The organism is Paenibacillus beijingensis (assembly GCF_000961095.1).
In the GTDB taxonomy this organism is placed as follows: Bacteria; Bacillota; Bacilli; order Paenibacillales; family Paenibacillaceae; genus Paenibacillus_O; species Paenibacillus_O beijingensis.
Window position 1 is genome coordinate 2240760 of the sequence record NZ_CP011058.1, and the last position, 41741, is coordinate 2282500.

Annotated in this window: 42 protein-coding genes and 1 tRNA gene (2 of these 43 cut by a window edge); 12 read left to right on the forward strand and 31 right to left on the reverse strand. The window is 53.2% G+C overall.

Annotated features, from left to right (window positions below):
* Both VN24_RS10015 and VN24_RS10020 read right to left on the reverse strand, forming a co-directional pair.
* Window positions 1-1018, reverse strand: partial view of a M23 family metallopeptidase gene (locus tag VN24_RS10015; RefSeq protein ID WP_052702887.1) — the 5' portion only. 503 nt of this gene lie to the left of the window's left edge; only the first 1018 of its 1521 coding nucleotides appear in the window; the start codon lies at window positions 1016-1018; its stop codon lies off the left edge, out of view.
* Window positions 1019-1273: 255 nt separating this feature from the next.
* Window positions 1274-2074, reverse strand: a complete 801-nt coding sequence (locus tag VN24_RS10020) for a hypothetical protein (RefSeq protein ID WP_045670297.1) — start codon at window positions 2072-2074, stop codon at window positions 1274-1276.
* A gap of 346 nt (window positions 2075-2420) precedes the next feature.
* Between VN24_RS10020 and bglS the strand changes: the two genes are divergently transcribed.
* Window positions 2421-3629 carry a beta-glucanase gene (gene bglS / locus VN24_RS27680; protein WP_158453665.1) on the forward strand — a complete coding sequence of 403 codons (1209 nt, stop codon included), beginning with the start codon at window positions 2421-2423 and terminating at the stop codon, window positions 3627-3629.
* A gap of 219 nt (window positions 3630-3848) precedes the next feature.
* Here the strand turns inward: bglS and VN24_RS10030 are convergent, their stop codons facing one another.
* The 9 genes from VN24_RS10030 to gmd form a co-directional block, all read right to left on the reverse strand.
* Window positions 3849-5135, reverse strand: a complete 1287-nt coding sequence (locus VN24_RS10030) for an adenylosuccinate synthase (RefSeq protein WP_045670298.1) — start codon at window positions 5133-5135, stop codon at window positions 3849-3851.
* Window positions 5136-5420: 285 nt separating this feature from the next.
* Window positions 5421-6785: a replicative DNA helicase gene (dnaB, locus tag VN24_RS10035; RefSeq protein ID WP_045670299.1), complete on the reverse strand. Its 1365-nt coding sequence runs from the start codon at window positions 6783-6785 to the stop codon at window positions 5421-5423.
* 19 nt (window positions 6786-6804) lie between these two features.
* Window positions 6805-7248, reverse strand: coding sequence for a 50S ribosomal protein L9 (rplI, locus tag VN24_RS10040; protein ID WP_045670300.1), 444 nt, complete (start codon window positions 7246-7248; stop codon window positions 6805-6807).
* A complete protein-coding gene (locus VN24_RS10045; protein ID WP_045670301.1) occupies window positions 7245-9206 on the reverse strand; it encodes a DHH family phosphoesterase in 1962 nt (653 codons plus the stop codon). The genes rplI and VN24_RS10045 overlap by 4 nt, the downstream gene beginning before the upstream one ends.
* A gap of 16 nt (window positions 9207-9222) precedes the next feature.
* On the reverse strand, window positions 9223-10125 hold the full coding sequence (locus VN24_RS10050; RefSeq protein WP_148505219.1) for a DUF2232 domain-containing protein: 903 nt from the start codon (window positions 10123-10125) through the stop codon (window positions 9223-9225).
* A 241-nt stretch (window positions 10126-10366) separates the two neighbouring features.
* Window positions 10367-11479: a hypothetical protein gene (locus VN24_RS26270; RefSeq protein WP_052702888.1), complete on the reverse strand. Its 1113-nt coding sequence runs from the start codon at window positions 11477-11479 to the stop codon at window positions 10367-10369.
* A 57-nt stretch (window positions 11480-11536) separates the two neighbouring features.
* Complete coding sequence (locus tag VN24_RS10060) at window positions 11537-12613, reverse strand: mannose-1-phosphate guanylyltransferase (protein WP_045670303.1); 1077 nt, start codon at window positions 12611-12613, stop codon at window positions 11537-11539.
* Window positions 12614-12698: 85 nt separating this feature from the next.
* Window positions 12699-13628, reverse strand: a complete 930-nt coding sequence (locus VN24_RS10065) for a GDP-L-fucose synthase family protein (RefSeq protein WP_045670304.1) — start codon at window positions 13626-13628, stop codon at window positions 12699-12701.
* Window positions 13629-13664: 36 nt separating this feature from the next.
* Window positions 13665-14687 carry a GDP-mannose 4,6-dehydratase gene (gene gmd, locus VN24_RS10070; protein WP_045670305.1) on the reverse strand — a complete coding sequence of 341 codons (1023 nt, stop codon included), beginning with the start codon at window positions 14685-14687 and terminating at the stop codon, window positions 13665-13667.
* 286 nt (window positions 14688-14973) lie between these two features.
* On the opposite strand from gmd, the gene VN24_RS10080 reads away from it, so the two are divergent.
* On the forward strand, window positions 14974-15330 hold the full coding sequence (locus tag VN24_RS10080) for a DUF4870 domain-containing protein (RefSeq protein WP_045673165.1): 357 nt from the start codon (window positions 14974-14976) through the stop codon (window positions 15328-15330).
* Window positions 15331-15409: 79 nt separating this feature from the next.
* On the opposite strand, the gene rpsR is transcribed toward VN24_RS10080, so the two are convergent.
* Genes rpsR through rpsF form a run of 3 tightly spaced genes read right to left on the reverse strand, consistent with a single transcriptional unit; the run spans window position 15410 to window position 16556 of the window.
* Entirely contained in the window at window positions 15410-15691 is a 282-nt protein-coding gene (gene rpsR, locus VN24_RS10085) for a 30S ribosomal protein S18 (RefSeq protein WP_045670307.1), read from the reverse strand.
* Window positions 15692-15710: 19 nt separating this feature from the next.
* Window positions 15711-16238: a single-stranded DNA-binding protein gene (gene ssb, locus VN24_RS10090; protein WP_045670308.1), complete on the reverse strand. Its 528-nt coding sequence runs from the start codon at window positions 16236-16238 to the stop codon at window positions 15711-15713.
* A 33-nt stretch (window positions 16239-16271) separates the two neighbouring features.
* Complete coding sequence (rpsF, locus tag VN24_RS10095; protein WP_045670309.1) at window positions 16272-16556, reverse strand: 30S ribosomal protein S6; 285 nt, start codon at window positions 16554-16556, stop codon at window positions 16272-16274.
* 271 nt (window positions 16557-16827) lie between these two features.
* Here rpsF and VN24_RS10100 point away from each other — a divergent pair, with 271 nt between their 5' ends.
* Together VN24_RS10100 and VN24_RS10105 are read left to right on the forward strand one after the other, a co-directional pair.
* Window positions 16828-17010 (forward strand): YjzC family protein, encoded by a 183-nt coding sequence (locus tag VN24_RS10100; RefSeq protein ID WP_045670310.1) that lies wholly within the window; start codon window positions 16828-16830, stop codon window positions 17008-17010.
* Window positions 17011-17449: 439 nt separating this feature from the next.
* The gene (locus VN24_RS10105; RefSeq protein ID WP_045670311.1) at window positions 17450-17956 is read left to right on the forward strand and encodes a hypothetical protein; all 507 of its coding nucleotides are present in this window, start codon (window positions 17450-17452) and stop codon (window positions 17954-17956) included.
* Between the two features lie 152 nt (window positions 17957-18108).
* Here the strand turns inward: VN24_RS10105 and VN24_RS10110 are convergent.
* The 4 genes from VN24_RS10110 to VN24_RS10125 form a co-directional block, all read right to left on the reverse strand.
* Window positions 18109-18199: transfer RNA gene (locus VN24_RS10110), tRNA-Ser, on the reverse strand.
* 72 nt (window positions 18200-18271) lie between these two features.
* On the reverse strand, window positions 18272-18514 hold the full coding sequence (locus VN24_RS10115; protein ID WP_045670312.1) for a DUF951 domain-containing protein: 243 nt from the start codon (window positions 18512-18514) through the stop codon (window positions 18272-18274).
* Window positions 18504-19382 carry a mechanosensitive ion channel family protein gene (locus VN24_RS10120; protein ID WP_052702889.1) on the reverse strand — a complete coding sequence of 293 codons (879 nt, stop codon included), beginning with the start codon at window positions 19380-19382 and terminating at the stop codon, window positions 18504-18506. The genes VN24_RS10115 and VN24_RS10120 overlap by 11 nt, the downstream gene beginning before the upstream one ends.
* Before the next feature lie 25 nt (window positions 19383-19407).
* Entirely contained in the window at window positions 19408-19647 is a 240-nt protein-coding gene (locus tag VN24_RS10125; RefSeq protein ID WP_045670313.1) for a putative Se/S carrier protein, read from the reverse strand.
* 116 nt (window positions 19648-19763) lie between these two features.
* Between VN24_RS10125 and yyaC the strand changes: the two genes are divergently transcribed.
* A complete protein-coding gene (gene yyaC / locus VN24_RS10130) occupies window positions 19764-20354 on the forward strand; it encodes a spore protease YyaC (RefSeq protein ID WP_045670314.1) in 591 nt (196 codons plus the stop codon).
* Here the strand turns inward: yyaC and VN24_RS10135 are convergent.
* From VN24_RS10135 to rpmH, 12 genes are all read right to left on the reverse strand, one after another.
* Window positions 20329-20817: a DUF4446 family protein gene (locus VN24_RS10135; RefSeq protein WP_045670315.1), complete on the reverse strand. Its 489-nt coding sequence runs from the start codon at window positions 20815-20817 to the stop codon at window positions 20329-20331. The two genes, yyaC and VN24_RS10135, sit on opposite strands and share 26 nt — an antisense overlap.
* A gap of 134 nt (window positions 20818-20951) precedes the next feature.
* Entirely contained in the window at window positions 20952-22115 is a 1164-nt protein-coding gene (locus tag VN24_RS10140; RefSeq protein WP_045670316.1) for an aminotransferase class V-fold PLP-dependent enzyme, read from the reverse strand.
* A 641-nt stretch (window positions 22116-22756) separates the two neighbouring features.
* Window positions 22757-23611, reverse strand: coding sequence for a ParB/RepB/Spo0J family partition protein (locus VN24_RS10145; RefSeq protein WP_045670317.1), 855 nt, complete (start codon window positions 23609-23611; stop codon window positions 22757-22759).
* Entirely contained in the window at window positions 23592-24365 is a 774-nt protein-coding gene (locus VN24_RS10150; RefSeq protein WP_045670318.1) for a ParA family protein, read from the reverse strand. The genes VN24_RS10145 and VN24_RS10150 overlap by 20 nt, the downstream gene beginning before the upstream one ends.
* Before the next feature lie 329 nt (window positions 24366-24694).
* Window positions 24695-25519, reverse strand: a complete 825-nt coding sequence (gene noc / locus VN24_RS10155) for a nucleoid occlusion protein (RefSeq protein WP_045670319.1) — start codon at window positions 25517-25519, stop codon at window positions 24695-24697.
* A 341-nt stretch (window positions 25520-25860) separates the two neighbouring features.
* Window positions 25861-26610 carry a 16S rRNA (guanine(527)-N(7))-methyltransferase RsmG gene (gene rsmG / locus VN24_RS10160; protein ID WP_045670320.1) on the reverse strand — a complete coding sequence of 250 codons (750 nt, stop codon included), beginning with the start codon at window positions 26608-26610 and terminating at the stop codon, window positions 25861-25863.
* A 2-nt stretch (window positions 26611-26612) separates the two neighbouring features.
* Window positions 26613-28502, reverse strand: coding sequence for a tRNA uridine-5-carboxymethylaminomethyl(34) synthesis enzyme MnmG (gene mnmG / locus VN24_RS10165; protein WP_045670321.1), 1890 nt, complete (start codon window positions 28500-28502; stop codon window positions 26613-26615).
* A 123-nt stretch (window positions 28503-28625) separates the two neighbouring features.
* The gene (gene mnmE / locus VN24_RS10170; protein ID WP_045670322.1) at window positions 28626-30005 is read right to left on the reverse strand and encodes a tRNA uridine-5-carboxymethylaminomethyl(34) synthesis GTPase MnmE; all 1380 of its coding nucleotides are present in this window, start codon (window positions 30003-30005) and stop codon (window positions 28626-28628) included.
* Window positions 30006-30094: 89 nt separating this feature from the next.
* Complete coding sequence (gene jag / locus VN24_RS27340; RefSeq protein WP_045670323.1) at window positions 30095-30718, reverse strand: RNA-binding cell elongation regulator Jag/EloR; 624 nt, start codon at window positions 30716-30718, stop codon at window positions 30095-30097.
* Window positions 30715-31506, reverse strand: coding sequence for a YidC/Oxa1 family membrane protein insertase (locus tag VN24_RS10180; protein WP_148505220.1), 792 nt, complete (start codon window positions 31504-31506; stop codon window positions 30715-30717). The genes jag and VN24_RS10180 overlap by 4 nt, the downstream gene beginning before the upstream one ends.
* 119 nt (window positions 31507-31625) lie before the next feature.
* On the reverse strand, window positions 31626-31973 hold the full coding sequence (gene rnpA, locus VN24_RS10185) for a ribonuclease P protein component (protein ID WP_045673167.1): 348 nt from the start codon (window positions 31971-31973) through the stop codon (window positions 31626-31628).
* Between the two features lie 124 nt (window positions 31974-32097).
* Window positions 32098-32232 carry a 50S ribosomal protein L34 gene (gene rpmH / locus VN24_RS10190; RefSeq protein ID WP_045670324.1) on the reverse strand — a complete coding sequence of 45 codons (135 nt, stop codon included), beginning with the start codon at window positions 32230-32232 and terminating at the stop codon, window positions 32098-32100.
* Between the two features lie 929 nt (window positions 32233-33161).
* Here rpmH and dnaA point away from each other — a divergent pair.
* The 6 genes from dnaA (at window position 33162) to gyrB (ending at window position 39668) form a co-directional block, all read left to right on the forward strand.
* A complete protein-coding gene (gene dnaA, locus VN24_RS10195; RefSeq protein ID WP_045670325.1) occupies window positions 33162-34514 on the forward strand; it encodes a chromosomal replication initiator protein DnaA in 1353 nt (450 codons plus the stop codon).
* A 206-nt stretch (window positions 34515-34720) separates the two neighbouring features.
* Window positions 34721-35863 carry a DNA polymerase III subunit beta gene (gene dnaN, locus VN24_RS10200; protein ID WP_045670326.1) on the forward strand — a complete coding sequence of 381 codons (1143 nt, stop codon included), beginning with the start codon at window positions 34721-34723 and terminating at the stop codon, window positions 35861-35863.
* Window positions 35864-35957: 94 nt separating this feature from the next.
* Complete coding sequence (gene yaaA / locus VN24_RS10205; protein WP_193790106.1) at window positions 35958-36176, forward strand: S4 domain-containing protein YaaA; 219 nt, start codon at window positions 35958-35960, stop codon at window positions 36174-36176.
* A gap of 125 nt (window positions 36177-36301) precedes the next feature.
* Complete coding sequence (recF, locus tag VN24_RS10210) at window positions 36302-37411, forward strand: DNA replication/repair protein RecF (RefSeq protein WP_045670328.1); 1110 nt, start codon at window positions 36302-36304, stop codon at window positions 37409-37411.
* 43 nt (window positions 37412-37454) lie between these two features.
* Window positions 37455-37703 carry an extracellular matrix regulator RemB gene (remB, locus tag VN24_RS10215; protein ID WP_045673168.1) on the forward strand — a complete coding sequence of 83 codons (249 nt, stop codon included), beginning with the start codon at window positions 37455-37457 and terminating at the stop codon, window positions 37701-37703.
* 54 nt (window positions 37704-37757) lie between these two features.
* The gene (gene gyrB, locus VN24_RS10220) at window positions 37758-39668 is read left to right on the forward strand and encodes a DNA topoisomerase (ATP-hydrolyzing) subunit B (protein ID WP_045670329.1); all 1911 of its coding nucleotides are present in this window, start codon (window positions 37758-37760) and stop codon (window positions 39666-39668) included.
* An 86-nt stretch (window positions 39669-39754) separates the two neighbouring features.
* On the opposite strand, the gene VN24_RS10225 is transcribed toward gyrB, so the two are convergent.
* Window positions 39755-40570, reverse strand: coding sequence for a YheC/YheD family protein (locus tag VN24_RS10225; RefSeq protein ID WP_045670330.1), 816 nt, complete (start codon window positions 40568-40570; stop codon window positions 39755-39757).
* A 347-nt stretch (window positions 40571-40917) separates the two neighbouring features.
* Here VN24_RS10225 and gyrA point away from each other — a divergent pair, with 347 nt between their 5' ends.
* Window positions 40918-41741, forward strand: partial view of a DNA gyrase subunit A gene (gyrA, locus tag VN24_RS10230; protein WP_045670331.1) — the 5' portion only. It continues 1690 nt past the right edge of the window; only the first 824 of its 2514 coding nucleotides appear in the window; it begins with the start codon at window positions 40918-40920; its stop codon lies off the right edge, out of view.

Sequence of the window (41741 nt, forward strand, 5' to 3'; positions counted from 1 at the left end):
GCTGCCCCTGCTGGATCACTTTCGTTTCGCCGGCCTTCATCGTGTCCCGCTTCTGGATGATGACCTGGGGCTCCGTCTGGATCGTTTCGACCTGGCTCTCCAGCGTCTGTACCGTCACCGCCGGCGCCTGCGCCGTCAAATCGAGCACTTCGCCCGCCTTGATCAGATCGTCCTGAACCGACGGGTTATTTTTGTAGATGACCTCGGGTGAAATGTCGAATTTGGCCGCGATGCAGCCGACACAATCGCCCTTTTGGACGGTATAACTCGTTTTTTGCGTGCTGCCCGTAATGATTTTCGTATACAGCTGGTTTTGTCCCATCATGTTGGACGGATCGGTTTTAACCGCTTCGGTCTGTACGTCCTCCACAAATTTCACCTGTGAAATCCGGCTGCCCGAAGACGGCGCCTCCGTAGCTGCGGAATAGGAAAGAGCCTTGACTTGAACCGGCTTCTTCAGCCTCGACGGGGGCGCGTATTTGTTCTTCACTTGCTGCAAAACCGCTTTTGCCGTCGCTTCGTTTTTCACAATGCCGATCACGTTGCCGTTAACTTTGACTTCCACGCCTTTGGCGTAAGGCACGAGCAGTGCGTCCAGCTTGTCCAGCGTCGCTTCGGTTTGCGGCTGCGCCTTATAACCGCTCTCCTTCACGTAAGACAGCCCGCTACTGTCGATTTCCATTTCCAGGTTCGGATACTTCGCCTGCGCTTCCTTCGTCTTGGCCTGCACCAGCTGCTCTACATCGGACTGCGCTGCGACCGTCCCTACGGACTGGCCGTTTATGTAGACCGCAGTGTAGTCAACCGTGTTCGTAATTCGATAATAGAAGCCGCCCGCAGCAAGAACGAATATCAACAGCAGCATGCTTCCTGCAAGCAAAAGCGGTTTCCGGTGCCGGTTAGCATCCCTCCAGCCGGCGCGGGGAGCGCCTTTCACCGGTTGCGGATGGTTTATCATGGCCGAGCCCGGCAGCGCTCTTGTGCCGCCCTTCCGGTCCTGATCGGGTACAACTTTCATAATCGTCTCCTTTATGGTACAACTGCCTGTGCAAATTGTGCTAGTTAGTTGTTTGGACTGAAATTGCGCCATGATTTATCTATATATATCCGACATTTATCTTTACTATGGCCCGCCCATTGATTTATTTGTGCAATAATAACGAATATTTTACTGATATTCACACAAAAATACGAATCCTCACAACGGAAGATTCGCTTTTAACTTTACCATAGGATCATTTTACGATTCAACAAAACGGCCCCGGACGGCTCATTAATATTTTTTCAGAATATCTTTCATCTTCTCATATTCTTCCCGGCTCAAATATTGCGCCAAAATCTGCTCGGTGCTGCTCAGCTCCTCCTGCGTCAGCCCGTTCTCCATATATCCGGAAATGGTCTGCCAGGCGTCCTGCGGCAGCTTCGTCATCAGCAGCGTGAACAGCGTCTCTTTGTCCGCCGCACTCATCTGCTGCTTCGCTTCATTCAGCTGCTCCGTCGATATGGAAGCCGTCGGAGGCAAATTGCCGCCCTCCGCTGCGCCGGCGCCGCTTCCGGCCGCGCGATCATCGCCGCCCGGAGCCGGGCTGTCGCTGCCTGACTCGCCTGCAGCGCCGCCGTAAGCTTTCGGCCCGCTGCCGGAGCCGGTCACCGGCTCCTCACCGTCCTGGCCGAACGCGTCGACCGCCAGCGGCTCATCTCCCGTCCCGCCTTCTGGGCCGCCGGACTCGCCTGCGGCGCTTCCGCTCCCGTCTCCGCCGCTCCCCGTTCCGCCGCTCCCCTTGCCTGCGCTATTACTCCCGGCACGATCGGTTCCCGAATCCGCGCTGCCTTCCGCAGCGCCGCTGCCTGTTTTTTCGCCTGCGATCTGCCCGCCGTCCGCCGAATCGGCGCCCCACAGCTTGCCCCACACCCCGGATAACGCGAACGGCTGCGTCTGCAGCGGAATGTTGAACTGCTTCAGCACCGTTTCGACGTAACTGTTTACGATATACCCCGTCGTCCATATGGACAGGAAGCTGACGATGAGCGCCGCGGCCACCGTTTTTGCCAGCCAAACCGCCATTTTCCGCATCTTCTGATTTCCTCCGTTTCCATCAATCTCTCTACCAGTATGGTCAAAGCGGCAGAGAGACATTCCGTCTGGAAACAAAAAAAAGAAGAGCGCTCCGCTTCAAGCCGAATCAGTGAGGCGGTTTACAAACCCGGCCGTAATCGAAAGAATAGCCCGGAAACAATCCGACCTCGCACGAGCTGTGCCATTTTCCAATTGTTTTGATGAAGATATCGCTTCATGTTGCCGATAGACTAAAAGTAGCCGGCGGGATTTGACCTTGACGCAACACCCGCTCGTCCCGTTCGCGAATGTAATGTGGATCGGATGCTTGATGAATTCCATTTCAGGGAAGAGGTGTTTATCCATGATGTCGGCAAAAGCCAAATTGAAAGGGATGAAGGCATTACTTGCGGCTGCAATTGTTGTACTTGGGTTGGCATTCCCGAAACAAACGACTGCAGCGGACACCGCATTCTACGAACCTTTAAATGCGGTAAACAACAAAATGTTCTACGTTTCCGACGGTTGGGGCAACAGCCCGAATTTTGGCGTCGGATGGAAAGCGTCGAATCTGGAATTTAACGGCGGAATCATGTCGCCTCGGTTGGATAATGCAGGTTGTCCAGACGCATGCTCCGGCAAAAATTATGCTTCCGGGGAATATGCGACAAACTTGAAGTACGGTTATGGCCGGGTTGAAGCGCGAATCAAGGCGGCGAAAGGAACCGGATTGGTCACTTCGCTGTTCACGTATTCCGGTCCGGCTGCCGGCACGTCGAACGACGAAATCGACATCGAAATTTTGGGGAAAGACACGACCAAACTGGAGGCGAACTACTTCACCAACGGAGTTGGAGGGCATGGCACGGTAATCGATCTCGGTTTCGATTCCTCTCTCACCTTTCACAATTATGCTTTCGAATGGTCAGAGGACGCGATCAGGTGGTATGTGGACGGCAACCTGGTGCACACGGAAAACGGTTCTCGCGGCCCGCTTCCTACAAGCCCCGGGTATATAATGGTCAATTTATGGTCCGGAGCGGGACCGGCCGAAATATGGACAGGACCGTTCACGTATAACGGCACCCCGATTCGCGCCTATTACGATTGGATCAAATATACGCCTGCCAGCCAGCTTCCGTCAGAGCTCGGTACGGGACTTACGGCCAATTATTTCGACAACATCGATTTTACCGCTTTGAAAGCGACACGTACGGATGCGGCGGTCAATTTCGATTGGGGTACCGGCTCCCCGATGGCCTCGATGGCTTCGGACACGTACGCCGTCCGCTGGACGGGGAAAGTGAGTCCTCAATATGACGGAACGTATACGTTCTATACGAGTACGGATGACGGGGTAAGGCTGTGGGTGAATAACCAGTTAATTATTAATAAGTGGTTTGATCAGGGGACGACCGAATGGACGGGCACGATCCAATTGACGGCCGGCCAGAAGTACGATATCCGGATGGAATACTTTGAAAATACGGGAAGTGCGTCCGCGAAACTGTCCTGGTCCAGCGCATCCCAACCGAAACAAATCATTCCGCAGCACCGGTTGTATCCGAGCTAATCCCAAATATACGTAAAAGGACCTCCCGTTTCGCTGGCAAAGCGGAATCGGAGGTCTTTCTCGATCGGCGGTACGAAGGCGAATGATTAAATGTCGGAACTAAACCATGAAATTCGGGTAAGAATGGGGATATACGTTGCAGAAAGCAGACAATTTGACCCTAAAAAACGAACGAACCGGCCAAGGATCGCCTTGGTCGGTTCATTTTACAGCCGCCGATTATTCGTAGATCGGCAGCACCGGATTCGTCTGCTCGCGGTTGCGGCCGACGGAGAAGATGGCGATCGGAATGCCGGTCAGCTCGGACACGCGCTCCACGTAGCGGCGCGTATTGGCCGGCAAATCTTCCAGTGTTTTCGCGCCGGAAATGTCCTCGGACCAGCCCGGCAGCTCCTCGTAAATCGCTTCGCATTCCGACAGCATTTTCAGGCTTGCCGGGTAATGCTCGATCACTTCGCCGCGGTATTTGTAGCCGGTGCAAATTTTGACCGTTTCAAGTCCGGTCATGACGTCCAGCGAGTTCAGCGACAATCCCGTAATGCCGCTGACGCGGCGGGCGTGGCGGACAACGACGCTGTCGAACCAGCCGACGCGGCGCGGACGGCCCGTAACGGTGCCGTATTCATGGCCGGTCTCGCGAATGGTGTCGCCGATTTCGTCATGCAGCTCGGTCGGGAACGGACCGTCGCCGACACGGGTCGTGTACGCCTTGGCTACCCCGATAACCTGCTTGATTTTGGACGGGCCGACGCCCGATCCGATACATACGCCGCCCGCCGTCGGGTTCGAAGACGTAACGAACGGATACGTCCCTTGGTCGATGTCGAGCATGACGCCCTGGGCGCCTTCGAACAGCACCCGCTTGCCGCCATCAATCGCGTCGTTCAGCACGACGGACGTGTCGGTCACGTACGGGCGCAGCGTCTCGGCGTATCCGAGGTACTCCTGCAAAATGCTCTCCACATCGAGCGCTTCCCCGCCGTACACTTGCTCGATCACTTGATTTTTCTCCGCTACGAGACGGCGAAGCTTGCCTTCGAATTCCTCAGCGTCCATCAGATCCGCGATCCGGATGCCGTTGCGCGCCGCTTTGTCCATGTAGCATGGACCGATCCCTTTGCGTGTCGTGCCGATTTTGTTCTCGCCCTTGCGCTCTTCCTCAAGGCCGTCCAGCACGAGATGATAAGGCATGATGACGTGCGCGCGGTCACTGATTTTAAGATTTTCGCTGGAAAAACCGTGTTCGTGAATATAGTTGATTTCGTCGATCAGCGCGGCTGGATTAATAACCATTCCGTTCCCAATGACGCAAGTTTTGTTTTGATTGAAGATGCCCGATGGTATCATCGTCAGCTTGTATTTTTTGTTGCCGATGAGAATGGTGTGGCCGGCGTTATTACCGCCTTGGTAACGGGCGACAACCTCTGCTCCATCCGCCAAATAATCGGTAATTTTGCCTTTCCCTTCGTCTCCCCACTGCGTTCCGACAACAACAACCGTAGACATGATATATACCTCCGCCGGGTGTTTAAGCACACCGAAATTTACTGCTTTATCTTAACCCGGCCCGGTGATCTTATCCATAGGCCGTCGGAAGCCGCCGGCTTATCCAGCCGTTCAGCTTTCTCCATTAATCCGAAAAGCAGCAGTTCTAGTGTATCAGCCCATTTTCCGGAAGTCAACAAAAACGAACAATCATAGGGGGACCCATATGATTGTTCGGAATTTGCCGACTGGCCGCAAACGGGAAGACAGCTATTATGACATCGTCTGTGCCGCTTCGCGTCAGCATCAGGACACTTGGCTCGGATCCTGATGGGCGCGGTCGATGCTCACGAATTTATTGAAGTTTTTCAGAAACGCCAGCTCGACCGTCCCGACCGGGCCGTTCCGCTGCTTGGCGATGATGATTTCGATAATGTTCTTCTTCTCGGTATCCTGGTTGTAGTAATCGTCGCGGTACAGAAACGATACGATGTCGGCATCCTGCTCGATCGAACCGGATTCCCGCAAGTCGGACATCATCGGCCGCTTGTCCTGGCGCTGCTCGACGCCCCGGCTCAGCTGCGACAGCGCAATGACCGGCACTTCCAGCTCACGCGCAATCATCTTCAGCGTCCGCGAAATTTCGGATACTTCCTGCTGCCGGTTCTCGCCGGCTTTGCCCCGGCCCGCAATAAGCTGCAGGTAATCGATGAGGATCATGCCGAGTCCGCGCTCTTTCTTCAGACGGCGGCACTTGGCGCGAATGTCGGCCACAGTAATGCCCGGCGTGTCATCGATAAAAATTTGCGCCTCCGACAGCGAGCCGATCGCCATCGTCAGCTTTTCCCAGTCGTCGCCTTCCAGAAATCCGGTCCGCATCCGTCCGGCATCCACGTTCGATTCGGCGCAAATCATCCGCTGCACGAGCTGGGCGGCGCTCATCTCCAGACTGAAGATGGCGACCGTCTCGCGGGCCCGCACGCCGACGTTCTGGGCGATATTGAGCGCGAACGCCGTCTTCCCGACGGAAGGACGCGCCGCCACAATAATCAAATCGCTGCGCTGAAAGCCGCTCGTCATTTTGTCCAGATCCGGGAAGCCCGACGGAATTCCGGTCGTGCCGCCTTTATGCGAATACAAAAACTCCACCCGCTCGAACACTTCCATCAGCACATCGCGGATGGAGATGAAGCCGCTGCTGGAGCGGCGGTTCGATATTTCCAGAATGCGGGCTTCCGCGTCGCTGAGCAGCGCCCCGATATCTTCGGCGGATGCGTAACCGTCCGAAACGATCGTCGTCGCCGTACGGATCAGCCGCCTGAGCATCGACTTTTCCTCAACGATTTGGGCGTAGTAGTCGACGTTGGCCGCCGTCGGCACGACACCGGCCAGCTTGGCCAAATAGCTGACGCCGCCGATCTCATCGAGCTGCTGCCGGTCCTGCAAATAAGCGGTCAACGTGACGAGGTCGATGGGCTCATTGTTCTCGCCAAGCTCCACCATCGCCTCAAACACCCGCTGGTGCGCTACAGAGTAGAAGTCTTCGCTGCGGACCCGCTCCATCGCGGTAATGAGCGCTTCCGCCTGCAGCAGCACGGCTCCGAGAACCGCCTGCTCGGCCTCTATATTTTGCGGCGGAACCCGGTCAAACAACAGCCCCTCGTTGTTCATTCGTCCTTCTCCCCCGCTCTTATTCCTCGGCCGTCTGCACCTTCAAGGTGCCCTTCACTTCCGGATGAAGCTTGACGGCCACCTGCGTCACGCCAAGTGCGCGAATCGGCTCCTCGAGCTCGATTTTGCGCTTGTCGATCTTGATGCCCTTCTTCTCCAGCGCCTCGGCGATCTGCTTGCTCGTAACGGCGCCGAACAGCCGGCCGCCTTCGCCCGCTTTCGTATGCACGACGATCGTCATTTGTTCCAGCTTGGCGCCGAGCGCCTGCGCCTCTTCTTTTTCCTTCGCTTTGCGCTTTTGCTCCGAAGCGTTTTGCGCCTCCAGCGTTTTGACGTTGCCCTCGGAAGCGGGCTTCACCAGCCCTTTCGGAAGCAGAAAATTGCGTACATATCCTTCCGACAAATCTTTAATGTCTCCCCGTTTGCCTTGTCCTTTCACATCTTTCAGAAAAATGACCTTCATTCGAATAACCCCTCTTCCGCTTCAATTTGTTCCAGCACCCGGCGCAGCTTCGCATATACGTCTGTGACCGATCCTTGCAGCTGCGCCGCTGCGTTCGTCAGATGTCCGCCTCCGCCCATCCGCTCCATGACGACCTGCACGTTCATCTGCCCGAGCGAGCGGGCGCTGACGGCTACAAGGCCGTCGGGCCGCTCCCCGACGACAAACGATGCGTAAATGTCCGTCATGTTCAGGAGCGTATCGGCCGACTGCGCGATAAGCAGCTGCGAATATTTGCGTCCCGGCTCTGTAGCCGCAATCGCGATATGACCGTGTATGACTTCGGCATGCTTAATAATATCCGCTTTCTTCAAGTACTCCTCCAAGTCCTCTTTCAGCATCCGCTGGACGAGCGCCGTGTCCGCCCCGTTGCGGCGCAGGAAAGAAGCCGCTTCGAACGTGCGGGCTCCCGTGCGCAGCGAGAAGCTCTTCGTGTCGACGGTAATGCCCGCCAGCAGCGCCGTCGCTTCGCGGATATCCAGCACAACCCGGTCGTGAATGTACTGCAGCAGCTCCGTCACAAGCTCGCAAGCCGAGGAAGCGTACGGCTCCATGTAAACGAGCACCGAGTTGTTAATAAATTCTTCGCTGCGCCGGTGATGATCGACGACGACGATCCGGTCCGTCTGCGTCAAGATGCGCGGTTCCTTCAGCATCGATGCTTTGTGGGTGTCGACGACGACGACAAGCGTCCGCGAATCGACAAGCGCGACGCTCTGCTCCGGCGAGACGAACCGCTTCGCGTACCGTTCGTCCTCGCGCAGCATTTCCATCATCCGCTGAATGGCCGGATTGACGCCTTCGAGCACGATGAACGCTTCCTTGCCAAACAGCTGGGCCGCCTTGGCGACGCCGATGGACGCTCCCATGGAGTCCATGTCCGGCATTTTGTGCCCGACGATGACAACCTTCTCGCTGCCGCGGATCATATCGCGCAGCGCATGCGCGACGACGCGGGCGCGTACGCGCGTACGCTTCTCGACCGCATTGGACTTGCCGCCGTAGAACGATTGGCGTTCGCCGACCTTCACGGCCGCCTGGTCGCCGCCCCGCCCGAGCGCCATATCCAGACTCATCTGCGCCCACTGGCCCAGCTCGGGGATCGTCTCGGCGCCCGCGGCGAAGCCGATGCTGAGCGTCATCGGAATTTTAAGCTGGCACGTCATCTCGCGCACTTCATCGAGGATGACGAACTTGGACTGCTCCAGCTGCCGCAGCGTCTTCTGGTCGGTAATAAGCAGGAACCGGTCGGAATTGAGCCGCTTCAAATAAAGCTGCTCCCGCTGCGCCCATTCGGTAATCTCTACCGTCACTTTGGAAAGCAGGGCGCTGCGCTGCTGATCGTCCATCGATTGGGTAACCTCGTCGAGGTTGTCGATAAAGACGATGCCGATCGCCATCTTCTCCTCTTCATACCTGCGCGCCAATTGCCACATTTCCGTTATGTTATGGATGTAGATCAGCTTCTCCTGCGGCTTGACGATCAGTTCGTACACGTTCGAACCGACGGCCATCTCCATCGTTCCGGCGCGGTCCTTGACCTGCGCAAGCGTTGGAAACAGCTCCAGCAGCAGTTCCCCGACGATCGATTCCCGGTTCATCATCTCCGCGACGAACGGATTGTGCCATTCGATCACCTTCTCGTCGCTGTAAAGTACTATCCCGATCGGCAGCTCGCTTACGACTTCGTTGCCTACTTTGCGCACCCGGTACGAAATCCGGCCCAAATATTTCATTAAATCGCGTCTGAACGTCCGTTCAGCCAAATACGAGTAGACGCCGGCCGACACCGTCAGCAGCAGTCCGATAAGGCCGAGCTGCCATTTGTACCAAGCCAGCGCAACGGTCAGCATAATCATGATGGCAATGGACCATACTTGGTGCATGCCATGCCAACGCTGTATTAGAAACTTCGGCATTTCACACGCCCCTGTATCAAGTTTTCCTGAACGATTTACGGATCGGAAAAGCGACATCGAGCACGCCGATCAAGCTGAGCGGCGACAGCAGCAGGACGGGGATGGCCATCAGCAGCGGTACCGCTCTCGGCCATTTGCGCTGATCCGCCAGAAAAAAGAAAAATCCGATTGCCTGCATCTTGAATGCGAACTGCAGCAGCGGCAGAAGATTGATTACCGCAACCGCCAGAAACGAGCCGCTATCCTTGGAAACCATCAGTTGTATAATCGTGACGACAAGGTAATACAGCACCATAATTCGCGGCAGCATCCAATCCTTGGCAGGCGGAAAGCCTTTTACGGACACCCCCATGCGGCCCAGCACCCGGCGCGCAATATATTGCGTAACCGCCGTATACAGAAACCCCATCATGAGCAGCACCTGCGGAATGGACTGCACCGTCGTCCGCACCGTCAGATCGGTCAGTTCCGACGTCCATGCTTCCGACAGCATGCCTTGCGCCCGTAGCTGTTCGGTCATCGTACGGATCGTGTTGCCGAGCTCATCGATGAGCGACACATTCATAATGAGATTAAAGAGCAGCAGCTCCAGCAAGATCTGTCCAACGATCGTGACGATGACAGCTGTGAACACGACCCGAACCGGCCGATCGCGACGATACAGATGACCCATAACAATGCCCGGTATAAGAAAAAACAATCCGACAATGAGCGCCGGCAGTCCCATAATGAGATACCCGATTCCCCACACCGGCAGCAAATGAAGCACAAAAGCTTTTTTGGAAAGCGTCGTATAAAGTACGACATAAGGAACCATCATCAAGGTGACGGTTAATACGTTCAGCAGCGGCACGCCCATCGACAGCAGCAAAACAAGCGCAGCCGCGCTCCAAAGCACGGATTTTACACCGAATACCAAACCGTTCACCTCTTACGTCTATGTTGGTCAAGCAAGCGGCAGTCCTGCAACCATGCGTCCCCGGCAAGCTTTAACAATCATTATACCACAAATCAAACCGTAAGAGTCCGGCGCTTTGCAGCCTGTATCCGAAGGCAGGCAATACGGCGTGGAGACAAGGCGGTTTAACCGGAAAAAGCTAACATCCGCAGAGCGAGACGTTAGCTTTTTCTTTATTTTCCCATGTAATCGGCCTAGGAGCCTAAATGATTTCTTTTGCGGAATCGATGCTTTTCTTCTCTTTGCCCACCTTGTTGCCTAACAACCGATTCCATACCGATGCTTTTGTCTGATCTTTTTGAGTCGTTAACTCCCCAAGCGTTGTCGTGACCTGCTGCGCCAATTCCTGGAACAATCTTTCCATTTCCTTGATCCGGCCGTCCAGGAGATTAAACTTCTCGGTTACCAGAACGTTCAGATCGTTAATCCGCCCCTCATGCTGGATGGAACGCTCCGTCATCCGAACGTCCAGACCGTTTAACCGCTCCTCAAGCAGCTGTTTCGCCTTATCCGCCTGCTGGACCCCATGCCCCGACGCCTGCAGCCCTGATATCGAAGGCGAAATTTGCTCAATCGAAGAGCTCTGATATTCAAGACCGGTGCTCGAAATGACAATTTCCCACATTCTGGTATTTAATTCGTAGTGCGATAAGCCAGGGTATAATCTTTTCAGATACTTTTCCATCACAACTGTTTCAATGAGATGCTGATTAAGCGCTTGATCCCATTTTTGCGGGTGTTTTTGATGGTAGGCAATTTTGCTGAAAACCCTTTTTGTCCGTTTATGATACGCGGCCGGAACACATACCATCCACCAGTCCCATGCCGGCTGGCCCATGCACATTCCATCATCTTCATAGACGCTCAACAGCTGCTGGTCAAAAAAGAAAAAGTCGACTCCGTTACTGACGATTCCGTCCGTACTGCTAATATGGTCCACATCAACGCGATGCCCGTATACGAGACTGTCTACCGTCTCTTTGTGTATAAAATTAATAAAGTCTTTTTTCAGCCCTTTAAAATGAATATCCGAATTAATGATGCCGCATACTTTGGAATTGGAACTTTTCAAATACGTCATAAAATCATAAATATACACGTACGGTTTGCCGTACTTTTCTTTAGCCGTTCTCCACACAGTATGGAACGTAATATCAGGGAAATAAGGTTTGATCACGTCGATTTCCTCGCTGCTGTTTAATGAAACGACGGTAAAACCCGCTTTGATCCATGTATCGATTGCCGAACGTTGGATATCGATATAATTGGGCGCAATCGAAGTCGTAACCAAAATACTCTTTTTGTCCAAAGCCATTATCAATTACCTCCTCAAATATGACACTTGTTGCAGCAACATTGAATCAGCGTGTCGCTACGTGTATTTTTCATGCCCGCTTTTTTTGAGCATTTCGACAAGCGTTTTGATGTCCTGGGCTCTTTCCTTCGGACAGACAATCATCGCATCTTCCGTCTTGACGATAATGACGTTCGTTAATCCAATCGTCGTAACCAGCATGTCTTGGCTGTATATAATCGAGTCGCTCGTATCGATTCCGATATGATGCCCGACAACCGCATTGTTGTTCGCATCAAGCTCGACCGTTTGGGCAAGCGAATCCAGACTGCCGATATCGTTCCAATCGAAATAACCTTTAACGGTCCGAAGTCCATTGCAATGCTCCAGGACGCCGTTATCGAACGACAGACGGGGCAAACCGGCGTAGGCGTTTGCGATTTCATTCTGGAAATCCGGGGAATCATGGTGCTCCAGCGCTTTGGACAGTAACGCAAAATGATGCGGCATATGGAGCTTGATTTCATCCCGGAACGCTTGAAAGCTGCCGGCAACCATGCCGCTGTTCCATAAATACGTACCGGTCTTCACATATTTCTTCGCCGTATCCAGATTCGGCTTTTCCTTGAACTGGTGGACATTGCACACATTTCTCGAGCCGAACCGGTCGGTTGGATTCACTTGAATGTAGCCGTACCCGGTAGCCGGGTAGGTCGGATTGACCCCGATCACCACAAGCCCGCCGCAGCATTCCGTTTCCCGGTAAGCCTGATGCACGGCCTTCAGATATTCATACTTGTTATGGATATAACTGTCGGCAGGAATAAAACAAACGGAACCTGTTTTGAACTTCTTCTCAAGCAGCAAAGAAGCGTAGGATATGCATGCAGCGGTATTTCTCTGCAACGGTTCCAAAATAATGTTGGATTCCGGAATCACATCCTTAAGCACTTCTCTTGTAAGCTCCAAATAGTTCTTGTTTGTAATCACATAGCATCTTTCGGGCGGGATCAAATCTTGGATCCGTGTTACGGTCTGCTCCAGCATACTTTTCTTTCCGTCGACGCTTATGAACTGCTTGGGCTTGCGTTCTCTTGAAAAGGGCCATAGCCTCTGTCCGGCGCCTCCTGCCATAATGACGGCATATTTGTCCATTTGCTTCCTCCCCGGAATCATAAATCAGGACGATGATACTTCCGCAGGGATTCGTTTGGCTGAAAGAGAGCGCATAAGATTAGTGTTATTTGACGTTGTCCAAATAATATTGGTACGCTAACCGAAGTCCTTCTTCCAGGTCCACTTTCGCCTTCCAGCCGAGCGCTTCGATTTTCGAAACATCAAGCAGCTTTCTCGGCGTTCCGTCAGGCTTGCTGGCATCGAAGATTAGCTCCCCTTCGTAACCGACAATACGCTTGATCGTCTCCGCGAGCCGGCGAATGGAAATATCCTGTCCTGTCCCGATGTTCAGATGCTCCGTGCCTTCATACGTTTCCATCAAAAATACGCAAGCTTCCGCCATATCATCCGCATATAAAAATTCCCGCAGCGGGCTGCCGGTTCCCCACAACTGGACATTCGGCCTGTTCAACGTTTTTGCCGTGTCAATTTTTGCAATCATTGCCGGGATAACGTGGGAATTGTTGACGTCGAATCGATCATTCGGCCCGTACAGGTTTGTCGGCATGACGCTTATATAATTGGTGCCGTACTGCTCGTTATAATACTGGCACATTTTGAGCCCCGATATTTTGGCCAAAGCATACGCCTCATTCGTCCGCTCCAGCGGTCCCGTCAGCAAATAATGTTCTTTGATCGGCTGAGGGCACATCTTCGGATAGATACACGAGCTTCCGAGAAAAATGAGCTTTTTCACGTTGTGCTTGAACGCGCTGCGGATGACATTGCACTCGATGAGCAGGTTTTCCATAATATAGTCCGCCGGGTAGGCGCTGTTGGCCCCGATGCCTCCGACTTTCGCCGCCGCCAAAAATACATATTCGATTCCCGCTTCGGCAAAAAAAGCTTCCACCGCGGCCTGGTCCGTCAAGTCCAGCTGCTGGCGCGTTTTGCCGATTATGTTCCGGTAGCCTTTGCTCTGCAGGTTTCGGACGATGGCGGAGCCGACCAGCCCTTTATGCCCGGCTACGTAAATGCGGCTGTTGTTGTCCAATCGATAACACTCCTCTCTCGATCGTCACATCCGTCTTCAAGCGAACCGGTCGCTTTTCACCATCATGTCAACCAGTTCCTTGAAGGAAACTTTCGGCTTCCAGCCCAGCTTGTTCATTGCTTTGGCGGGGTCGCCCAGCAGCAAATCGACTTCGCTTGGACGGAAATATTTGCTGTCGACCGAGATAAGCACCCGGCCTGTCTCGGCGTCAATGCCCTGCTCATCCAATCCTTTACCTCTCCAGAGGAGCTTGATGCCGGCCGTTTGAAACGCAAGCTCGCAAAACTCCCTGACCGTATGGGTCTCCCCGGTCGCAATGACATAATCCTCGGGCTCTTTCTGCTGCAGCATAAGCCACATCGCTTCCACATAGTCGCCGGCAAATCCCCAGTCCCTCTTCGCATCCAAATTGCCCAGTACCAGCTGATCCTGCTTGCCCTGCAATATGTTGGCCAGTCCGGTCGTAATTTTGCGGGTGACGAACGTCTTGCCCCTTCTTGGCGATTCGTGGTTGAACAAAATGCCGTTGCATGCGAACAAGTCGTATGCTTCCCGGTAATTGATCGTAATCCAGTATGCGTAAAGCTTTGCGGCGGCATATGGACTTCTCGGATAAAAGGGCGTTCTTTCGCTTTGCGGAACTTCCTGCACCAGGCCGTACAGTTCGCTGGACGATGCCTGATAAAATTTAATGCGGGGGTTCACATCCCGTATGCTTTCGAGCATACGCAATGCTCCGAGAGCATTGACATCGGACGTAAATTCGGGAATGTCGAACGACACTCTGACATGGCTTTGCGCGCCCAGGTTGTACACTTCGTCCGGTTCAATTTTGTAGAGAAGCTTGCTTAAACCGCCGGGATCGCTCAGATCGCCATAGTGCAAATTAAACGATTGACCCTCATCCGTTTGATAGTTTTCAAGATGATCGATCCGTTCGGTATGAATTGAACTGTTTCGGCGCATCAAACCGTGAACCTCATACCCCTTATTAAGCAAAAGCTCTGCCAAATAAGAACCGTCTTGACCTGTCACCCCGGTTATTAATGCCCTCTTCAAGCGGCTTCAGCTCCTTTGAAAAATCAATCTATTCTCAAAGTATGAATTCTCCGCTTTTCTGTTTGTGTTCCAGCCTACTATGGATAAAACCATAATGATTTCCTTTAATTTCTAGCACTGCCTCCGCATACCTGATTATTATTTCCCGGGAAAGTACGGCGTCTTCGTTTATCGGACATACCGGGACTGTCCGCGGCATAACAATAAAGAAAATGAATCGGAAGTGGAAGATCAAGCCGCCTTGATTGGAGCTCCTTTCGATAACGACCGAGAAAGGATGACCGCGATGCAGCCACCATCCTGGATACCCGATCCGTCCTCGACCGGCCTGAATCCCCGCATTGCAGGGCTGATTTGCTATGTGCTCGGATTTGTGAGCGGATTTGCGCTGCTGATGATGGAAAAAAAGAGCCGCTTCGTAAAGTTTCACGCGATGCAGTCAATTCTCGTTTCGGCGGTATTCATTACCGCCAACCTGCTTCTCGGCGTCCTGCCCTTTATCGGCTGGCTGATCGGCCTGCTGCTCGCCCCGGCCGCATTCCTGCTCTGGATCGGGCTGATGCTCGCCGCTCTGCAGGGCAGGTGGGCCCGGCTTCCGGTTATCGGAGACATCGCAGAGCGGATGGCGGACCAGTACCGGTAGAGCAGGAATGAACAAAAGAGGCACCCAGGCCGCTCACAATCGTGAGCATGCCGGGGTGCCTCTTGCATCGCCTTGAAGCTTATTCCGTTGTGTACGGAAGCAGAGCGACTTGACGCGAACGTTTAATTGCGATTGTCAGCGCACGCTGATATTTCGCGCTCGTTCCCGTTACGCGGCGTGGCAAAATTTTGCCGCGCTCGCTGATGAATTTCTTCAGCAGATCCGTATCTTTATAATCAATGTGAGTGATTTTGTTCACAGTGAAGAAGCATACTTTACGGCGTTTGTTGCGTCCGCCTTTACGGTTGAACTTGCGTTCCGGACGCTCTCCGTCTCCGCCTTCTCTTGGTTTAAAAGCCATCGTTTATCCGTCCTTTCCTTTAAAATGGCAAATCATCTTCCGAAATGTCGATCGGTCGACCGTCGTCCGAGAACGGGTCACGATTGTCGTTACGTGAACCGCCGCTTGGCCGGTTGCCGCCGCCATATGAGGAGCCGCCGCCGAATCCGCTTCCCGATCCGCCGGTACCGCCGCCGCCGCCGTAGTTACCGCTGCCGCCTTCTTCGCGCATACCGTTGTTATCCCGATTCGGAGACTCCAGAAAACGAACGTTGTCGGCAATCACTTCCGTTACATAGACGCGTTTGCCTTCGTTGTTGTCGTAGTTCCTCACCTGAATCCGGCCTTCAACCGCCGTTAAGCGGCCTTTGCGCAAGTAGTTGGCGCACGTCTCGGCAAGCTGCCTCCACGTGACGACCGGAATAAAGTCGGCTTCCCTTTCGCCTTGCTGGCTGTTAAAGGGACGGTCGACCGCAAGCGTAAACTGCGTCACCGCCACACCAGAAGGCGTGTAGCGCAGCTCGGGATCTTTCGTTAGCCTGCCAATCAAAATGACCCGGTTCAACATACGTATCAACCTCCCAAGCGTTCCTGGCTTGTCTTACGCTACGTCTTTGACGATCAGGGAACGGATAACTTCATCCGTAATCTTCATGATGCGATCCAGCTCGGAGACAACTTCCGCCGGAGCGGTAAAGTGTACCAGAACGTAAATTCCATCACGAATCTTATTGATCTCATACGCAAGACGGCGCTTACCGATCACGTCGGTTTTCGTAACTTCCCCGCCATTGGAGATGATGCCATTAAATTTGTCGACGATAGCTTGAACGTTCTCCTGCTCAACGTCGGGACGAATAATATACATCACTTCATATTTGCGCATTATGTTTCACCTCCTCTTGGACTAACGGCCTCCTATTGAAAGGAGGCAAGGAGCGAGATTTTACTCGCATACCGTCCTATTATACCAGTTTCGCCTACGCGTGGCAAGGAGATCATTAAGGTCCTGCCATTTGCCGCGAATCGAAAGTAAACATCATCCAGCGGGTTGAATTCATCATGAAAAGCCGCGCTCCGGCAAACAATAAGCACTCGGGCAGACGCTGTTTAGCCGGCCGCTGCCCGTCCCAACTTGTATACGGAGGTGCATCCCTGTGGGGGAATGGACACGTTTTGAACCGGGCGACAGAGCTCCTAACGACGGCGTTTATATTGAGGACGGCGAGGATTCGTTCCATATGGGCATTGAAAATCCGCAGAAAGTGAAGCTGCAAAAGGGAGAGCGTTTCCCTGCGACGACGAACAAGAACCGCAAGTGGAAGCGGATGCCCAAATAACCGGCATGTCAGAAGAAACGCGACTACAGCTGCAACCCTAAATGCTGTGCAAAAGTTTTTCCGGCTGCTGCATAACAGCATTTCTGACGGGACATTCTAATGGCTGACGGCGAGAAGAAGAGGTGTGGTTCCATTGGACAATGATGTGCAAGGACTGCTGGAGAATTCGATTCGCTAACGCGAAAGCGAGGGGTTGTGCTAAAGACAATTGTCTGTAACACAAGTACCTGACGTTCTCAAGTGATGTGAAGATCGTAACTCTTAAACTCCAATAACCGCCGTCGAGAGAGGGTTCCTTAAAAGGGGCCCTCTTTTACGATTGCCTAAAGTAAATTGGCGTTCTTAGGAACGAGCCCAGTTCATCCCCGAGAAGGACGACAGAAGTCCTGCACAAGTGATATCCTTGAGGAAACAAAACGTTAACGAGGAGGATATTTCTATGAATGTGCGGACCATTCTCGCGCCGCTGCTTATCCTGCTGGGTGCTTACCTGTTATTCGAACGCGGCGATACATCGTTCGGGCCCGGATCGGTATTCGCCTACTTCTGGCCAACCTTATTTGTCATCCCGCTCGGTCTTTTTTTCCACTGGCTATACTTCTTTATGACCGGCCGCAGAGGCGTCGGGCTGTTGATTCCGGGAGGCGTGCTCTTCACGGCGGGGATCGTCTGTCAAGTCTCCATGCTGTTCGACAGCTGGTCTTATTCGTGGCCCGGATTCCTATTTGCCGTTGCCGTCGGCCTGTTCGAGTTTTATTGGTTCGGAAGCCGCAATAAGTGGCTGCTTATTCCGATCAACATTTTGACCGTGCTTTCGCTGCTGTTCTTCGCCGTTTTCTCCGTTGGCTCATTATTGGGCAGCCTGGCGCACGGTCGTACGTTTCTGGGCGCAGCGGTTATTCTAGTCGGAGCGTTCATGCTGATGAGACGGAAGAAACAATTTTGAGTGTTGAAATCCGCTCTTATGCCCGCTTGGAGACAAATAGGTAAAAAAACCTTCTGCGTCTTCAAAGACGCAGAAGGTTTTTGATGAAATTAAGCCCTTTGCAGGGCACTGTCTTATGTAGCCGCAATCTGTAGCATCAAATGCATAACAGATGGCGGAGAGAGTGGGATTCGAACCCACGCACGCCGTGAGACGCCTAACTGATTTCGAGTCAGCCCCCTTGGACCACTTGGGTACCTCTCCGCAGCAAGATTTATATTAGCATAAGACTTGTCCGCTTGCAAGCGTTTGGCTAAAAGTCCGAAAATTCTGCTTTCAGGCCTGCTCCCCATCCAGCAATCCGCCCGGAGCCGAATCCGGTCTGCTGGCCGCGGAACGAAGCACTTTTTTCATGTTTTTCTCGAACTTTGCCCGCGGAATGAGCACGCTGTGCTTGCAGCCGGTGCATTTGATCCGGATATCCATCCCCATCCGGATAATTTCCATCTCATTGGTCCCGCAAGGGTGCTGCTTTTTCATCTGCACGATGTCGCCGAGCTCAAACTGCTTACGCTCCACTTTTTACCCCTCCGCTTTCTCCCTTATGGTACGTCACTACCGTCGGAGCAGGCATTGCAATACCGGCTTCGTCCAGCGCATGCTTCAGCTCGACATTCAATCTGCGGGTAACCATGACTTGTGTGTTTGGCATACATTCGGCAATGATGCGCAGCGTTAGATCGTTGGAAGTCAACGTCTGCAAACCGAGCAGCTCCGGCTGTTTGGCCAGATTAGGGTCCTTAAACGTTTCCAGCTTGCTCTTGATAACATCGCTCGCCTGCTCCACATTTTGCTCATACGCAATCGTAATATCAACGACGGCAAGCGAATTGTGCAGGGAGAAATTCGTCACCTCGACGATCGCACCGTTCGGAATGATATGAACCTCGCCGGTCCAGCTTTGGATACGGGTCGCCCGCAGTCCGATCACTTCTACCGTTCCTTTGAATTTTCCTGCCTGTATGACATCGCCGACCGCGAATTGATCCTCCAGGATGATGAAAAATCCGGTAATGACGTCTTTGACCAGACTTTGGGCGCCAAAGCCGACCGCCAGTCCAAGTACGCCCGCCCCTGCCAGCAGCGGTCCCAAATTAATGTTGAACTCCGAAAGCACGAGCAGGATCACGATAAAGTAAGTGACGTAGGTCGCTACATTTTTCAAGAGCTTGCCGAGTGTTTTCATACGCCGTGTATGAAGCTGCACCTTCGCGTCTTTTTGCAGCAATTTGTCAATCGTTTTGTAAATGACCCAAATGAACACCCGGCCCAGCGCAATAATAACGATGATACGGATGAGAGAGATGCCCAGCGCCCTCCACTGTGCCCATTCGAACAGGTCCATGATCCATTTCATCCATTGCTGAACAAGCAAGGTCAAATCCATCTTGCATTAACCGCCTTTCCGTCCGCTAGAAGTTAATCATTTCATACCCGCTGCCGCTGCTCTGAAACAATCCCCGTATTTCCACCTTTTCTTCGCGCAAAATCGGCTTCACGCGTTCCAGATCCTCGTTCGGGAACTCAATCGACAGCGCGCAGCCCGCTGTAATTTCTTTAGGGGTCGGCCGGATATCGATGTCGATATCGGCATATTCGAGCAGCATTTCGGCCCGAAGCGCTTGTTGGGTTGAATCGAATGCGATGAGCATAACCTGCTCCTTCCTGATTACCGTAACTCTTTGCGTTCTCTCAAACGCTTTTTGACGTATAAAAAAGCTTGGCCATCCATATACTAGTAACAGTTCATTTCAGGCGGAGGGATTCTATGAAACGGTTTCAAGAGAAGGATTTCCCGGTTAAAGTGCTTCATACCGATTCCGACGCGGCATATCAAATCGGAAATCGTCTGCAGTCTCTTCTTGAACTTGTGCCCGATGAACGCCGCCTCGTTATCGTATGTATCGGTACCGACCGTTCCACCGGCGACTCGCTCGGCCCGTTAGTCGGAACGGCGCTCGAGAAATATAACAGCCGGCACTATGATCTGTTCGGCACACTGGACGACCCCGTACATGCCATGAATTTGGAAGACACGATGAACACGATCTACCGCCGAATTCCGAATCCGTATATTATCGGCATCGACGCCTGCCTCGGACAAGTATCGAGCGTCGGCTGCATTCAGCTTGGAACCGGCCCGGTACGGCCCGGTGCGGGCGTAAACAAAGAGCTGCCGCCGGTCGGCGACTTTCATATTACCGGCATCGTGAATGTCGGCGGATTCATGGAATATTTTGTCCTGCAAAACACACGTCTCAATCTGGTCATCCGAATGGCCGACATGATTGCTTCGACGCTGCATCAAGCGATTTGCGACACCCGCCTTTATACTATTCGCGCCGCAACGCCAGATTGATGGCCTTTTGCTCCTCAGGCGTTAAAGAATAGGCCGAGGCGCCCTCTTTCAGCGGTTTGGCATACATATACGTTTCATCGCGCGCATGCAAACCGCTGAGGACGACTCCGTTCTGAGCTTCGTCGACGATGGCTACCGAGAAGCTCATATCACTGCCGTGATCGGCGAACGCATTATACCGGTGGATGCCGACATTGCCTTTCACCTGACGAAGCGCCTTGCCGAGCTGCCCCATCGACGACTCGAATTCGTTCAATTTATCGGCCTGCGTATCGAGCGCATACCGGAGATCCAAAAGAACCTCTTCGAGGTTGGAAACGCCGCTCTGGCCCATAAACTGCACATACTGCTTGCGCAGTTTTTTCAGCCGTCTCCCCAATACGGCCATCCAAATGACTAACACGATCACTACAACCGCCAACACAACCGTCCCTAATGCAAAAGGACTTCCCCATTCATTCATTCGTTTCTTTCGCTCCCCAATCGTTAATCCGTCGGCTTCCAAAGTATTGTGAAAAGGATCGCGGTTCCGGTGTATTGCCGGTTCTGGCGGCCAAGAAATGACGCCCGCGCAGCGACCGCTTGATCGCCGTACGATTAATAGTGCTGCCGGATTTCCTTCATCGCATCAATCAGCGCATCCACGTCCCGCTCCGTCGTGGAGTACCCGACGCTTGCCCGTACAGCGCCCGTATTGCCGGTCCCTGCGCTTTCGTGCGCAAGCGGCGTGCAATGAAATCCGCTTCGCACCGCGATGCTGTAATGCTGATCCAATATAAATGCGATCTCCGACGCATCGACTCCGTCGAGGACGAATGCCGCAATGCCTGTCCTTGGCTTCCCAAGCTTCGGCCCTAACAGCTTAAGTCCCCGTACCGAGGACAGACCCTCCATCAGCCGGCTGGTCAGCTCCCATTCCTTAGTATGGATTTTCTCCGTCGTCTCATTCAGCACGAAACGGACGCCTGCGCCGAGTCCGGCGATTCCCGGCGTGTTCGGCGTTCCCGATTCGTACCGGTCAGGGCGTACCGTCGGCTGCTCCGGCAGCTCCGATTGACTGCCTGTTCCTCCATGCAGCAGCGGCGTCAATTCCAGATCGGGATGCAAATAAAGCCCCCCGGTGCCCTGCGGGCCGAGCAGCCCTTTATGTCCCGGAAAAGCAAGCATATCGATCCTCATCGCCTCGACATCAATATTCAGCACGCCGGCGCTTTGAGCGGCGTCCACCAGCAGCTTTGCGCCGCTGCTGCGGGTTATCGCGCCGATCTCCTCCACCGGTATAATCGAGCCAAGCAGGTTCGAGCTGTGCGTCACGGTGACGAGTGCCGTGTTCGCCCGCATTGCTTCCTTCACCTTTGCAGCGGACACTTCTCCCTCCGCATCAGGCTCCACATACGTGACCGTTACCCCGAGCTCCCGTTTCAAAAACTCCAGCGGACGGCGAACCGAGTTATGCTCCACCGCCGTTGCGATGACATGATCCCCCGCTTTCAGCAGCCCTTTAATCGCCTGATTCAGCGCAGCCGTCGTATTGGCGGCGAACGCAATATCGTTTGGATTGCGCACTTTAAACAGCTTCGCGAGCTGCTTGCGCGTATCAAACAAAATGCGTCCGGCTCGAACAGCCATCGCATGGCTGCCCCTTCCGGGATTCGCCGCATCGTGAAGCATCGCCTTCATTACGGCTTCCGCCACTTCCGGAGGCTTCGGCCATGATGTTGCGGCATGATCCAGATAAATAAATGTTTCATCGCTGTTCATATAGATCCTCCTAAAGGTTTTGCCGCAGGCACAACCTGCATCGTAAGCATATGCTTAGGTTTTGCCGCAGGCACAACCTGCATCGTAAGCATATGCTTGTTTTTTGCCGCAGGCAAACCCACTTCGTAAGCATTAGCTAACTATTATTGCCGGCTTGTCTAATCATACCGCGGCCTTCAGCCCAAGATTGCGCAGCCGGCCTCACCGCACCGGAAGCATGCGATTAGGCTGCCCAAAACCGTTCGCACATCCACTTTGGATGCCGATTTTTTTACCACAGATAGAATCTATAAATTTCGAAGTTGTGAAAATCAAATTCTATCTTGGCGATAAAACCTACCTTTAAACGCGGTCGCTCATCCTTGAGAGGCCTCGATAGAGGTTTTCTCATCCGCAGCAAAATCATGTGGGGCAGCGAACACTCGGGACAACACCCCATGAATCCGCTTCTCCATCCAAATGTTACATAAAGTTGGCGAAAAAGGAGAAGCCGCTGCTGCAGCCACCCCCTCGAAAATCCCGCATTTGTATACGAAGTTACATTCCATCTCGTGTCATAACAATAGCATACCTTAGTTTAATCCTTCACCGGAAAGATTACAACTGAGGTATGCTATATAAATGTTCCTGCCAGCACTTATTTACACTTTGGATTGAAGCAGCTCCAGCAGCCGTTCCAGGTCCTGTTTATTAAAATAAAGCAGCTCGATTTTGCCCCGATCTTTATTTGATTTAATTTTCACCGTCGTCTTAAACCGTTCCCGCAGCGTCTGCTCCAAATCGTCAATATACGGATCGCGTTTTTTCGAACGCGCTTTGCCGCTTCGATCGGTTTCTTTATGCTGTTCCAGCTTCTGAATCGCTTCTTCCAGCTCGCGGACGCTCCATTCGTTCGTGATAACGGATTGGGCCAGCTCTTTGCGCAGCCTTTCCTCCTTTACGCCGACAAGCGCCCGGGCATGTCCCATTGACAGTGTTCCACGTGAAACACTCTCTTTAATTTCTGCAGAAAGGGAAAGCAGCCGCAGAAAATTGGCGATATGAGAGCGTGATTTCCCAACCTTTAACGACAGTTCTTCTTGAGTCAGCTGAAACTTATCCATTAAAGCCTGGTACGCAACCGCAATTTCAATCGCATTTAAATCTTCCCGCTGTAAGTTTTCGATAAGGGCGATTTCCGTGACCTGCTGATCCGTGAACGAACGCACAACTGCAGGGATCGTCGTGTTGCCGCAATATAGGGATGCGCGAAACCTTCTCTCCCCCGCAATGATCTCATAGCCTTTCAGAACGCTGCGCACGATGATCGGTTGAATGACTCCGTGCTGTTTAATGGATTCCGCTAACTCTTTAATGGACTCCTCGTCGAATGTCTTGCGTGGCTGATAAGGGTTGGGACGAAGCTGTGATAATGGAATTTCCATTACTTTGTCGTCTTCATTTACCGATAGTGACGGAATAAGCGCATCCAGGCCTCTACCTAGCCGCTTGCTCATACATTATCACTTCCTTCGCAAGTTCGAGATATACCTCGGCGCCTTTCGATTTCGGATCATACGTAATGATGGCTTGTCCATGGGAAGGCGCTTCGCTCAGGCGCACATTTCTTGGAATGATCGTTTGATATACTTTTTGCTGAAAATATTTTTTGACTTCCTCGATTACCTGAATGCCGAGATTGGTGCGTGCGTCGAACATCGTAAGCAGTACACCTTCGATTTGCAGCGAAGTGTTCAGATGCTTCTGCACAAGCCGGACGGTATTCAGCAGCTGACTCAGACCTTCGAGAGCATAATATTCGCATTGAATCGGAATGATAACGGAATCCGACGCCGTCAACGAATTGATTGTCAAAATTCCCAGAGAAGGCGGACAATCGATCAGGATGTAATCATAGTCCTGCTTCACTTGCATCAACGACTTCTTCAAGCGCACTTCCCTCGAGATGGTCGGGACGAGCTCAATCTCCGCACCTGCCAATTGAATCGTGGCCGGTATGATCGATAAGCCCGGAATCGCTGTAGAAAGAACCGCAGCTTGCGGGTTCACATCATTAATAAGCACATCATAAATGCTGTTTTCCACATCGGCTTTATTAACCCCGACGCCGCTCGTCGTATTCCCTTGCGGATCAATATCGACCAGCAGCACTTTTTTTCCTAAAGATGCCAAGCATGCGCCCAAATTGACAGATGTCGTTGTTTTGCCGACCCCGCCCTTCTGGTTCGTAATGGCAATTATTTTTGACAAACCGGTTCACCTCTATGCTCTTCCCATTCTATTAGTCCGTATAACAGAGAAAAAGCGGCGCAACAAGCCGCTTTCGCTAAGCAGAAGGACGTTGCCGCCCCGGTTCTCCATCCAAAAATGGCAGACAAATATGAATACTAAAAATACGACCGCCAGATCCCGTTTCGAATGTCAGGCAGACGATCAAACAGTCTGAACGCCTCTTCACCCACGAAGCGGACCTCAAAGAATCATCCGTACCGTCCAATAACAACGATACCCAAATAAGAGCAGCTTGCAAGAGTTACCAATTAAGTATATACGATTTAACAGAAAATTACGACTTGTTCTTACCGTTTCGGAATATGGATCACAATCTCGTAATGATCCTCGTGATCCTTTTCATTCGTTTTAATTTGCAGTCCGGAGCCGGATACCATCTCGATGGAGTGCCGGATGGTGTTCAAGGCAAGCCGCACATCTTTCGTAAACGAAACGCGCTTTGCTTTTTTGGCTTTCACCGTTTCTTTATAAAAAGCGACCCGGGCTTCCGTCTGCTTCACATTTAATTCTTTCGTCAAAATATCATCCAGCACTTTATGCTGCAGTTCGTCGGTATCGAGCGACAGCAGCGCCCGTGCATGGCGTTCTGTAATTTTGCGTTCAATAAGCGCATTTTTGACCGGTTCCGATAGTCCGAGCAGCCGGATTTTATTCGCAATGGTCGACTGGCTTTTGCCAAGCCGCTGCGCCAAGCTTTCCTGCGTCAAGCTGTGCAGGTCGATCAGTTTCTGATAAGCGACCGCCTCTTCAATCGCCGTCAAGCCTTCGCGCTGAAGATTTTCGATCAAAGCAATCGACGCCGCCTGAGAATCATTGAATTCACGTACGATAGCCGGTATCGTCTCCAGACCCAGCTTCGTCACCGCGCGCCAGCGCCTTTCGCCGGCGATAATTTCATAGCGGTCGTTGCGCATCCGTACTACGATTGGCTGAATGACACCGTGCGTTTTAATCGTTTGGCACAGTTCATCTATACGTTCATCATCAAAGATCGTCCGCGGTTGATACGGGCTCGTGTCAATACTTCCGACCGCAATCTGCTTAACTTCATCCTGACTGCCCTTCGGATCGGTATTGTTAAGCCCGAATAGTCGTGAAAATTGTTCTTTCATAATGTCAACAACCACCCGATTTCAAAGTGCCAATGACCGTGAAAAATAGTGCTCCTGTCTCCGCGACAGTCTGTTTGGCCGTCAGACTCCCCTGCGGTACGAAACGGCTTCGGAAGCTTGTCCCGAAGCCGTTTCTGTCACGGCGAGATTTTTACCCTATTCGTCTTCCATTGTTTCGTCAATGATGGGGCAATTTCCTGCTTGCAATCGCATTTACAACGAATTTTCAATAAGTAATGCGCAGTGATGTCGGATATTGTTCATTTGTTATCCACGATGACCGCTTAATTCTGCTATTCGATACGTCTTGTTTCCATTAATGTTTCACGTGAAACACCGCATTAACGTCCAAGCTTGCTGCCCATCAGCGGCTGCTTGAGCGGAATCCCCGCTTTGCGCGGGTACGTCTTCGGCGTCGGCCCCGTCTTGCGGATCAATACGATGGCGCGCTCCGATTGCTCGTACGGCAGCTGGAACGATTCCACCCGCTCCACCTTTGCTTTCAGCTCGCGCAGGCTGAACGCCGCTTCCTCCACTTCTTCCGCCGTATCCGCGCCCTTCATGGCGGCAAACCATCCGTCCTTCTGCACAAAAGGAAGACACAGTTCATTCAGCCCCTGCAGTCTTGCGACCGCCCTTGCCGTAACGAGCGGATAAGCGTCCCGGTGAGCGGGCATGCGGGCGACATCTTCCGCTCTTCCATGGATGCACTCCACATCCGTTAATCCAAGCGCGTCCGTAAGATGTTTCAAAAACTGAATCCGCTTATTGAGCGAGTCGACGATCGTCACCTGCAAATGCGGAAAGCAAATTTTAAGCGGCAAGCTCGGGAACCCGGCACCGGAGCCGATGTCCGCAATCCGCGTAATCGATGCGATATCGAGAAAAAAGGACAATGACACTGAATCGAAAAAGTGCTTCTCATAAACGGCCGCTTTTTCGGTAATGCCGGTCAGGTTCATCTTTTCGTTCCATTCCACCAGCTCGCGGTAATACGTTTCGAACTGCTCCAGCTGATGCGGCGAGAGCGGCAGCCGCCGCCCCGTCATCAGCTGCTGAAACTGCTGCACGGTATCGTCTAATGCTGTCATCGTTACCCCCGTGCCGCCGTCACCCGGTTGTAGTGCTCCAGGTAAACGAGCAGGATCGATATATCTGCCGGAGTAACGCCGCCGATGCGCGAGGCCTGGCCGATCGAGATCGGACGGATTTGGGCAAGCTTCTGTTTCGCTTCCGACGCGAGCCCGTGAACGTCGGTATAATCGATATCCTCGGGAATCCGTTTTTTCTCCATTTTGGACAGCCGTTCCACCTGCAGCAGCTGTTTTTCAATATAGCCGGCATATTTAATCTGGATTTCGACCTGCTCCTTCATCTCGTCGGTCAACTCATACGGAGCGGGAGCGAATGGCTCGATATGCGCATAGGTCACTTCCGGGCGGCGCAGCAGCGTAAGCGCGTCGGTCGTGTTATGAATCGGCGCGGAGCCGACGGAAGCGAGCATCGCAAGCGCCGTTTCATCCGGCCGGATCTTAATCGTTCGCAGCCGCTCGATTTCCTCTTCGACGCGCAATTTCTTGTGCACGAAGCGATCATAACGCTCCTGCGATATGAGCCCGATCTCATAGCCGGTTTGCGTCAGCCGCAGGTCGGCGTTGTCGTGACGCAGCAGCAGTCGGTATTCCGCCCGTGATGTAAGCAGACGGTAAGGCTCGCTCGTACCTTTCGTAACGAGGTCGTCGATCAGAACGCCGATATAGCCCTGTGAGCGGCCGATAATGACCGGCTCCTTGCCCTGCACTTTGCGGGCCGCGTTAATGCCGGCCATAATGCCTTGACCTGCTGCTTCCTCGTAGCCGGAAGTACCGTTAATTTGTCCGGCGGTAAACAGGCCCGGCATCCGCTTCGTTTCGAGTGACGGCCACAGCTGGGTCGGTACGACCGCGTCGTACTCGATCGCATATCCGGTGCGCATCATCTCGACTTTTTCAAGTCCCGGAATCGAGCGCAAAATGCTCAGCTGCACATCCTCCGGCATACTGGTCGACAAACCTTGGACGTAATACTCCGACGTGTTTTTTCCTTCCGGTTCCAAAAAAATCTGATGCTTCGGCTTGTCTGCGAACCGAACGATTTTATCTTCGATCGACGGGCAGTAACGCGGACCGGTCCCTTCGATCGCCCCGGAAAACATCGGCGCGCGGTGCAAATTGTTGTTGATGATTTGGTGCGTATGCTCCGACGTATACGTCAGCCAGCATGGGAGCTGCTCGTTATCGGAAGACACCGTCTCGTACGAGAAAAACTTCGGATTATCGTCGCCCGGCTGAATTTCCGTTTTGCTGAAATCGATCGTCTCTTTATGGACGCGCGGCGGCGTACCCGTCTTGAAGCGCACCAGCTCGAAGCCGTGCTCCTTCAGCGAAGCCGACAGCTTGACCGAAGGCTGCTGATTGTTCGGGCCGCTCTCGTACATCAGCTCGCCCATAATGACTTTGCCACGCAAATAAGTGCCGGTCGTCAGCACGACCGCTTTGCCGCGGTAGATCGCTCCGGTCTTGGTAACGACGCCGGTGCAGGCCCCGTTCTCCACGATCAGCTCCTCCGCCATTCCTTGGCGCAGCGTCAGGTGATCGGTTTCTTCGATTGTCTGCTTCATCGTATGCTGGTACAAAAATTTGTCCGCCTGCGCGCGCAGCGCATGGACGGCCGGGCCTTTGCCCGTATTCAGCATCCGCATTTGAATATACGTTTTATCAATATTGCGGCCCATTTCGCCGCCAAGCGCGTCGATTTCGCGCACGACATGGCCTTTGGCCGGACCGCCGATGGACGGATTGCACGGCATAAACGCCACCATATCCAAATTGATGGTCAGCAGCAGCGTTTCACAGCCCATCCGGGCGGCGGCAAGCGCCGCTTCGCAGCCGGCATGGCCGGCGCCGATGACAATAACGTCGTATTGTCCCGCTTCATATCCCATTTTTTTCAATACCTCCTTACTAGTACGGACGACCGTTGCATCGTCCCCTCGCGCTGCGGCGCCTTCGCCGCCTATATTCAATCTATTTGAACCGTTCAGTTGAGGCAATCGAATCTGTTGCGTTTATTTCCCTAAACAGAACTGGGAAAAAATTTGATCGATCAGCGATTCCCCGACGGAATCGCCGATCACTTCGCCGAGCAGCTCCCACGATGTGCGCACATCGATCTGCACGAGATCGATCGGAATGCCTGCATCCGTCGCCGCGATCGCATCCTCCAGCGCATCCGCCGCCCGTTTCAGCAGCGAAATATGACGGACGTTGCTCACATAGGTCGGATCCCCGCTTTCAATCCTGCCTTCGAAAAACATCCCGCTGATGACACGTTCCAGCTCACCCAGCCCCTGCTCCTGCGCAACCGACATCCGGACGATGCGCTCCGCGGAAACGGCAGCCTCCAGCTCGCTCATTTCCAGCTTGCCGGGAAGATCGCTCTTGTTGACGAGAATAATGAAGGAACGGCCGTCAAGCTTCGACAGCAGCTCACGCTCATCTTGATGCAGCTCTTCATTGTTGTTCAGCACGAACAGGATCAAGTCCGCCTCTTCCAGCGCCGTGCGGGAGCGTTCCACGCCGATACGTTCCACCACGTCCACCGTTTCGCGAATGCCGGCGGTATCAAGCAGACGGAGCGGAATGCCGCCGAGCGTCACATATTCCTCGATGACGTCCCGGGTCGTACCCGGTATGTCCGTCACGATCGCCTTGCTCTCCTGCGCAAGCGCATTGAGCAGCGACGACTTGCCGACATTCGGCCGGCCGACGATCGCGGTCGTAATGCCCTCCCGTAATATTTTGCCTTCGCTCGCCGTTTTTAACAAACGACCGATTTCTTCCTTCGCCTCGCCGCTCCGCTCCCGGATGAAGGAGCTTGTCATCTCGGCGACGTCATGCTCGGGGTAATCGATGTTGACTTCAATATGGGCAAGCAGCTCCACCAATGAATGCCGGAGCGCTTTAATGCGCTTCGAGAGCGATCCTTCCACCTGTTTGAGCGCAACCGAGTATGCGCGGTCGGACTTGGACCGGATCAGATCGATAACCGCCTCCGCCTGGGCCAAATCAATCCGCCCGTTCAAGAAAGCACGCTTCGTGAACTCGCCCGGATCGGCCAAACGGATTCCTTCCTGACGAAGCAGCAGCTCCAGCACTTTCTTGACCGCGATATAGCCGCCGTGCGCTCCGATCTCCACCACATCTTCGGCCGTAAATGAACGCGGTCCGCGCATAATGGTGAGCAGTACTTCCTCCACCGTTTCTCCGCTTGCGGGATCGACAATATGGCCGTAATGAACGGTGTGCGTATCCGCTTCAGGAAGCCGGATGCGGCCCCGGAACACGCGATCCGCCCCCCGGATGGCATCGGGTCCGCTGACCCGGATGACGGCAATGCCGCCTTCGCCCACCGCCGTGGAGATGGCGGCTATCGTATCGTTTATCATCGCTGAATGCCTCCCGCTATTTCAAGCCCTCCCAGCATTAAAAAGAGCAATGACCGCCAAGAGCCATTGCTGCCGATAAAGGACGATGATTACTTTAATGTGACGACGACGCGCCGGTTCGGCTCGTCGCCTTTGCTGTATGTTTTGACTTTAGGGTGATTTTGCAGCTGCGCATGAATCACCTTCCGCTCCTGGGCGGACATCGCCTCGAGCACCACTTCCTTGCCGGTACGGATCACTCTGCCCGCAATCCGGTGAGAAAGTTCGGCAAGCGTCTGGCGGCGGCGCTCGCGAAAATCCTCCGCATCAAGAATAATTCGAAGACGGGAATCCGAGTAACGGTTGGCCACGATATTGGCCAAATATTGAAGCGCGTCAAGCGCCGCTCCGCGGCGGCCGATCATCTTGCCGATCTTATCGCCCGACAGGAGGAGCAGCTGCCCTTCCCGGCTCTTGCGCAGCTCCACCTGAACGGTAATGCCCATCGCTTCGGCCACGCGCAGCAGAAATTGCTGCGCTTCTTCCAGCGCATCCGGCGGCTGCGGCAGCAGCTCCATCTCCACCGTAGCCTTCCGGACGCCGAACAAGCCGAACAACCCTTTGGACGGCTGCTCGAGAACCGACATTTTCACCCGGTCCTCGCTTGTCCCAAGCTGAGCCAGTCCGGTACGCACCGCATCTTCGACCGTTTTTCCTGATGCGACGATTCTCATTTCGCAGGCACACTCTCCTTACCCTTGGATGAATTGCGCACGTATAAGAAATAGTTTTGAACGATCGTATACACGTTCGTGTAAATCCAGTACAGCGGCAGCGCCGACGGGAAGCTCCAAGCCATGACGAGAATGAGCACCGGGAAAATGATCATGATGCTGTTCATCGCCGCCATCTGCGGATTGTTCATCGTTGTATTCTGCATCATTTTCGACTGGATATAAGTCGTGATCGCCGCAATGAACGGCAAAATGTGATAATGATCCGGTTCCCCGAGCTGCATCCACAAAAAGGTATGCTGCTTAATATCACTACTATAATAAATGGAGTTATAAAGCGCGATAAAAATCGGCATCTGGACCAGCAGCGGCAAACATCCGGCAAGCGGGTTCACCTTGTTCTGCTGAAACAGCTTCATCGTCTCTTCCTGCTGCTTTTGCGGATTGTCCTTATGCTTCTGCTTGATCTTCGCCAGTTCGGGCTGAAGCGCCTGCATCGCCTTGGAGCTGCGGTACTGCTTGATCGTCAACGGCAGGATGAGCGTCCGCACGATAATTACCATGACCAGAATGGCCAGACCGTATTCGCCATTGAACCAAGATGCAAATGTGTCAAGTAAAAGCGCGAACCAGTATACTACGTTTTTCTCCCAGAAGTTCCCCTTGAGCAGATCTTCTGTAGTCATCGTATGTTCGTTGGTCGGCATGCATCCGGACAGGACGGCCGCCATTAACACCATCGAAATTAAAACAAGCCATTTTCGTTTTGTAATCCGGGACAACAACATGTAAAACTCCTCTCTGAGAGCCATCGCATTTCAAACTAAACTATACCATAATTTGTACAGCAAAGAAACAGCCGCGGAAAAGCCGGTAACCGCTTTCGCAGCTGCCGCGTTCCGGACTGTTACGTATGGGGCCTCAGCAGCCCCGCTTTTTTCAGCACATGGAACAGACTGCGTTCCAGCTCTTTATGTTTCATGCCGACGGCCGGCTTGCGCACGATAAGCACAAAATCGACCTGCGGCATGATCCGGTCCGCCTGCAGCCGCACGATTTCTTTGACGACTCGGCGCATCCGGTTGCGGACGACCGCGTTTCCGATTTTTTTGCTGGCGGAGATCCCCATTCGAAAAGGAGTCGCCGCCGGCTGGCGCGACCAATAAACGACAAATTGGCCGTTGGCGAACGATTTGCCGCCGCGGTAGACGCGGCTGAAATCGTCGCGGTTGCGTAAACGTAGCTTTCTATGCACCGTAAGATCGACCACCGTTATTCTTCTTCTACCATTATAGCCATGTCCGGCGGCCCGCATAACGGATCCCGCCCGTAAAACGCATCCAGACAGAAAAAAAGACCACCTTACGTGGTCTTAAGCCTTAAGCGCTCAGTACTTTTCTTCCTTTTTGACGGCGGGCAGCCAGCACTTTGCGGCCATTTTTCGAGCTCATCCGTTTACGGAAGCCGTGAACCTTTTTACGTTTGCTAACGTTCGGTTTGAAAGTCGGTCTCATTGTCGTTGCACCTCCTATATCGATCCTTAATCCGTCCTGATACGGCGCTTTCCGCAGCTTTCGCGGTTCGCCGGGACGACTCAGCCAGAGTTTATCCATCAATTGATACGCGAAGTCACGTTAAAAAACGCCTTTTCCCATTTAACCACGGGAGCCGCCAAAAGTCAACCAAACCGCCTTATCTTCTTCCTGCGTTCCTCCCTCTTTTTGCCCCTCCTTTGTTCCATGACATATCCTCCCTCTTTTTTTGTACTTCCCTCTTTAATAATTTAGAAGCTTCTTCTTCTCCGGTTACGCCCCCCGGCCCGCTTGGCCGCCGGTACGAAGCTTGCGCCCATCCTCTTCATTTACTTCCTCTTTTACCTCTCAGTTACCCTTCGCATCTATTACCTCCTTACCGTCCCTTCTTCTTTTTTGCTGCCAAAAGCTCCATGTGAAGTTATCCCCTTCCCTTTTGTGCACCGTTCCCGGATTTCATCCCGCTGTGGGAAACTTCCATTCTTCCTCTTTCGCGTGTGGATAACCGTTAAATACTGCCGAATGCCGCAAAAATTAGTAACATGTGAATAAATTTTTCTGAAAATTGGCGAACGATGTCGAAATCTTAACACTCTATTAACAATATCTTGTGCTATGGATAACATTTATACACAACTTGTTGAAGGTGTGGATAAAAAACGACTATCCGTTGAAATAAAAGGCTTCTTTTGCTATGATAGATTTGTTTTTTGGTGTGGATGACCTGCCGGTCGTCCTTTATTTATCAACATGCTGTGGATAACATTGTGAACAATTTCATCCCCCTATTGATAGTCAGCGTTAACTCACCCCTTTATAATGTGGATGATATCGTGACTGACACCTATAGATTCGACATTTTTTCGCACAGCCGCGCCAATAATTGGCGATAGGGATAGGAGTGACCGTCTGTGGACAGCCATACCCATGATCTGTGGCAGCAAGTGCTGTCGATCATCCAAACAAAATTAAGCAAACCCAGCTTCGACACCTGGTTTAAGGCGACGAAAGCGTCATTCGCGGATGATTCGCTGCTTGTAGTCACAGCTCCGACGACGTTCGCCGTCGAATGGCTGGAAAGCCGCTATACGAAGCTGGTTCGCTCAACGGTATTCGATTATTTGGGACGAACCGTCGATATTAAATTCGTTATCGAAGAGAACCGGCCGCCCGAACCGGCAGCACCGATGCCTACAGTCATCGTGCCGACTCAGGCGGCACAGGAAGAGCCGTTCTCTCATATGCTCAATCCCAAATACGTGTTCGACACGTTCGTTATCGGCGCCAACAACCGCTTCGCCCACGCCGCTTCGCTGGCCGTGGCCGAAGCGCCGGCCAAAGCGTACAACCCGCTGTTTCTGTACGGCGGCGTCGGACTCGGCAAGACGCATCTGATGCATGCGATCGGCCATTATATATTGGAGCATAATCCGAGCACGAAAGTGATGTACATTTCATCCGAGAAATTTACGAACGAATTCATCAATGCGATCCGGGACAACCGCGGCGAAAGCTTCCGCAACAAGTACCGGAACATTGACGTGCTGCTCATTGACGATATCCAGTTTTTGGCCGGGAAGGACGGGACGCAGGAGGAATTTTTCCATACGTTCAACGCGCTTCACGAAGAACGGAAGCAGATCGTCATCTCCAGCGACCGTACGCCGAAGGAAATACCGACGCTCGAAGAGCGGCTGCGCTCGCGCTTCGAATGGGGACTGATTACCGATATCCAGCCGCCGGATCTGGAGACGCGAATCGCGATTTTGCGCAAGAAGGCAAAAGCGGAGAACCTTGACATTCCGAACGAAGCGATGGCTTATATCGCGAACCAGATCGATACGAACATCCGTGAGCTGGAGGGCGCATTGATCCGCGTCGTCGCGTATTCGTCGCTCATCAACGAGGACATTTCCGCGCATTTGGCGGCAGAAGCGCTGAAGGACATCATTCCGTCGAGCCGTCCGAAAATGATTACGATTCAAGATATTCAGCAGAAGGTGGGCGAATTTTACGGGCTCCGGCTCGACGAGTTCAAAGCCCGCAAGCGGACGAAGGCCGTCGCTTATCCGCGGCAGATCGCAATGTATTTGTCCCGGGAGCTGACCGATTATTCGCTTCCGAAGATCGGCGAGGCATTCGGAGGACGCGACCATACGACGGTCATCCATGCGCACGAGAAAATAACTCAGCAGCTCAAGATCGACCAGGATTTGTTCAAGATCATTCAGAATCTGACCGATAAAGTAAAAAATCATACGTGAACAACCAACAAGCCTATGCACACGCTATGCACATGTGGATAGGCTTGCTTTATCGTTGTTTAGCGGACTTATCCACATATCCAGGCCTCCTACGGCTACTACTACTGTTTTTTAAAAGATTTTAAAGATCATCATCTATTAAACGCTGAACGCGTTTCTTAGCTTCGCTAATCTGTCCCGACATCCAAACTTCTAGGAGTGAGCGTATGAAACTTAGCATATCCAAACACGAACTGAACGAAGCGATCCAGCAGGTGGCCAAGGCGGCATCATCGAGACCCGCGATCCCGATTCTCGGCGGCATCAAAATTGACGTCACCCATCAAGGCGTAACCTTGACGGCCAGCGATACCGATATATCGATCCAAAGCTTTATTCCGGTTGAAAATGACGAGCATGTCATTGCAAAAGTCGACAAACCGGGCAGCGTCGTTATGCCTTCCAAATTTTTTGTTGAAATGATCCGGAAGCTGCCGGCCGACACGATCGAAATCGAAGTCGGCGATTCGTATCAGGCGATGATCCGCTCCGGCTCCACCGATATCCAAATGGTCGGAATGGATCCGGAGGAATTCCCCGTGCTGCCTGCGGTCGAAGAGAGCGAAGTGCTGCAAATTCCCGGTGATCTGCTGAAAGCGATGATCCGCCAAACGGTATTTTCCGCCTCCACCAGCGAACAGACGCCGGTGCTGACCGGCGTGCTCTGGAATTTGCAGGACGGACTTATTAAATTTGTGGCGACCGACCGTCACCGTCTGGCCAGCCGCACCGCCAAAGTCGACACCGCGCCGGAATACCGGTTCACCAATGTTGTCATTGCGGCCAAAACGCTGGTTGAGCTTTCCAAGCTCATCCCGGACGGATCGGCACTGGTCGAAGTCGTCGTCGCCAGCAACCAGGTGCTGTTTCGGATCGGTACGCTGCTCTTTTTCAGCCGTATCCTGGACGGAACTTATCCTGATACTTCCAAGATTATTCCGCAATCGTTCAAAACAGAACTCGTACTTGATACGCGCAAGCTGACCGATGCGATCGACCGCGCTTATTTGATGTCGCGCGAGGAGAAAACGAACATTGTGAGGCTCATGACGCTCGATAACAGTATGATCGAAGTGTCGTCGAGTTCTTCAGAGCTCGGCAAAGTGACGGAACAGCTGGAAGCCGCCTCGCTCGAAGGCGAGCCGCTGCGCATCGCGTTCAATTCCAAATATATGCTCGATACGCTCAAAGTCATCGACAGCGAGCAAATCATCATTTCGTTCACCGGCGCGATGAGTCCGATCATCATCAAACCGACCGATCATGCCAACAGTTTGTACATCATTTTGCCGTACCGCACGACCAACTAGAGCGTGCAGCAACGTTTCAGGGGGCGGGCATATCCGGCTCGTCCCCTTTTTGTCGGTTATAATATAAGCAAAAAGCAATAAGAAGGGCGGTTCTGTGATGAAACCGATCTCAATCAAGACCGAATATATTACGCTCGGACAGTTCCTCAAACTTTCCGACTGCATCGATTCCGGCGGTCAGGCCAAAATGTTCCTGCAGGAATATGCCGTTACCGTCAACGGCGAGCCCGACAACCGCAGAGGCCGCAAGCTTTACGACGGCGATAAAGTAAATGTTGAAGGGTTCGGTACGTTCCAGGTTCAGCGCGGCTGACCCGGCTTTAAGGCCGAGTGTCCGCCTGTGGCGGACTGTCCATCGGTGACGGACACAGGGGACGATGGGATTTATTGGCGTCCAGGCAGCACGAATGCATGCAGTAGAAACCGGGAGGCTTCGGCGTGTTTTTAAAAGCAATCAGTTTGACGAATTACCGCAACTACGAACGCCTGGAGCTGAGCACCGACAAGCGGGTCAACCTGTTTATCGGGCCTAATGCGCAGGGGAAAACCAATTTGCTGGAAGCGATCTTTGTGTTGGCGTTGACCAAGTCGCACCGCACCTCCAAAGATAAGGAGCTGATCGGCTGGCAGGCGCCGGAGGCGGCCATCCACGGCGTTGCGGAGAAGCGCTACGGCGATGTGACACTCGATCTGCTCTTCTCCGGCCAAGGCAAGAAGGCGAAGATCAACGGCCTTGAGCAGCGCAAGCTGAGCGGATTTATCGGCACGCTCAACGTGGTCATGTTCGCGCCGGAAGATTTGGAGATCGTGAAGGGGACGCCGGGCGTGCGCCGCCGGTTTCTGGATATGGAAATCGGACAGGTGCAGCCCGGTTATTTGCATACGCTGCAGCAGTATCACAAAGTGCTCGTGCAGCGCAACAACTACCTCAAGTCGGCGCCGCCTTCGGGGCTGCAGGCCGATCTGCTGGAAGTATGGAATATGCAGCTTGCGGAGCACGGTGTTAAAATTATGAAAAAAAGGAAACACTTCATACAGAAGCTGCAAACGTGGGCGGCAAGCATTCACGCGGGCATTACGGCGGGCGGCGAGGAGCTGACCGTCGAATACCGTCCTTCCTTCGAAATTGACGCCTCGGAAGAAGAATCTGTTTTATTCGATCAATTTATGATAAAGTTATCACAGGTAAAAGATCAGGAATTCCGCAGAGGGATGACGATGGTTGGCCCCCACCGCGACGATATGAGCTTTCATATCAACGGCAAGGAGGCCCATGTGTTCGGATCTCAAGGGCAGCAGCGGACGACGGCTCTGTCTTTGAAGCTTGCGGAAATCGAACTGATACGGGAAGAGATCGGGGAGTACCCGCTGCTTCTGCTCGACGACGTGCTGTCGGAACTGGACCAATACCGGCAAACGCAGCTGATCGAGACGTTCCAGGGCAAGGTACAGACGTTTATTACGGCGACCGGTCTTGAAAGCGTCAATGTCAGCCGGCTCGAGGATGCCGGTATTTATCACGTGAGCGGCGGCCGGGTGAGTGAGTAGCTTCCCGGCTTTCAAGCCGTGCCATGAACAGGAGGCGGAAGTCATATACATTCATTTGGGCGGGGAAAAAATCATTCGAGCCGCGGAACTGGTGGCCATTTTTGATATTTCGATCGAACAGTCTTCCAAGCTGTCCAAACAGTTCGTGGCCGGAGCCAAGAAACGCAAAGACGTCGAGCTGATCGGGGAAGAGGAACCGAAATCGATCGTCGTCACGAAGCAGCGGATTTATTATTCACCGATTTCTTCTTCCACGCTGAAGAAACGGGCACATCATTTTGCGGCTAATTAGCCGCTTTTTCGGCGGACCTTCGGAAGAGCAGTCGAGAGGAGCAGTGAAAAGAGCATGTCTTTGAATCAGCATACGTACGACGAGAGTCAGATCCAGGTGCTCGAGGGACTTGAAGCGGTTCGCAAAAGACCGGGGATGTATATCGGTTCGACAAGCGGTAAAGGTCTTCACCATCTGGTCTGGGAAGTCGTAGACAACAGCATCGACGAGGCACTGGCCGGTTATTGCAATCAGATCCAAGTGATCATTCATGAAGATAACAGTATTACCGTCATCGACAACGGCCGTGGGATCCCGGTCGGGGAGCATGCCAAGCTGAAGAAATCAACGCTGGAAGTCGTCATGACCGTCCTGCATGCGGGCGGCAAATTCGGCGGCGAAGGCTATAAAGTGTCCGGCGGCCTTCACGGCGTCGGAGTATCGGTCGTCAACGCCCTGTCCGAGCAGGTCATCGTTCAAGTTAAGCGCGACGGACACGTCTACCGCCAGGAATATCACCGCGGGGTGCCTCAGTACGACATCCAGATGATCGGCGATACGAACGAGACCGGGACGCAAACGCGCTTTAAGCCGGATCCGGAAATTTTTCAGGAAACGACCGTGTTCGAATACGAGACGCTGCAATCGCGGATCCGCGAGCTGGCGTTTTTGAATAAAGGCATCGAAATTTCGCTTCACGACGAGAGAACCGGGGCGAAAAGCAGCTATCACTACGAGGGCGGGATTATCGAATTCGTCGAATATTTGAACCGCAACCGTGAGGCGCTGCATGAGAAGCCGATTTACGTGGAAGGGTCAAAGGACCATATCCAGGTTGAAGTGGCGATGCAGTACAACGACAGCTACAGCGAAAATATTCACTCCTTCGCCAACAATATCAACACCCACGAGGGCGGCACGCACGAATCCGGATTCAAGAGCGCCCTGACGCGGATCATTAACGACTATGCCCGCAAAATGGGGGCGATCAAGGACAGCAACTCCAACCTGTCCGGCGACGACGTGCGCGAAGGACTGACGGCGATTATTTCGGTCAAAATACCGGAGCCGCAGTTTGAAGGGCAAACGAAAACGAAGCTCGGCAACAGCGAAGTGCGCGGCATCGTGGAATCGTGCTTCGCGGAGAAATTCGCCGAGTTTCTCGAGGAGAACCCTTCCGTATCGCGCAAAATCGTCGATAAAGGGCTGCAGGCTTCCCGCGCCCGCGAAGCGGCCCGCAAGGCGCGCGAGCTGACTCGCCGCAAGAGCGCGCTGGAAGTGAGTTCGCTGCCCGGCAAGCTGGCCGACTGCTCATCCAAGGACGCCTCGATCAGCGAGCTGTATATCGTCGAAGGTGACTCGGCCGGCGGCTCGGCCAAACAGGGGCGCGACCGGCACTTCCAGGCGATTTTGCCGCTGCGGGGCAAAATTTTGAACGTGGAGAAGGCGCGGCTGGACCGGATTTTGTCCAATACGGAAATCCGCGCGATCATTACCGCGCTCGGAACGGGCATCGGCGACGATTTTGACCTGTCCAAAGCCCGTTATCACAAAGTGATCATCATGACCGATGCCGACGTCGACGGCGCGCATATCCGCACGCTGCTGCTGACGTTCTTCTTCCGGTATATGCGCCAAATTATCGAAGCGGGCTATATTTATATCGCGCAGCCGCCGCTTTTCAAGATCGAGCGGAACAAAGTGATCCGCTATGCGCAGAGCGAGCGGGAACGCGACCAGATCATCGCCGAGTTCGGCGAAGGCGCGAAGGTGGGCGTCCAACGCTATAAAGGTCTCGGCGAAATGAACGCCGTCCAGCTGTGGGAAACGACGATGGATCCCGAAAGCCGCACGATGCTGCAGGTGCAGGTGGAAGATGCAATTGAAGCCGATTCCGTATTCGATACGCTGATGGGCGACAATGTGGAGCCTCGCCGCGAGTTTATTCACCAGTACGCCAAATCCGTTAAAAATCTCGATGTTTAGAATAGGGTATCATGCGGCCGCTCGTTCATGAGGACAGATCGACTGCGATACCGATCTTTTGGCCGTGTAATACGCGGCAAAGCCGCCTATAAATAAGGCGGCTTTTTCGTTCTCAATCTTCTAATGCGGGATCTCCGAATAATGGATCTGCCGGTTGTTGTGTATGCGCTGCGGTAGCGGAATATTTTGCGGGATACCGATTTATCACGCAGCTTGCGAAAAATATAAGGGTCGGGGGCGGTGTTCACTTCCAAAATCCACGGCTTCATTTTGTCGTCAATCGCCACATCGACCCCGATTTCCTTTAATCCGGGATAGCGGGTTTGCAGCTGCTGGGCGATTTGAAGCCCGAATTTGCGGAGTCTGCTCTTGTATTCGGCTTGAGCGGTTGGGGATAAATGGCCGCTCATCAGCGTTTCAAACGGCGTCACCGTACCCCCGCTGTGGTAGTTGGTCACGATTTTTGCCGGATGGGACAATCGGCCGATAATGCCGGTCGTCTCCCAATCATTGCGCAAGTTTTTTTGCACCATGACCCGCAAATCGAACCGCCGCTTGCGGTGCTGCAGCAAATGAATGCCGTGCTGAATCAAATACGTTTTTTTCGGCCGGACGCGCTCGATCCCGTGGTACAGTTCGTCGAAGCTGTTATATACACGAGCATTCGCTCCGGACTGGAAGCGGAAAGCGGCCTGGCTGCGGTTCTTTTTTTCCACCCGCATGACGCCGTTGCCGAACGTCCCTCTGTCGGGTTTTACGTACACCATTGCATAGTCGGAGAGCATCGAAGATAAGGCGCTGCGATTAAATATAACGGTCTTTGGAATATGATCGGACAGCGTTTTTGATTTTAACAATACGTTCGTTTTTGCCCATTTGCTCAACACGCGCTGGATGGCCAACTTACAAACCCACCTTTCAATATGCCTGCGGGACTTCGGCGAAATAAAGACAAGAGGTGCTAAACGATGGTATAATAGTATGGAGTGTCTATTGTGCAATCTGCTCGCCCGGATTGATGTCCCCATTTGTCGATTCCCCATATAGTATGGCGTTTGGAGAATGTAGGAGAACGGCAATTACCTAAATTTAAAGGTGCCTAAACGTTTAATTGTACCCGGAATGTGAAAGAAATATAAGGACAAGACGAACGCTTTAGGAACCCCGGTTTCCCCGGCGCGGGTGGGGCATGAGGGGAAACCATACAGCAGTTTTTCTTTGCTGTCAGCAGAATTTCAGGAGGGTAAAGATGGCGGAAGAACAACGTTCGCAAATCAAAGACCGGGATATTGGCACCGAGATGCGGGAATCGTTCATGGACTATGCCATGAGCATTATCGTAAGCCGGGCGCTGCCGGATGTTCGGGACGGCCTTAAGCCGGTGCACCGCCGCATCCTGTATGCGATGTCGGAACTTGGCATGTCCCCGGACAAACCATATAAGAAATCCGCCAGAATCGTCGGTGAAGTGATCGGTAAGTACCACCCTCACGGCGACTCCGCCGTTTATGAATCGATGGTGCGGATGGCGCAGGATTTTTCGATGCGTTATATGCTGGTCGACGGGCACGGAAACTTCGGGTCCATCGACGGCGATATGGCGGCGGCAATGCGGTATACGGAAGCCCGGCTTTCCAAGATCGCGATGGAGCTGCTGCGCGATATCAACAAGGAAACGATCGATTTCGCGCCCAACTACGACGGCGAGGAGCATGAGCCGGTCGTACTTCCTGCCCGTTTCCCGAACTTGCTTGTCAACGGCGTCGGCGGGATCGCGGTCGGTATGGCGACGAATATCCCGCCGCATAACTTGCCGGAAGTCATTGACGGCGTTCAGGCGATGATCGCCAACCCTGATATTACGTCCCTCGAATTGATGGATTACATCAAAGGACCGGATTTCCCGACGGCCGGCTTCGTTATGGGGCATCAGGGCATCCGTCAGGCATATACGACCGGACGCGGCTCGGTCACGATGCGCGCCCGCGCAGTAATTGAGGAAACGAACGGCAAAGCGCGTATCATTGTGCAGGAGCTTCCTTATCAGGTTATTAAAGCCCGCCTCGTCGAGAA

Coding starts and splice junctions, on each gene's coding strand:
- VN24_RS10020 (WP_045670297.1), bottom strand. CDS start 2,074: ATGCGGAAAATGGCGGTTTGGCTGGCAAAAACGGTGGCCGCGGCGCTC.
- bglS (WP_158453665.1), top strand. CDS start 2,421: ATGATGTCGGCAAAAGCCAAATTGAAAGGGATGAAGGCATTACTTGCG.
- VN24_RS10030 (WP_045670298.1), bottom strand. CDS start 5,135: ATGTCTACGGTTGTTGTTGTCGGAACGCAGTGGGGAGACGAAGGGAAA.
- dnaB (WP_045670299.1), bottom strand. CDS start 6,785: ATGAACAACGAGGGGCTGTTGTTTGACCGGGTTCCGCCGCAAAATATA.
- rplI (WP_045670300.1), bottom strand. CDS start 7,248: ATGAAGGTCATTTTTCTGAAAGATGTGAAAGGACAAGGCAAACGGGGA.
- VN24_RS10045 (WP_045670301.1), bottom strand. CDS start 9,206: ATGCCGAAGTTTCTAATACAGCGTTGGCATGGCATGCACCAAGTATGG.
- VN24_RS26270 (WP_052702888.1), bottom strand. CDS start 11,479: ATGGCTTTGGACAAAAAGAGTATTTTGGTTACGACTTCGATTGCGCCC.
- VN24_RS10060 (WP_045670303.1), bottom strand. CDS start 12,613: ATGGACAAATATGCCGTCATTATGGCAGGAGGCGCCGGACAGAGGCTA.
- VN24_RS10080 (WP_045673165.1), top strand. CDS start 14,974: ATGCAGCCACCATCCTGGATACCCGATCCGTCCTCGACCGGCCTGAAT.
- rpsR (WP_045670307.1), bottom strand. CDS start 15,691: ATGGCTTTTAAACCAAGAGAAGGCGGAGACGGAGAGCGTCCGGAACGC.
- ssb (WP_045670308.1), bottom strand. CDS start 16,238: ATGTTGAACCGGGTCATTTTGATTGGCAGGCTAACGAAAGATCCCGAG.
- rpsF (WP_045670309.1), bottom strand. CDS start 16,556: ATGCGCAAATATGAAGTGATGTATATTATTCGTCCCGACGTTGAGCAG.
- VN24_RS10105 (WP_045670311.1), top strand. CDS start 17,450: ATGAATGTGCGGACCATTCTCGCGCCGCTGCTTATCCTGCTGGGTGCT.
- VN24_RS10120 (WP_052702889.1), bottom strand. CDS start 19,382: ATGGATTTGACCTTGCTTGTTCAGCAATGGATGAAATGGATCATGGAC.
- VN24_RS10125 (WP_045670313.1), bottom strand. CDS start 19,647: ATGCTCATCGCATTCGATTCAACCCAACAAGCGCTTCGGGCCGAAATG.
- yyaC (WP_045670314.1), top strand. CDS start 19,764: ATGAAACGGTTTCAAGAGAAGGATTTCCCGGTTAAAGTGCTTCATACC.
- VN24_RS10135 (WP_045670315.1), bottom strand. CDS start 20,817: ATGAATGAATGGGGAAGTCCTTTTGCATTAGGGACGGTTGTGTTGGCG.
- VN24_RS10140 (WP_045670316.1), bottom strand. CDS start 22,115: ATGAACAGCGATGAAACATTTATTTATCTGGATCATGCCGCAACATCA.
- VN24_RS10145 (WP_045670317.1), bottom strand. CDS start 23,611: ATGAGCAAGCGGCTAGGTAGAGGCCTGGATGCGCTTATTCCGTCACTA.
- noc (WP_045670319.1), bottom strand. CDS start 25,519: ATGAAAGAACAATTTTCACGACTATTCGGGCTTAACAATACCGATCCG.
- rsmG (WP_045670320.1), bottom strand. CDS start 26,610: ATGACAGCATTAGACGATACCGTGCAGCAGTTTCAGCAGCTGATGACG.
- mnmG (WP_045670321.1), bottom strand. CDS start 28,502: ATGGGATATGAAGCGGGACAATACGACGTTATTGTCATCGGCGCCGGC.
- mnmE (WP_045670322.1), bottom strand. CDS start 30,005: ATGATAAACGATACGATAGCCGCCATCTCCACGGCGGTGGGCGAAGGC.
- jag (WP_045670323.1), bottom strand. CDS start 30,718: ATGAGAATCGTCGCATCAGGAAAAACGGTCGAAGATGCGGTGCGTACC.
- VN24_RS10180 (WP_148505220.1), bottom strand. CDS start 31,506: ATGTTGTTGTCCCGGATTACAAAACGAAAATGGCTTGTTTTAATTTCG.
- rpmH (WP_045670324.1), bottom strand. CDS start 32,232: ATGAGACCGACTTTCAAACCGAACGTTAGCAAACGTAAAAAGGTTCAC.
- dnaN (WP_045670326.1), top strand. CDS start 34,721: ATGAAACTTAGCATATCCAAACACGAACTGAACGAAGCGATCCAGCAG.
- gyrB (WP_045670329.1), top strand. CDS start 37,758: ATGTCTTTGAATCAGCATACGTACGACGAGAGTCAGATCCAGGTGCTC.